This window comes from Capnocytophaga sp. oral taxon 323 (assembly GCF_001278825.1).
GTDB lineage: Bacteria > Bacteroidota > Bacteroidia > Flavobacteriales > Flavobacteriaceae > Capnocytophaga > Capnocytophaga ochracea.
The window spans coordinates 57,672-115,342 of record NZ_CP012589.1 but is presented as its reverse complement, the minus strand read 5'-3'; the positions used below and the strand labels follow the sequence as shown (position 1 = coordinate 115,342).

General features: G+C 39.6%; 52 protein-coding genes, 1 tRNA gene and 1 other RNA gene (2 of these 54 cut by a window edge). 29 read left to right on the top strand and 25 right to left on the bottom strand.

The features are described 5' to 3' along the window. The 8 genes from AM608_RS00495 to AM608_RS00460 form a co-directional block, all read right to left on the bottom strand. Positions 1–59 carry the 5' end (the start) of a hypothetical protein gene (locus AM608_RS00495; RefSeq protein WP_009410049.1) on the bottom strand. The gene continues 595 nt to the left of window position 1, outside the view, so 59 of the gene's 654 nt are visible here — the first part of the coding sequence; its start codon is at positions 57–59; the stop codon falls past the left edge of the window. 8 nt (positions 60–67) lie between these two features. Further along, entirely contained in the window at positions 68–877 is an 810-nt protein-coding gene (gene tatC / locus AM608_RS00490; protein WP_053580394.1) for a twin-arginine translocase subunit TatC, read from the bottom strand. Positions 878–1,248: 371 nt separating this feature from the next. Then, a complete protein-coding gene (gene glyA, locus AM608_RS00485; RefSeq protein WP_009410053.1) occupies positions 1,249–2,523 on the bottom strand; it encodes a serine hydroxymethyltransferase in 1,275 nt (424 codons plus the stop codon). Positions 2,524–2,625: 102 nt separating this feature from the next. Beyond that, complete coding sequence (locus AM608_RS00480) at positions 2,626–3,444, bottom strand: ZIP family metal transporter (protein WP_009417519.1); 819 nt, start codon at positions 3,442–3,444, stop codon at positions 2,626–2,628. A gap of 8 nt (positions 3,445–3,452) precedes the next feature. Further along, positions 3,453–3,953 carry a GNAT family N-acetyltransferase gene (locus tag AM608_RS00475; RefSeq protein ID WP_053580393.1) on the bottom strand — a complete coding sequence of 167 codons (501 nt, stop codon included), beginning with the start codon at positions 3,951–3,953 and terminating at the stop codon, positions 3,453–3,455. Then, positions 3,950–4,744 (bottom strand): diaminopimelate epimerase, encoded by a 795-nt coding sequence (dapF, locus tag AM608_RS00470; RefSeq protein WP_053580392.1) that lies wholly within the window; start codon positions 4,742–4,744, stop codon positions 3,950–3,952. Before dapF ends, AM608_RS00475 begins: the two co-directional genes overlap by 4 nt. Next, the gene (locus AM608_RS00465; protein WP_009421954.1) at positions 4,744–5,586 is read right to left on the bottom strand and encodes a phosphatidate cytidylyltransferase; all 843 of its coding nucleotides are present in this window, start codon (positions 5,584–5,586) and stop codon (positions 4,744–4,746) included. The genes dapF and AM608_RS00465 overlap by 1 nt, the downstream gene beginning before the upstream one ends. Before the next feature lie 6 nt (positions 5,587–5,592). Beyond that, positions 5,593–6,195, bottom strand: a complete 603-nt coding sequence (locus AM608_RS00460) for an LUD domain-containing protein (protein WP_002671206.1) — start codon at positions 6,193–6,195, stop codon at positions 5,593–5,595. 544 nt (positions 6,196–6,739) lie between these two features. On the opposite strand from AM608_RS00460, the gene AM608_RS00455 reads away from it, so the two are divergent. Together AM608_RS00455 and AM608_RS00450 are read left to right on the top strand one after the other, a co-directional pair. Further along, positions 6,740–7,510, top strand: coding sequence for a Rossmann-like and DUF2520 domain-containing protein (locus AM608_RS00455; protein WP_053580391.1), 771 nt, complete (start codon positions 6,740–6,742; stop codon positions 7,508–7,510). Then, positions 7,491–8,009, top strand: a complete 519-nt coding sequence (locus AM608_RS00450) for an HAD family hydrolase (RefSeq protein ID WP_009421968.1) — start codon at positions 7,491–7,493, stop codon at positions 8,007–8,009. Before AM608_RS00455 ends, AM608_RS00450 begins: the two co-directional genes overlap by 20 nt. 87 nt (positions 8,010–8,096) lie before the next feature. Here the strand turns inward: AM608_RS00450 and AM608_RS00445 are convergent, their stop codons facing one another. From AM608_RS00445 to AM608_RS00425, 5 genes are all read right to left on the bottom strand, one after another. Continuing rightward, positions 8,097–8,726: a DUF417 family protein gene (locus AM608_RS00445; RefSeq protein ID WP_002671199.1), complete on the bottom strand. Its 630-nt coding sequence runs from the start codon at positions 8,724–8,726 to the stop codon at positions 8,097–8,099. Positions 8,727–8,809: 83 nt separating this feature from the next. After that, the gene (locus AM608_RS00440; protein WP_053580390.1) at positions 8,810–9,649 is read right to left on the bottom strand and encodes an AraC family transcriptional regulator; all 840 of its coding nucleotides are present in this window, start codon (positions 9,647–9,649) and stop codon (positions 8,810–8,812) included. Positions 9,650–9,655: 6 nt separating this feature from the next. Further along, positions 9,656–10,858: an OprO/OprP family phosphate-selective porin gene (locus AM608_RS00435; protein ID WP_053580389.1), complete on the bottom strand. Its 1,203-nt coding sequence runs from the start codon at positions 10,856–10,858 to the stop codon at positions 9,656–9,658. A gap of 68 nt (positions 10,859–10,926) precedes the next feature. Next, positions 10,927–11,985 (bottom strand): L-asparaginase 2, encoded by a 1,059-nt coding sequence (gene ansB / locus AM608_RS00430; RefSeq protein ID WP_053580388.1) that lies wholly within the window; start codon positions 11,983–11,985, stop codon positions 10,927–10,929. A gap of 56 nt (positions 11,986–12,041) precedes the next feature. Further along, a complete protein-coding gene (locus AM608_RS00425; RefSeq protein ID WP_053580387.1) occupies positions 12,042–13,367 on the bottom strand; it encodes an anaerobic C4-dicarboxylate transporter family protein in 1,326 nt (441 codons plus the stop codon). Positions 13,368–13,679: 312 nt separating this feature from the next. Between AM608_RS00425 and tsaE the strand changes: the two genes are divergently transcribed. Together tsaE and AM608_RS00415 are read left to right on the top strand one after the other, a co-directional pair. Continuing rightward, the gene (tsaE, locus tag AM608_RS00420) at positions 13,680–14,144 is read left to right on the top strand and encodes a tRNA (adenosine(37)-N6)-threonylcarbamoyltransferase complex ATPase subunit type 1 TsaE (protein WP_082315769.1); all 465 of its coding nucleotides are present in this window, start codon (positions 13,680–13,682) and stop codon (positions 14,142–14,144) included. A gap of 45 nt (positions 14,145–14,189) precedes the next feature. Beyond that, a complete protein-coding gene (locus tag AM608_RS00415) occupies positions 14,190–15,215 on the top strand; it encodes an o-succinylbenzoate synthase (RefSeq protein WP_053580386.1) in 1,026 nt (341 codons plus the stop codon). Here the strand turns inward: AM608_RS00415 and mnmD are convergent. Continuing rightward, entirely contained in the window at positions 15,178–15,840 is a 663-nt protein-coding gene (mnmD, locus tag AM608_RS00410; protein ID WP_053580385.1) for a tRNA (5-methylaminomethyl-2-thiouridine)(34)-methyltransferase MnmD, read from the bottom strand. The genes AM608_RS00415 and mnmD overlap by 38 nt on opposite strands. A 152-nt stretch (positions 15,841–15,992) precedes the next feature. On the opposite strand from mnmD, the gene AM608_RS00405 reads away from it, so the two are divergent. Both AM608_RS00405 and AM608_RS00400 read left to right on the top strand, forming a co-directional pair. Next, positions 15,993–17,045 (top strand): branched-chain amino acid aminotransferase, encoded by a 1,053-nt coding sequence (locus AM608_RS00405; protein ID WP_053580384.1) that lies wholly within the window; start codon positions 15,993–15,995, stop codon positions 17,043–17,045. 88 nt (positions 17,046–17,133) lie between these two features. Then, a tRNA-Arg gene (locus AM608_RS00400) sits at positions 17,134–17,207 on the top strand. Positions 17,208–17,399: 192 nt separating this feature from the next. Here AM608_RS00400 and AM608_RS00395 read toward each other — a convergent pair. The 4 genes from AM608_RS00395 to rsmH all read right to left on the bottom strand — a co-directional run bounded on the left by AM608_RS00395 (position 17,400) and on the right by rsmH (position 22,175). Further along, a complete protein-coding gene (locus tag AM608_RS00395; protein WP_053580383.1) occupies positions 17,400–18,860 on the bottom strand; it encodes a UDP-N-acetylmuramoyl-L-alanyl-D-glutamate--2,6-diaminopimelate ligase in 1,461 nt (486 codons plus the stop codon). A 4-nt stretch (positions 18,861–18,864) separates the two neighbouring features. Next, complete coding sequence (locus tag AM608_RS00390; protein WP_371179204.1) at positions 18,865–20,832, bottom strand: penicillin-binding protein; 1,968 nt, start codon at positions 20,830–20,832, stop codon at positions 18,865–18,867. Positions 20,833–20,920: 88 nt separating this feature from the next. Next, entirely contained in the window at positions 20,921–21,250 is a 330-nt protein-coding gene (locus AM608_RS00385) for an FtsL-like putative cell division protein (RefSeq protein ID WP_002671172.1), read from the bottom strand. A gap of 10 nt (positions 21,251–21,260) precedes the next feature. After that, positions 21,261–22,175, bottom strand: coding sequence for a 16S rRNA (cytosine(1402)-N(4))-methyltransferase RsmH (rsmH, locus tag AM608_RS00380; protein WP_009417475.1), 915 nt, complete (start codon positions 22,173–22,175; stop codon positions 21,261–21,263). A 453-nt stretch (positions 22,176–22,628) separates the two neighbouring features. Here rsmH and AM608_RS00375 point away from each other — a divergent pair, with 453 nt between their 5' ends. From AM608_RS00375 to AM608_RS00340, 9 genes are all read left to right on the top strand, one after another. Beyond that, positions 22,629–23,885, top strand: a complete 1,257-nt coding sequence (locus AM608_RS00375) for a hypothetical protein (RefSeq protein ID WP_253273489.1) — start codon at positions 22,629–22,631, stop codon at positions 23,883–23,885. Between the two features lie 243 nt (positions 23,886–24,128). Next, positions 24,129–24,614, top strand: coding sequence for a hypothetical protein (locus AM608_RS00370; protein WP_253273488.1), 486 nt, complete (start codon positions 24,129–24,131; stop codon positions 24,612–24,614). Between the two features lie 68 nt (positions 24,615–24,682). Further along, entirely contained in the window at positions 24,683–25,159 is a 477-nt protein-coding gene (locus AM608_RS00365; RefSeq protein WP_053580380.1) for a hypothetical protein, read from the top strand. A gap of 68 nt (positions 25,160–25,227) precedes the next feature. Next, positions 25,228–25,440: a hypothetical protein gene (locus tag AM608_RS12345; protein WP_253273487.1), complete on the top strand. Its 213-nt coding sequence runs from the start codon at positions 25,228–25,230 to the stop codon at positions 25,438–25,440. Positions 25,441–25,459: 19 nt separating this feature from the next. Next, positions 25,460–25,708, top strand: a complete 249-nt coding sequence (locus tag AM608_RS12340; RefSeq protein WP_253273486.1) for a hypothetical protein — start codon at positions 25,460–25,462, stop codon at positions 25,706–25,708. 432 nt (positions 25,709–26,140) lie between these two features. Continuing rightward, the gene (locus AM608_RS00355) at positions 26,141–27,823 is read left to right on the top strand and encodes an OstA-like protein (protein ID WP_009419629.1); all 1,683 of its coding nucleotides are present in this window, start codon (positions 26,141–26,143) and stop codon (positions 27,821–27,823) included. Between the two features lie 82 nt (positions 27,824–27,905). Further along, positions 27,906–28,778 carry an OmpA family protein gene (locus tag AM608_RS00350; RefSeq protein ID WP_009410200.1) on the top strand — a complete coding sequence of 291 codons (873 nt, stop codon included), beginning with the start codon at positions 27,906–27,908 and terminating at the stop codon, positions 28,776–28,778. A gap of 379 nt (positions 28,779–29,157) precedes the next feature. Further along, positions 29,158–31,530, top strand: a complete 2,373-nt coding sequence (locus AM608_RS00345) for a TonB-dependent receptor (RefSeq protein ID WP_053580379.1) — start codon at positions 29,158–29,160, stop codon at positions 31,528–31,530. A 20-nt stretch (positions 31,531–31,550) separates the two neighbouring features. Beyond that, positions 31,551–32,438 (top strand): DUF4249 family protein, encoded by an 888-nt coding sequence (locus AM608_RS00340; RefSeq protein WP_053580378.1) that lies wholly within the window; start codon positions 31,551–31,553, stop codon positions 32,436–32,438. Between the two features lie 18 nt (positions 32,439–32,456). Here AM608_RS00340 and AM608_RS00335 read toward each other — a convergent pair whose 3' ends face one another. The 5 genes from AM608_RS00335 to AM608_RS11290 all read right to left on the bottom strand — a co-directional run bounded on the left by AM608_RS00335 (position 32,457) and on the right by AM608_RS11290 (position 38,870). After that, the gene (locus AM608_RS00335; RefSeq protein WP_053580377.1) at positions 32,457–33,371 is read right to left on the bottom strand and encodes a PorP/SprF family type IX secretion system membrane protein; all 915 of its coding nucleotides are present in this window, start codon (positions 33,369–33,371) and stop codon (positions 32,457–32,459) included. A 164-nt stretch (positions 33,372–33,535) separates the two neighbouring features. Next, positions 33,536–34,468 (bottom strand): PorP/SprF family type IX secretion system membrane protein, encoded by a 933-nt coding sequence (locus AM608_RS00330; protein ID WP_002677100.1) that lies wholly within the window; start codon positions 34,466–34,468, stop codon positions 33,536–33,538. A gap of 22 nt (positions 34,469–34,490) precedes the next feature. Beyond that, positions 34,491–37,094 carry a thrombospondin type 3 repeat-containing protein gene (locus tag AM608_RS00325; RefSeq protein WP_053580376.1) on the bottom strand — a complete coding sequence of 868 codons (2,604 nt, stop codon included), beginning with the start codon at positions 37,092–37,094 and terminating at the stop codon, positions 34,491–34,493. Positions 37,095–37,338: 244 nt separating this feature from the next. Next, entirely contained in the window at positions 37,339–38,427 is a 1,089-nt protein-coding gene (gene aroB, locus AM608_RS00320; RefSeq protein ID WP_053580375.1) for a 3-dehydroquinate synthase, read from the bottom strand. A 263-nt stretch (positions 38,428–38,690) separates the two neighbouring features. Next, entirely contained in the window at positions 38,691–38,870 is a 180-nt protein-coding gene (locus tag AM608_RS11290; RefSeq protein WP_157466218.1) for a hypothetical protein, read from the bottom strand. A 217-nt stretch (positions 38,871–39,087) separates the two neighbouring features. Between AM608_RS11290 and AM608_RS00315 the strand changes: the two genes are divergently transcribed. From AM608_RS00315 to rnpB, 9 genes are all read left to right on the top strand, one after another. Further along, complete coding sequence (locus AM608_RS00315) at positions 39,088–40,260, top strand: AIR synthase related protein (protein ID WP_053580374.1); 1,173 nt, start codon at positions 39,088–39,090, stop codon at positions 40,258–40,260. Then, a complete protein-coding gene (locus AM608_RS00310) occupies positions 40,241–41,407 on the top strand; it encodes a hypothetical protein (RefSeq protein ID WP_053580373.1) in 1,167 nt (388 codons plus the stop codon). The genes AM608_RS00315 and AM608_RS00310 overlap by 20 nt, the downstream gene beginning before the upstream one ends. Positions 41,408–41,518: 111 nt before the next feature. Then, complete coding sequence (locus AM608_RS00305) at positions 41,519–42,874, top strand: peptidylprolyl isomerase (protein WP_002677119.1); 1,356 nt, start codon at positions 41,519–41,521, stop codon at positions 42,872–42,874. An 81-nt stretch (positions 42,875–42,955) separates the two neighbouring features. Then, entirely contained in the window at positions 42,956–43,561 is a 606-nt protein-coding gene (locus tag AM608_RS00300) for a CDP-alcohol phosphatidyltransferase family protein (protein WP_053580372.1), read from the top strand. Then, positions 43,548–44,336: a phosphatidate cytidylyltransferase gene (locus tag AM608_RS00295; RefSeq protein ID WP_053580371.1), complete on the top strand. Its 789-nt coding sequence runs from the start codon at positions 43,548–43,550 to the stop codon at positions 44,334–44,336. The genes AM608_RS00300 and AM608_RS00295 overlap by 14 nt, the downstream gene beginning before the upstream one ends. After that, positions 44,312–45,364, top strand: coding sequence for a patatin-like phospholipase family protein (locus AM608_RS00290; RefSeq protein ID WP_253273485.1), 1,053 nt, complete (start codon positions 44,312–44,314; stop codon positions 45,362–45,364). Before AM608_RS00295 ends, AM608_RS00290 begins: the two co-directional genes overlap by 25 nt. Beyond that, positions 45,361–46,101 (top strand): SDR family oxidoreductase, encoded by a 741-nt coding sequence (locus tag AM608_RS00285; RefSeq protein ID WP_053580369.1) that lies wholly within the window; start codon positions 45,361–45,363, stop codon positions 46,099–46,101. The genes AM608_RS00290 and AM608_RS00285 overlap by 4 nt, the downstream gene beginning before the upstream one ends. A gap of 82 nt (positions 46,102–46,183) precedes the next feature. Next, the gene (locus AM608_RS00280; protein ID WP_053580368.1) at positions 46,184–47,026 is read left to right on the top strand and encodes a transketolase; all 843 of its coding nucleotides are present in this window, start codon (positions 46,184–46,186) and stop codon (positions 47,024–47,026) included. Positions 47,027–47,037: 11 nt separating this feature from the next. Next, positions 47,038–47,343, top strand: an RNA gene (gene rnpB, locus AM608_RS11260) — RNase P RNA component class A. Between the two features lie 73 nt (positions 47,344–47,416). Here rnpB and AM608_RS00275 read toward each other — a convergent pair. Together AM608_RS00275 and AM608_RS00270 are read right to left on the bottom strand one after the other, a co-directional pair. Then, a complete protein-coding gene (locus tag AM608_RS00275) occupies positions 47,417–49,660 on the bottom strand; it encodes a nitric-oxide reductase large subunit (protein WP_053580367.1) in 2,244 nt (747 codons plus the stop codon). A 202-nt stretch (positions 49,661–49,862) separates the two neighbouring features. Further along, entirely contained in the window at positions 49,863–50,648 is a 786-nt protein-coding gene (locus AM608_RS00270; RefSeq protein WP_053580366.1) for an HAD family hydrolase, read from the bottom strand. Between the two features lie 550 nt (positions 50,649–51,198). Between AM608_RS00270 and AM608_RS00265 the strand changes: the two genes are divergently transcribed. The 5 genes from AM608_RS00265 to pruA form a co-directional block, all read left to right on the top strand. Next, on the top strand, positions 51,199–51,480 hold the full coding sequence (locus AM608_RS00265) for a hypothetical protein (protein ID WP_053581809.1): 282 nt from the start codon (positions 51,199–51,201) through the stop codon (positions 51,478–51,480). A gap of 100 nt (positions 51,481–51,580) precedes the next feature. After that, on the top strand, positions 51,581–53,923 hold the full coding sequence (locus AM608_RS00260; RefSeq protein ID WP_053580365.1) for a TonB-dependent receptor plug domain-containing protein: 2,343 nt from the start codon (positions 51,581–51,583) through the stop codon (positions 53,921–53,923). An 11-nt stretch (positions 53,924–53,934) separates the two neighbouring features. Then, positions 53,935–54,675: a hypothetical protein gene (locus AM608_RS00255; RefSeq protein ID WP_053580364.1), complete on the top strand. Its 741-nt coding sequence runs from the start codon at positions 53,935–53,937 to the stop codon at positions 54,673–54,675. Between the two features lie 101 nt (positions 54,676–54,776). Then, positions 54,777–55,715, top strand: a complete 939-nt coding sequence (locus tag AM608_RS00250) for a hypothetical protein (protein ID WP_053580363.1) — start codon at positions 54,777–54,779, stop codon at positions 55,713–55,715. 491 nt (positions 55,716–56,206) lie between these two features. After that, positions 56,207–57,671, top strand: the 5' portion of a protein-coding gene (pruA, locus tag AM608_RS00245; RefSeq protein WP_053580362.1) for an L-glutamate gamma-semialdehyde dehydrogenase. It continues 161 nt past the right edge of the window; 1,465 of the gene's 1,626 nt are visible here — the first part of the coding sequence; the start codon lies at positions 56,207–56,209; its stop codon lies beyond the right edge, outside the window.

Below are 57,671 nucleotides of genomic sequence, written 5' to 3'. Positions count from 1 at the left end.
CAAAGCTGTTTCAACGTTTTCACGTTGGGTAGGTGCTGTAAGTAGGTATTACAATCCATTAAAAATATTAAATTACCTTGTTTTGTTCTTTTTTTAAAACGTAAGCTGAAATAAAAATACTTATTTCGTATAAGAGCATTATCGGTATCGACACGATAATTTGGCTTACTACATCAGGAGGGGTTATAATTGCTGCAATGATAAGCACTACAATAACTGCGTGCCGGCGATATTTTCGCATAAAAGCAGGTGTTATCACTCCTAATTTGGTAAGAAAATAAACAACAATAGGTAGCTCAAAAATAATGCCACACGAAATGACTGACGAGCGTACTACCGAAATATAAGAGTTTAAATCTATTTGGTTTCTCACTTCGGGACTTACTGAATAAGACCCTAAGAAATTCACTGATAGTGGGGTAATGAGATAATAGCCAAACAAAACTCCTATAAAAAACAGCAAAGAAGCAATAAGAATAAAGCCACGAGCCAGCTTGCGCTCGTTTTCATAGAGTGCTGGACTGATGAATTTCCACACTTCATAAAGCACATAAGGAAATGCGAGAATCACTCCTGCCCAAATAGACGTCCAGATATGAGCTGAAAACTGCCCTGCCATTGTACGGCTTTGAATTGTAAAAGGCAATTGTTCAGCACAAAAAGCACTTTCAAATCCAAAAAGATGACCTATCTTACAGAACATTCTGTAAGTAAAGAAATCGCCATTCTTAGGAGCAAAAATGATTTGGAAAATAAAATCCTTACACACAAAAGCTACCACACCCACTGCTAAAACAGCTATAGTAGCACGTATCAAGTGCCAGCGCAAGGCTTCCAAATGGTCTAAAAAGGACATTTCATCTTGTGATGATTCCATCGTTGCTTTGTTGTTTTTATCTTTTATAACAAATTTGATGGTGCAAAGATAATAAATAATTCATAATTCACAATTAGCAACTAACTTTTTTAACTTACCACCAGTAATATCAAAAATACCAATAATCATCTTTGCCAGAGGTCGTAGCACGATGGACAGGTGAATAAAGTAGTTGTACTTTTTAGACTTTCCGGAGGAGTATCGTCTTGCAATACTTCAATCACATTGTTAGCCCCATCAGTTCCTGTTGAAGATGCGGATATGGGTATCGTCTACAGTCTAGGAAACATTGCAACAAAAAAGCTCTTACTAAGTCCTAAAAACTTAGTAAGAGCCTATGTTTATACTTTATATAAGTAGCCTATAATTTACTAATATGCAAACAAAGGTCTGTCTTCCATAAACATATTTACTTCTTCTGCTATTTCTTCAAGCACTTCATCATTATCTCGATTAGTAATTGCACGGTCTATAAAGTCGGCAATGCGTTCCATATCAGCTTCTTTGAGTCCACGAGTAGTGATTGCTGATACTCCCACCCTAATACCACTGGTTACAAAAGGCGAGCGAGTATCAAAAGGCACCATATTCTTGTTCACAGTAATATCTGCTTTACCAAGGGCTTCTTCTGCTTCTTTACCACTTACATCTTTATTGCGCAAATCAATAAGCATTAGGTGATTGTCAGTTCCTTTTGAGATGATATCATAGCCTTTTGCTAAAAGAACAGATGCTAATTTACGCGCATTCTTTTGCACTTGTATAGCGTAATAGAGAAAATCATCGGAGAGTGCTTCACCAAAGGCAACCGCTTTTGCTGCGATGATATGTTCCAAAGGACCTCCTTGGTTACCTGGGAATACCGCACTGTCTATAAGTGACGACATCATTCGCACTTCTCCCTTAGGAGTTTTTATACCAAAAGGGTTCTCAAAATCTTTACCCATCAAGATAAGTCCTCCTCGAGGCCCTCGCAGTGTTTTATGAGTAGTAGTAGTTACAATATGGCAATACGGGATAGGGTCGTTCAAGAGTCCTTTGGCAATGAGCCCCGCAGGGTGTGCAATATCAGCAAAGAGAATAGCACCTACCTTATCGGCTATTTCCCTAAAGCATTTAAAATCGATATCACGAGAATACGCCGAAGCTCCTGCTACTATCATTTTAGGGCGCTCTCGTTCCGCTATTTCTAATATATTGTTGTAATTGAGCCTTCCTGTTTCCTTTTCTACCCCATAAAATACAGGTTCGTACAATCTACCTGAGAAATTCACAGGAGATCCGTGTGTAAGGTGTCCGCCGTGTGAAAGGTCGAAACCGAGAATTTTATCACCTGGTTTAAGACAAGTAGCATAAACTGCCGCATTAGCTTGCGAACCGCTATGAGGTTGTACATTGGCATATTTAGCACCAAAAAGCGCTTTAGCGCGGTTAATAGCTATTTGCTCTATTTCATCAATTACTTCACAACCGCCGTAGTAACGCTTGCCTGGATAACCTTCAGCATATTTGTTAGTCAGTACCGAACCTGCTGCTTCCATCACTTGGTCACTCACAAAATTCTCTGAAGCGATGAGCTCAATCCCCAACTCTTGGCGCTCTCTTTCGTCTTCAATTAGTTCAAAAATATCAATGTCTCTTTGCATATTAAAATTATTTAATGTTTAATACTCTTCTCATTGCTTCTATTTCTGGGCAAATATATGCTTTTTTTCAGTATCACACAAACATCTGTAAAGAAATATTTGTTAGCCCAATACCACGTCCATTGCCATCATCACTACAAAACCTATTAGAAATCCTATGGTAGAAACATCGGTGTTCTCATTTTGCTGGGCTTCAGGTATTACCTCTTCTATGACCACATAAATCATAGCTCCTGCCGCAAAAGCAAGAGCATAAGGAAGTATGGGAGTAAAAAAGAGTACTGCAAAAGCACCCAATACCCCTGCTATGGGTTCTACAATAGCCGAAAGTTGCCCATAAAAAAAGCTCTTACATCTGCTCACCCCCATACGTCTGAGTGGCATCGCTACGGCTATTCCTTCAGGAAAGTTCTGTAGCCCAATACCGATGGCAAGAGTTACCGCTCCCGCAATAGAGGCTTCGGGAATACCAGCGGCTACTCCTCCAAATAGTACCCCTACGGCCAATCCTTCGGGAATGTTGTGCAAGGTGATAGCTAAAATAAGCAAAGTAGTTTTTTGCCAATCGGTTTTAATACCTTCTGTTTGTTTGAAGTTGGCGTGAAAGTGTGGTAATAACTTATCTAATACATAAAGAAAAAGTGCCCCCATAAATATCCCTACCGTAGCAGGTAGAACCTTTATAAAGCCTTCACCTTCTGTCATATTAATTGAGGGTATTATCAAACTCCACACACTGGCTGCCAGCATCACCCCTCCTGTAAAGCCTAACATACCATCTAACACGGTCTTGTTTTCTTTCTTAAAAAAGAATACCACTGCAGCCCCCAAAGCTGTTACACTCCACGTAAAAATGGTAGCGTATAAGGCAGCAAGTATAGGGTTTATGGTCTCTAAATAAGTAATAATATCTCGTATCATTTTATGACTTATCTGAAAATATTTTGGTATAATAACATATCTTTATAAACTCCTTGACTGTAAAGCCAGTCTTTTTGTACACCACTGCAACTAAATCCTACTCCCTCAAAAAGGCGTATACTCACCTCATTATCCGCAGGGATATAAGCAATCAGTTGGTGTAAGTCTAAGTATTGTTGCGTATGAGCTATCAACTGTCGCAAGGCTTCTTTGGCATAACCTTTCCCTCGATAGACGGGCAAAAGAGCTATTCCCACAGCTGCTTTGCGGTGCTTCGGACTAAAATCGTATAAATCTACACAGCCCATAGGCGTTCCCTCTTCAAACGCTATCACATAGCGATACTGCTTAGCTTCGTAAATATCCTGTTGGGCATTCCGTATATAATCTTGTAGCAAATGCTTAGCAAAAGGCAATTGGGTGTCACTCACCTCCCATAAGGCTTCTTCGTTTTCTAACTGATACAAGAAATCTATATCCTCAGGTTCTAACGCTCTTAACTTTATCATTCTTTACTTCTTAACTCTTCTACCGTTCCTTCAAACACGAATTGAGCACTACCACTCAAATAGATATTCTCATACCCCTCTCCTACTCTATCGAAAGCCACTTGCAAGTCACCTCCTCGAGTGTGCAGGGTAATCTGTTGTGCATCGGTTTCTCCTATGTGATAAAGAGCAATCGCTACAGCTGTAACCCCTGTACCGCAAGAGTATGTTTCATCTTCCACTCCGCGCTCATAGGTGCGCACTTTAAAGCCTTTCTCTCCTTTGCTCACAAAATTCACGTTACTACCGCCTTGAGTAGCATAAAGTTCTCCATAACGTATAGTAGCTCCTTCGCTTTTCACGTCTACGGTACCTACCTCTTCCACCCATTGCACGTGGTGAGGCGACCCTGTATTTAAGAATACGTAGCCTTTGTGTTCCTCTACCTCAGTTACATTTTTCATTTGCAAGCGCACGTAGCTATTGCCTTCAATCGTAGCACAATGCTCCCCATCTACAGCTATAAATACCGTTTCGTGTTCTATAATACCCAATTGTTTCGCAAAAGCCACCACACAGCGCCCCCCATTGCCACACATCGTACTTTCACGCCCGTCAGAATTGTAATACACCATACGGAAATCATACTGCGGGTCGTTCTCAAGCAATATTAATCCATCGGCTCCAATGCCAAAACGCCTATGACACAATTGTGCCACAAGCGTTTCGTTATTTTTAGGAAATACCCCTTTGCGATTGTCTATCATCACAAAATCGTTCCCTGTTCCTTGATATTTGTAGAATTTCATCATTAAAAAAGGTCAAAAATTAGTAGCGTTAAGTACGCAAAAGGCGAGGCAAAAATAAGACTATCCAGGCGGTCGAGTAAACCTCCGTGTCCTGGCAGTATCGTCCCGCTGTCCTTTACCTTAGCAGTTCGTTTAAAGCTAGACTCTACCAGGTCACCTACCGCACCGGTAACCACCAAAATCACTGCCAATATAAGCCATTGCCATAGTGGTCTGCCACTGTAATACGAAATAGCCGTAGCGATAAGCATCGCCCCTATGAGTCCGCCCACAAAACCCTCAATAGTTTTCTTAGGCGAAATGCGCTCAAAGAGCTTGTGTTTGCCAAAGGCTTTGCCTGTAAGGTACGCAAAACTATCACTCGCCCATATAATACACAACAGTCCTATCATCGTAATTTGCGACTCGTTGTTGAATATATTCTGATAAAAATAATTAGGGTTCGGGTTATTCTCATATTTGTAAATCAGAGGCATAAATATACAACCTCCTCCTATATACAGTAAACTAATAAGCAGTTTAGTATTGTTACTTTGCTTGCGGATAGGCGTTTTTTCGTTGAAAAGCATCATCGTAAGGTATATATTGGCAAGCAAAGTAGCCAAAAGCAGTATATAAACTGAGAAAGGATAAGTTTTTAAGTGAATAAACAGCCACCAAACCAACAAAAAAAGTAAAAATATATGCAATTCCTTTAATCTGATAAGCCTTTTAAACTCAAATAAACAAATAATACCAAAGGATAAAAACAAGAAGTCAAAAGCATCAGCGTTGAGCATAATCGCCGATAGCAATAGAAAAACATAAATAAAGCCTGTAATGGTTCTTTTGAAGAGTTCGTTCATAAATTATTATTTATCAATAGGTAAATCTTCTAAGAGTATCAGGTACGTCCTCTTAGAACTCGTGCCGTAATGGTTGATACTATTCTTCTCAGGGTCATCGGTGAAACTTTGTAGCGTAATGAGCCCCGTAGGAAATTGTTGCGGATATTTATTCTTTATGCCTCTCATTCCTTCAGGGATATCTCTCACCATCTGACTCGTTTTGGCAAAGACAATAAATATTTCAGGTAATTCATTGATATTCTTATGCCTCAACTGATGCGAAGAGAGCATAATCCCGCCCAAAGTAGTGATAAGGTACTCGCAATCCGTCAAATACACGTTCGAAGTTTCGATATCAGCAGTAAACAGTGGCGTGTGCTCTTCAAACATTGTTTTAATAGTGTGAGAAGCATTACTACTCATCTTCACATATACACCCAACTCTTTCAGTATGTGCCGAAAAACCTCTTGCACCTGTATTTCGGTAGTGCAATAAATAAACTTTCCGCCATTTTTAGTAAAGTTCATCGCAAATTGCTCATCAGCAGGAAGCTGTTCATTTAACTTGCGTACTTCATCTTCACTTTTTATATCATTCCCTTTAAATAATCTTCTAAATAAATTCATTGACAATCCGTTTTTTACAATTGGCAATCTAACTAATACTTAATCTTCTTATCCATTGAAAATCAACAAAAGAAGTATTTTATTCCATTCATATCTGCCCAGCAGATAATACAATGAGCCCTATTTTTTTGCAAATATATACAAAATAAATGAATCTATATACTTTTTCTATAAAATTTGTCATTTGCTTTTATTTTCCTACCTTTGTGCCCTTACTGAATATATGATATTTATTTTTTTGCGTTTTTTTCGCCAAAAACGCAATTTTAACATTTTTTTCTCAATAAACTAAATACAGCTTTTTTCCGTTTGATTTTCAGCTTAATACCCTCTTTCCTTCGCCTTAGCTTCGTCTTAGCTTCGTCTTAGGTTCGTCTTACCTTCGTCTTAGGTTCGAGTAAAGTAGAGGTAAAGTAAAAGATAAGAACTAAAAATATTTATTGATTATCAACCTTTTGTATTTTTGAGATAAAAAACAGAACCTTGTCTTTTTTTGAAGAATATTTGCGAAAAAGCAATTTTTAACATTTTTTTTGCAGTCAATATGGCTATTAATATTAGTATCATAGGAGGAGGCAATGTGGCTTATCACCTCACCAAAGCCCTCTATCAGCTCCCTGAGGTGCACCTTCGGCAGTTGTATAACCGTAGTGAATTCAGCCCTGAGTTTAATGATTTTCAGGTAGATAAAATTCACAGCCTTACCGACTTGCGCCCCACCGATATATGTATTATAGCCGTGAAAGACGAAGCTATTAGTGAAGTTTCAGCCTTCCTTCCTTTCGAGGGGCAATTGGTAGTGCACACCTCTGGCAATACCCCTATGGAGGCACTCTCACCCAAAAACCGACGTGGCGTGTTTTACCCTTTACAATCCTTTTCAAAAAGCACTCAGGTCGATTTTTCAAACATTCCTTTTTGTTTAGAGGCTGAATATACTGAGGATATGGAAAGATTTCTATACCCATTAGCTCAAAAGCTTTCCACAAAAGTGTATCTGCTCAGTAGTTACCAACGCAGTATAATGCACCTATCGGCTGTTTTCGTTAATAATTTCACCAATCATTTGGTGGCTATCAGTCAAAGAATATGCGAGGCACACGCCATTCCTTTTGAAATATTAGAACCTTTGCTAAAAAATACTTTCGAAAAACTCCAAACAATGCCCGCCCTCGAAGCACAAACAGGACCTGCACGACGTGGCGACACTCAAACTATTGCTAACCATTTGGCTTTGCTTGCAGGTTATGAACGAGAAATATACAATATAATTACAAAATCAATAATAAACACCTATGGAAAGAAAGAACTATAAAGAACGTTTAAAGAACATCACAACTTTTATTTTTGATGTTGATGGCGTATTTACCAATACTCAAGTGTTTGTAAATAACGATGGCGATCTATTGCGCAGTATGAATATGAAGGACGGATTTGCGGTAAAAACAGCTATCGCCAAAGGTTACAACATATGTATCATTACAGGAGGAGGTAACGTAGGCGTACAAAAACGCTTCGAAAATCTCGGTGTAAAAGATATCTTTATGCTCCGTCACCAAAAGCTCGAAACCTTTCTGAAATACCAAAAGGAGAAACATCTTAAAAGAGAACAAATACTTTATATGGGCGACGATATGCCCGATATCCCCCCAATGAAGCGAGCAGGATTGGCTATTTGCCCCGTAGATGCCGTGCCCGAAGTAAGAGCCGTATCCGATTATATTTCGCATCTTGAAGGCGGACAGGGAGCTGTGCGCGATATTATAGAACAAGTGCTTAAAGTGCGTGGCGATTGGACTTTTGAAGATAAATAATCCCACTTCACTTATTATATAAAGGGCTGTCTACCTTGCGGTAGACAGCCCTTATAATTAGATGATAGAATTAATATTTTCTTAATTCTAATTCTTTTTTAGCAATCGGCGGGCAGCTTCTGAGGCTGCTATCAATCCACCTGCCGACATAATAATATCTTTCAATACTAAACGTCCCGCTCCCGATAGATAAGGGAATCCATAAGCAGGCGTAGGCATATCTCCACCTAAGTTAGGCACATACACCTCAGGAGTCGTGATGAGGAAAGAGAGGGTAACTATACTCATACCGAAAGTAAGTAAGCCTCCTATCACCCCTATTTTAGGCGACCAAATACCGAGTAAAGTAAGGAATCCTATCAAACAAATAAAAGCTCCTAAACCATATGAGAACACATAAGTACCGTTCTCTTTATGCCATTCAATATTAGCTTTTACCATCTTCCCTTCAGGATTCTTGTGTAGCTTGTATTGGGCTACTTCTTTACCTTTGTTTGCTTCACCTGTCACGCCGTTCTCATCAATGGCAGTTTTGCCTGAATTGTTGTAAAAGAAACTCATAAACGGGCTATTCGTTACAAAGGGAACAATACCATCGGCTTCGTACTGGCACACTTTAAGCCCACCAATCCAAGCCATTACAATAAAGATAGCGACCCTGATAAAGTTTACAAAGCAACGTTCGCTATCGGCTAAAAATGATAATAATTTTTGCATAGTGATTTAATATTTAAAATTAACTTTTTATTTGCGGGGGCAAAGATACGGCATTATTTTGTATCTCGAATGGATAAAAAAGGTTATTTCATAGACTTTTCCGTTTTAGGCTGGGCAACGATAGAGATTCCCACCTTTTTTCGGAAGTGTTTGGGTGAGAGACCTACATTTTTTTTAAAGAACCTACTGAAATAAAACTCATCTTCAAAGTTGAGTTCAAAGGCTACTTCTTTAATGGATTTATAGGTGAGATGAAGCAGTTTTTTAGCTTCGAGTACTACACGTTCTTGTATGAGTTTATTGGGTGTTTTTCCTAAAAGTGTTTTTATTTTCTTGCTAAAACTATCGGGAGTAAGACATAATGCTGATGCATAAAAGGACACATTGCGTTCTGTAATAAAATGGTCTTCTAAGAGTTTTTGGAAGTCGTTAGCTAAATGATGTTCAGTTTTAAGAGAGGTATGCTCTAACAATAGGCTTTTTTCTTTACTTGCTAAAGCCAAAATAAGTTGCAAGTATGATTTGAGTACAGATTCTGAATAAAGGGAAGGCATTTTGCTTTCGTCTTCTATACGTTCAAAAAGAGTTATTATTTCATCAAAACGTTTATCAGTAACCTTGATATGAGGATGCAAGAAGATAGCGTTAAATAGGAGTCCGTTACAGGCTACTTCTTTTTTGTGGTACTCAATACAATAGAAATCACCGTGAAATTCCAACAGTAGGCTATCATTGGCAGTGCCTTCTACCCATTGAAAATATTGATAAGGTGATAGAAAAAGTAGTGTATTACCTTCATAAGGATAGGGCACCGTATCTACGGCAATAGTTCCTTCTCCTCGAAATATAAATACACAATAATTCTCCACACGTACAGGTGTGGAGAATTGTTGTAATGTAATATGTTTAACAGCTATATCCACTATTCACTAAAATGCCTTAATACGGTACATCAAACCAATACTTACTCTATTTTTATCTAACATAGGAGAAAGCGGTTGGTGTTCATAATCATATGCTCGCCCTATATAAGCCAAGAAGAAACGCAAATCTTGCTTTTCAAAAGGCAAATATTCAACCCCTGCATAATAGCCATAAGAACGATAGTTGTTATTATAAGCCCCAGAAGGGAGACTACTATTTTTCACATCAGCCATTTCATACATTCCTTGTGCAAAAATATTCAGTTGTGGAATAGGCTGGTATTCGGCTTTTACTACAAAAGAATTATAAGATGTATCTTCTAAATAAGCAGGAACAGCTACGGCTGTTGTGGTATAAACAGAAGCGTATTGCAAACGGTCTAAGTTTTCATAAGCCATCATATAATCGAAGAAGACTTGAAACTTAGGTAAGTTTAGCTTACTACCCAACATAACCATCGAATTGGCTATATTTTTAGCCTCTTGCTGAATCCCTGCTCCCCAACGTGTTTGCAATTTATTATCAAAGAAACTACCATTCCAGTTAAAAATATAAGCAAGTGGTGATTTGCTTGCTTCAAAGCTACTTCCTGCGTATAGTTTTTCAAAACTATCATTACGCACATCGGTAATTTGGAAGTTAAACTCGTGATTTTTATTAGGGGCATAAGTAATCATCGCACCTAACATAAAATTATCCATATGGTCTACGAAATCAGAATATTCATAGATGTTCATTGGGTTTAGGTCAAACTCAAAACCTCCCCACGCTTGGCACATTTTACCTGCAGTAAGTGTCCATTTATCGTCTAAACGGAAACCTGCATAGAGCATATCGGTAGCTTTGGCAAGATTATCCAAAGAAGTTCCTGCATTTGATTTGTTCAAACGATGACGAAAGCGGTAGAAAATACGGTCGGTAATATCACCTCGAACCTCCAATCGTAATTGGCGCGCTTTGAATTGAGCAGTCATATCTTGGTCTTTTACTTTTTCAAGATCAAAGCTCGATTGAAAGTTGAAGTACATATTAAACTTCTTATGAATAGGGTTTTCCTCTTCATCTTGTGGCATAGGTAGAGGCGCAGGAGCAGTAGCTTTTAACTGGTCGATTTCTGCCCTCAATTGGTTGATTTGGTCTTGCAAATCTTGTTGTGCGGTGGCAACACCTCCTACCAGAAGGCTTATTGCCAATAATATTTTTTTCATAGTATAAATTAGTCGTTAATTGTTAGTCTTTAATCGTTAGCTAAGTACTAACGACTAAAGACTAAATCTTAATATTCATTAAAGTATTTTTGGATTTGTTTCCAGTCTTTGGTTTTAGTGAGTGCTAACATCAATAGAACACGAGCTTTTTGTGGGTTGAGTGCTTGTGCAGCTACAAATTGATATTTAGCATCATCTACTTCGGCATCGAGAGTTGTTGCTCCTGTAGGTACGCGTGAAGAACGCACAAACTGAATGCCTTGCTCTCTAGCTTTTACTGCCAAATCGAAGATAGTGTGATAGAGGTTACCATTACCTACTCCTGCGTGTACAATACCATCGAATTTAGCGTCCATAAAAGCTTTCATTGGCAATTCGGATACGTTAGAATAACTGTATACGATACCTACTTTAGGCAATTGTTTCAAATTATCAACGTTAAACACTGATTGATAAGTGTGTTTGTTTTCAGGAGTACGATTAAAGAATACCTTACCGTTGTGAATATATGCCAATTTGCCATAGTTAGCTCCTTGGAAAGTTTCGACAGCTGTAGTACTGGTTTTAATCACATCTTTGGCATCAAGTACAATATCGTTCATACAAACCATTACCCCACGCCCCATAGCATTTTTATCGGCAGCAGTTACTACTGCGTTATAGAGGTTTAGAGGTCCATCGGCACTCATACCTGTAGCAGGACGCATTGCTCCTACCATTACCACAGGTTTTTTGCTGTGTACGGTAAGGTTGAGGAAGTAAGCGGTTTCTTCCATTGTATCGGTACCGTGGGTGATTACCACACCATCATATCCTTCTTTATTTAAGAGCTGATTGATGCGTTTGGCAAGGGTGAGCCATACCTCATCGTTCATATCTTGTGAACCGATTTTCACAATCTGTTCACCACTTATATTGGCTATATTCTTCACTTCGGGTACTGCTTCCAAGAGTTGATAAATACCGAGCTCACCAGCTTTATAGTTGGTTTCAGTATTCGATTTACTTACTCCAGCAATAGTACCGCCAGTAGCTAAAATACGAATCTTTGGCTTTTGTTGCGCAAAGACTGCCACAGTCATCATTAAGAGCAATGAGAGGGCAATTTTTTTCATCAATGTCATCATATATGATTTTAGTTATTAGTTTTGAATGGAAAGTTAAGAATTAGAAATTAGATTTTTCACATAAACATAATTATTAGGTAACCTACTGCAATGGCTACAATAGTAGCTACAAAACCAGGAATTTGGAACGAGTGGTTCAGCACGTACTTGCCTATGCGAGTGGTGCCTGTTCTATCGAAATTGATAGCAGCTACTACGGTAGGATAATTAGGGATAAAGAAATAGCCATTCACAGCAGGGAACATTGCTATCATTGCCATTGGGTGAATACCTAAGGCAATACCTAACGGATAAAGAGTTCGTACCGTAGCGGCTTGACTAAATAAAAGAACAGACATTACAAAAAGGGCTACTGCAAAGAGGAAAGGATATTGAGTAACTATTTGTTCGATGTGCATTTTGAAGAACTCAATATTGCCATTGAAAAAAGTATCACCCATCCAAGCAATCCCAAAAATAGCTATCACGGCTTGCATACCTGCAATAAATACCGAGCCTTTTACTGCTTTGTTGATGTCTACTCGAGCAAAGATAATCATCAAGCCAGCGATAGACATCATTATAATTTCGATGAGTTGGGTCATTCCCATCTGTACTTTCTCACCTCCTACTTCAAAAGATGGACGCAAGGTATCAATAGAACCAAAAAGTACGATAGAGAGGACTCCTATAAGGAATATAATCACTGACGTTTTGGCTCTTTGCAGGTCTTTACCGGTCATTTGCGAAGCGGTATGACTTTCTTTTTCTAAAAGACCTTCACGTAAACGGCGTTGGTATTCAGGGTCTTTTTCGAGAGGAACGCCCATAAAACTCACGGCTATGGCGCCTACAATCACCCCTATGAGCGTAGCGGGGATACACACCATCAGAATATTATCTAACGTAATACCTTTACTACCTAAAAGCTCAGCTGAAAGTAAAGCGGCTGTAGCTGCCGAAATAGGGCTGGCTGTAATAGCCTGTTGCGAAGCTATTACCGATATAGAAAGGGGACGCTCAGGGCGTACCTTGCTATCGGTAGCAATTTCGGAAATGATAGGCAAAAGCGAATAGGCAATGTGACCTGTACCTGAAAACAAAGTAAAAAAGTAGCAGAGTACAGGCGCCAAGAAGGTAATCATAGCAGGATTTCTGCGCAGAATTTTCTCGGCTACCTTCACCAAATAATCTAAACCTCCCGCTGCTTGCAATGTAGCAGCCGCTGTAATAACTGCTACAATGATAAGCATTACATCAATAGGCGGATTACCAGGTTTGAGTCCGAAACAAAAGACCAGAATTCCTAAACCTATCATACCGAAGATACCGAGCCCGATACCTCCTACTCTCGCTCCTACAAAGATAGCGAGGAGCACGATTAATAATTCTATATATATCATATTCAATGAATAATTGACAATAGCAATTAGCAACTACTAATTTTGGGTCAAAGATACGAAAGTTTTTGAAAACAAAAAAGAGAAAAAGAATATTTTTTAAAATAAAAAGAACTTTTAAATTTAGGAGATAACTTATACTTAGCTTATAGGAAGCTTATAGGAACCTTGAACGAATCTTGGAAGATTGTTATACAAAAGGTATATAAACACTTGATATACAATAGTTAAAAATAATATAATTTCTATAATTCAGTTAATTTCCATTTTTTGATTTTTTAAGATTTTTGTATATAACATTAAAAATTCTTTTCAATGTCAAACGGAGGTCATTCGCAATTATTTGCTACCTTTGCCCTCAAAAATAACGTTATGGAATTTACCTACACTTTAGCGGATATCGATACAATTGCAAAAAAACTTCTGCCTCACTTACACTACAAAGTGGTGATTTTTAGAGGAGAAATGGGATTTGGCAAAACAACACTCATCAAAGCCTTGGTGCGTGCCTTAGGTAGTACAGACAATGTGAGTAGCCCTACTTTTAGCCTTGTGAACTCTTATGAAGGTGCTGATAGTCGTATTTACCACTTTGATTTTTACCGTATCAAAAACGAGGAAGAGGCTTTTAATATCGGCTTTGAAGAATACCTCTACTCTGGCGATTGGTGCTTTATTGAATGGGCGGAAAAGGTTGAAAAATACTTGCCTGATACTTATACCACAGTCGAATTGATACAAATAGATAAAAACCATAGAAAATTAGTAGTTAGCAATTAGAAAATTAGCAAATTGATAAAATGCTCGTGCGGTTTGCACCAAATTATGATTAAACACATTCTCAATTTTAAACGTCCTTCGGGGACATCAAGAGGGGTTCTTACCTCCAAAGAAACCTTCTTTTTAGTAATAGAACAAGAGGGCAAAAAAGGCATAGGAGAATGCAATCTCTTTCGTGGGCTTAGTGCCGATGATGTACCTGATTATGAGACCAAATTGCAATGGGTAGAACAACACTTACACTTGGGAGAAAAGGCTTTATTAGAAGAGCTCAAGACTTTTCCGTCTATACAATTTGGGGTGGAACAAGCATTTAGGTCGGTAGCAGCTCCACACTGGTACGAGCTCTTTCCTTCGAACTTTACGAAGGGCAAAGACGCTATACCTATCAATGGACTCATTTGGATGGGCTCTCCAGACTTTATGAAAACGCAGACAAAAGAGAAACTCGCTCAGGGTTTTCGCTGTATCAAAATGAAGATAGGAGCGATCGACTTTGAAGAAGAATATCGCATTTTAAAAGCCTTGCGCAATGAGTTTTCGGCAAGCGATATAGAAATACGGGTAGATGCTAATGGTGCGTTTCAAGCAACTGAGGCACTGAGGTATTTAGAACGCTTGGCTACTTTGCAATTACACTCTATTGAACAGCCTATACGCGCAGGACAGTGGGAAGCAATGGCTGAACTATGCGAACAAACACCTCTGCCTATTGCCCTCGACGAGGAGCTGATAGGGATATTTACAAGGGAAGAAAAACAACGACTTCTGAGAGAGATACAACCGCAGTATATCATTTTAAAACCTTCGCTCATAGGAGGTTATAGAGGTTCTGAAGAATGGATAACCCTCGCCGAAACATTAGGCATAGGTTGGTGGATAACATCGGCTTTGGAGAGCAACATAGGGCTTAATGCCATTGCGCAGTGGACGTACACACTTCGCAACCCAATGCCCCAAGGTTTAGGTACAGGAGCATTGTATACTAACAACTTACCTTTTCCACTCTATGTGAAAAACGGACATTTGGGCTTTAATCCTTGTGAGCGCGTAACATTTCCCTTTTCATAGGCGGTCCTGGTAATCGTTCCACCATAAAACCACAAGCCTGCATTGCACGACGCACAGAGCCTTTGGCAGCGTAGGTTACCAAATAGCCTCCTTGTTTAAGGGCAGTGTACATTTGTTGGAAAATAGCTTCTTGCCACAATTCAGGTTGTACTTGCGCCCCAAAAGCATCGAAATAAATAAGGTCGAAAGTATCGGTATCGTTGATAGTTTCGAAACGTTGTAATCGCTTTTTGAAACTAAAAGATGAAGAAAGTGACACTGGTTTGTCCCAGAGACAGCGATGCATTTGTTCAAAGATAGGGGTGAGTGTAACATCGTTCAGCAATTGCGAAAAATTCATCTGTGAGGCTTCGTCCCACGAAAGCGGATAGGCTTCTACCGTTTCGTAACGAATATTCAGTTGCAAGGATTCGTGTTCCTTGTAAGTAGCTAAAGCGTTGAGCCCCGTGCCAAAGCCAATTTCTAAGATAGAGATGCTTTGGTGATCAAATAGTTGCAGTCCGTTTTTGATAAACACGTGCTGAGTTTCTTGAAGCGCGCCGTGTACTGAGTGATAGGTCTCGTCCAACTGCGGAATATAAAAGCTGGTAGAGCCATCAGAGGTTTTTATAAGTTCGTGAGTCATTGTTCAGGTAAAAGATAAAAGATAACAAGTAATCGTTTAATAGTTAGTGTGTTGAAAAATATAGGTAAAGATTTTTGTGTTTTACGCGACAAAGTTAAAAAATATTTTGTACCTTTGACAAAAATTTAGACAAAATCAAAAACTAAAACAATATGAATTTAAAGATTGAAAAAGTAAAAGAAAGTCGTATTAACCAGATAGACTTTTCAAAACTGAGTTTTGGTAAAACTTTTGCTGACCATATGTTTATCTGCGAATACAAAGATGGACAGTGGCAAAACCCAACCATCAAACCTTATGCTCCTATAACCCTTGAGCCTTCGGCAAGCGTATTTCACTACGGACAAGCTGTTTTTGAGGGAATGAAAGCTTATAAGGACGACAACGGACACGTTTTTCTATTCCGTCCGCAAGAAAACTACAAACGTATCAATAAATCTTGCGCACGATTGGCAATGCCTGAGTTCCCCGAAGAATGGTTTGATAAGGCACTCCGCACTCTTGTAGATATCGATAGTGAATGGGTAAAACCAGGTTTTGGCAATGCCCTCTATTTGCGCCCATTTATGATTGCTACTACTGCTGGCGTGCAAGCGGCTCCTGCTAAAAACTACCTTTTTATGATTATTACTGCCCCTGTACAAGCTTACTACAAAGGCGATGTAAAAGTAAAAATAGCCGACTATTACAGCCGTGCTGCTAATGGAGGTTTTGGTTTTGCTAAAGCAGCAGGTAACTACGCAGGTCAGTTTTTCCCTACTCAGGAAGCTGCCAATGAAGGCTATCAACAAGTGATGTGGACAGACGATGCTACTCACCAATTCTTAGAAGAAGCAGGTACAATGAACCTATGGTTCCGTTTTGGTGACACCCTTGTTACTTGCCCTACTAGTGAACGTATTCTCGATGGGGTAACTCGTAAAAGTATCATTGCAGTAGCCGAAAGATTAGGTATCAAAACCGAAGTACGCCCCGTGAAAGTAACCGAACTTATCGAAGCTGCTGAAAAAGGTGAATTGAAAGAAGCGTTTGGTTGCGGAACGGCAGCGGTAATTAGTCCTATATCTGGGTTTGGCTATAAAGGCAAAGATTACAGCGTAAATCGCCCTGCTGAATTATATACCGATAAAATCAAGCAAGCAATACTTAACATTCAGTATAACAAGGCAGAAGACCCCTTCGGCTGGAGAGTGCAAGTAAAGTAAGAAGAAATAATTTGTGAAAAAGTTGTGAAAAAGTTTGCAGGTTTCAAAAAAGGTCGTACCTTTGCACCCGTAAAACAAGAACAACAATGGCCTCGTGGCGCAACTGAATAGCGCATCTGATTACGGCTCAGAAGGTTACAGGTTTGAATCCTGTCGAGGTCACGAAAAAAGCTCCAACAAAGTTGGAGCTTTTTTTATTTTAATGAACGTCGTATAAGGAAAATAAATATACACAATTTAAATCTTAAAACAAAGTAGTGGCATAATAAACATTTCCAAGAGCTTTAAGTTCTTGGAAATGTTTATTTTTATAATGATGTAAATACTTAAAAACTTCCCTCTTAAAACCTAATCTTATTTCTTATAGAGCTCCAAGTATTCCCGTACGATTTCAAAGTCGTCGAAATGGTGTCTAACGCCTTTAATTTCTTGGTAAGTTTCGTGTCCCTTACCGGCGATGAGAATGATGTCTCCCTTTTTGGCATTCTTGCAAACGGATTGTATTGCCTGACGACGGTCGGTGATAGTTTGTACTTTGTGAAAGTATTGTGGCTGTACCCCTTGTTCCATTTCGGAAAGAATAGTCTCAGGTTCTTCATTGCGAGGATTGTCGGAAGTGAGGATTACATTATCGCTGAGGGTTGTTGCTATATCAGCCATTATAGGGCGTTTACCTTTGTCGCGATTGCCTCCACAGCCCACTACGGTAGTGAGGGTCTCGTTGTGAGTGCGTATATCGTTGATGGTTTTCAGAACGTTTTCAAGGGCATCGGGGGTATGAGCATAATCCACTATGGTAATCACTCCCGTAGCCGATACTGCATACTGAAAACGTCCTGCCACAGGTTCTATGGCACTGATAAGAGTAAGCGTTTCGAGTTCGTTAATACCCAATAGAGTAGCTGTAGCATATACCGCCAAAAGGTTATAGGCATTAAACTCACCTATGAGTTTTGTCCATACCTCGTGCTGATTGATACGCAACAGCAAGCCGTCAAATCTACTCTCAATGATATATGCCTTATAATCTGCGTGAGTTTTGAGTGCGTATGTTTTCTTTTGAGCTTTGGTATTTTGTAACATAAAAGCCCCATTCTTATCATCGTTGTTTACTAAGGCAAAAGCGGTAGCGGGTAACGCATCAAAGAAACGCTTTTTCACATCGCGATAGGCAGCGAAGGTCTTGTGATAATCGAGGTGGTCGCGGGTGAGGTTAGTGAAGATACCTCCTGCAAACTGTAGTCCTTCAGTACGATGCTGGTCGATGCCGTGAGAGCTCACTTCCATAAAGCAATATTTCACCCCTTGTTCTACCATTAAGTGCAGGTAATGATTCAGTTGAAGAGGGTCGGGGGTGGTGTGAGTAGCTTCAAAACGCTGGTCGTCTACGTATACTGCCACTGTAGAGAGCAAGCCTGCTTTTTGTCCTGCTTTTCTAAACAATTGGTAGAGAAGCGTTGCAATAGTAGTCTTTCCGTTAGTGCCTGTAACGCCTACTAAGGTAAGTTTTTCGGAAGGATTGCCATAGAAGTTAGCCGCGATAAGAGCTAAGGCGCTATGAGTATTAGGAACTACTATATAGCTTACATCAGGCAAGGGCTGTTGAGGTAAGTGCTCACATACAATAGTAGTAGCGCCACTGTGTATAGCTTGGTCTATATATTCGTGTCCGTTAGATTGAGTGCCAGAAATAGCAACAAACATACTTCCTTTTTCTACCTTGCGAGAGTCGAAACAAACGGAGGTAATATCTTTATCTTCCACATAAAGGGAAGTTTTTATAGTAATGTTTTTAAGTAATGTTTTTAAGTTCATAATGTTAATTCTCTAATTTGCCACATTGTAACACTACTACTATATTGCGGGGCACTTTAGTACCTTTGGCAATTGATTGTGTGCTTACTTTTCCTTCACCTGAGAATTTCACTCGTAAGCCCATATTCTCCAAGAGAGCAACAGCGTCCATTACGTTCATACCACTAAGGTCGGGCATTATGGTTTTGTACTTAGCAGCTTTGGCGTAGTAATCTTCGTAGTTTGTTGTGGTACTGGCTGATATTTTATCTACGTTTTCTACCGTATCCATCAACAGCGAATTGGTATAGATTTTATGAGCAATACTCTTAAATACGGGACCTGATACATCGGCTCCATAAAAACCTACACTCTTATCGGGTTCGTGAATTACCACTATACAAGAGTATTTGGGGTTATCGACAGGAAAGAAGCCTGCAAATGAAGATATATAGCTAAGCTTACTCTTATCGGCACTGGCATAGTTCTTACGGGCTGTACCTGTTTTACCTGCCATTGAGAAATCGGGAGAATGGAGACGATGCCCTGAACCGTAGGAACGTTCTACTACATTAGCCAATAGTCCCTTGGCACGGTCAGCAGTTTGTTTAGAACATATTTTACCATTGATAATCTCCACATTAAACTTCTCTACTGTTTTATTCCATTCCTTTACTTCTTTTATCATTCGAGGTTTGACCATTACTCCCCCGTTGGCAATTGCATTATAGAAAGCCAAGCTTTGCAAAGGAGTAATCTTTACGGAGTAACCTATTGCCATTGACTCAAGCGTTACCCCACTCCATATTTTGTCGCGAGGTGTAGGAATATAGGGAATCCCTTCGCCTAAAATAGGTAAGCCTAAGGGTTGATTTAGGTTCATTTGAATGAGCTTGGTAGTAAAATCAGAAGGAGATTTTGAAAAGAGGCTATGCACGAGTTCTGTCATTCCGACATTAGAAGAGACCGAAAAAGCTTTGTTGAGACTTATATTTCCTGTAAACCTATGTTGAGAGTCTTGAAAGGTCTTATCGTAATACTGTTGTTTTCCTTCCTTGATATCTACCACATAAGTCGTATCGATATTGCGGGCTTCCATAGCGGCTACTACCGTCATTAGTTTGAAGACTGAACCAGGTTCGTGTGCTTCACCAATAGCAAAGTTATAACGCTCAGAATATGTATCGTTTCTAGTATTCAGCTCTAAGTTAGAAATAGCTTTTATCTCACCTGTATTCACCTCCATTACTATCACACAACCGTGATGAGCTTTGTATTTTTTAAGTTGCGTAAGCAAAGCGTGGTGAGCGATATCTTGGATATTAATATTGATGGTAGACACTACATCGTAGCCGTCCTTAGGTTCGATGATATTAAAACCACTGGCAAGTTTCCACTGTCCTTGTGCTATTTTTTGTTCTACGCGTCGACCTTTGGTTCCTAACAAATAGCTGGCATAAGCACCTTCCAAACCTACACGGGTAGTATAGCCTGTTTCATCAGTACGGGCATAGCCGATACTGCGGTGTGCAATCCCACCTAATGGATATTCGCGTTTTATATTGCGCTCGACGATAATACCGCCTTTATAAGGACCTTTATTGAAGAGGGGAAATTTCTTGATTCGGGAGTACTCGCTATAGCCCAGATTAGTAGCTACGAGCATATAGCGATTCTTTAAGCTACGTTCTTTTTTAAAGAGATTTAAGTAATAGCTATTGGGTTTTCCAAACATACGCGAAAGCGAATCGCTGAGGGGTTTTACATACCTATTGAAATTAGCTCTGGAAGGCGCAATACCGTCCCAACGGATATCATAGCGAGTTACCGAAGTGGCAAGCAAGCTACCATCATCAGAATACAAATTACCTTGACTGGGGATAATATCAGCTTCTCGCAAGGTAGTTTCGTCTACTTTGGCGCGATACTCATCACCATCAATTTGTATTTTTATGAGCTTTACCGCAATGACACCTATCATCAGTAGCATCATAATGGCTACCAAATAAGTGCGCGATGTTATCTTTTTATCGTTTTTTTCCAATGCTTCTTTCTACTTGTATTATCTATTATCTCAAAGATTACTCTTCTACAATTGCCTTTATTTTTTGTGGTGGTTTTTCGGGTTGTTTAAGTCCTTTACTTTCTAATTGTTCTAAAAGCGAAGACTCCAAACGCACTTTCTGCAAACGCGAACGCACATCGACGAATTCACTCTTGAGCTCATTTACTTCGTCGTTGAGCTTAGCTATTTGGTGTACTTTGCGGTCTACCATATGCGAGCTGGCTATCATTATAACTCCCAAAGCAAAAAGAAAGCTTATGAAGAACCAATTTCGGGTAGCTTCTTTACCTTCTACCAAAAATTTTCCTCGCAATATATTCTTTATTTCATCAGTGGCTTTTCCCATTTTTTTTCAGTTATGAGTTTAAACGTTCGGCGATACGGAGTTTGGCACTACGAGCACGGCTGTTTTGTGCTATTTCAGTATCATCAGGAGTGATGAGACCGCCTACTTTTTTAAAGGGTACTGACACATTGCCATACCAATCTTTCTCAGGAGCTCCTTCTAACTGTCCGTCTCGAATGAAGCGTTTTACACAGCGGTCTTCGAGTGAATGATAGCTGATAAGGCTGATACGCCCTTGGGGCTTGACTACGGCAGGGAGTTGTAGCAAAAATGATTCCAAAGCTTCTATTTCGGCATTTACCTCTATACGAATGGCTTGATAGATTTGTGCTAACACTTTGTTCTCTTTAAATTTAGGCAAAAGAGCTTTTACTGCCTCTTGTAGTTCACTGCCTAAGCGTATTGGCTTCTGCTCTCGGTAACTGATTATGGCACGGGCTATCGCTTTGGCATTTTTTAGTTCGCCATATTGAAAAAAGATATGAGTGAGTTCTATCTCGCCATACTCATTGACGACTTCTTGGGCTGAAAGAGGAGCTTGCTGGTTCATACGCATATCGAGTGTACCTTCAAAACGAGTAGAGAAACCACGCTCAGCTACATCGAACTGGTGAGAGGAAACCCCAAAATCACCCAAAACCCCATCTACTTGTGTTACTCCATAAAAGCGCAAATACTGACGCAGATACTTAAAGTTTTGCTGAATAAGAGTAAAACGTTCATCATCGATGGTATTATTAAGGGCGTCGGCATCTTGGTCGAACGCATAGAGGCGTCCGTTTTTACCGAGGTGCTTTAAGATTTCGCGCGAATGTCCTCCCCCACCAAAGGTAACGTCGACATAAGTGCCATTATCTTTGATATTCAGTCCCTCAATGCTTTGCGTTAAGAGTACAGGAGTATGATAGGGGGTGTTATTGTTCATTTACTTGCTACGTGATATAATAGAGTGCAAAGGTACGAATTTAATACTCAACCACCAAATTTAAATTAAATGTGAGAATGAGAAAATGAGGAAATGAGAAAATGAGAGAATGTGAGAATGAGAAAATGGGAGAATGAGAAAATGAGAGTTTATTTGGAATTCTTGGAGAGGCTTAGAAAGGAAGAAATAAGTTAAATTTACAGATTGTAGAGGGTTAAAATGTGTTAAATATTATAGTTTGTGTTATTGAAAAAAATACAATGATTTGACTTAAACTTTGAGTTTTCAGCAATGTTTGGACAAAATGACTAAGAAAAAAATGTTAAAATGAAGGATTTACCCTATTTTTTAGCAAAGTTTGAAGGAGGGACAAAATGTTAAAATTTACTTTTGCCTATTGACTTTTAAAGAAATATATTATACTTTTGGCTCAAAAATAAAAATAAATAAACTATGAGAAAAAGAACTTTCAAATTTGGAATGTTGGCATTGGTAGCCCTTGCGCTTACTTATTGCCAACGTGAAGATGCCCCTGAGGCACCACAACAAGACCCTGTTCCTGCCGTAGACCCACAAGCGGTAGTGAGCTTAAACGAAGCCAAGAGCCTTTTTGAGGCTTCGGAAAACCAGAAGCGCACTGCCAACAGTGTAAGCCGTAGGAAGTACCCGTTTATTGAATTAGAAACCGATTGGCGGTATTTTGAGCAAATGAAAGACTTTGAGGAAATGCCTTATGCCAAAGTGCCTGTGAGGATCTCTAAAACAGAACTCAATGGAGAAGTACTCTTCCTTAAAAAAGATGGGAAGACTAAGCAATATCTTTTTCTTACTCAGATAGATAGTATTATGGCAGATCGTCGTATTATAAATGCTGATTTTTATTTGCTTGATACTAAAGGTGTCTTTCTTTCGGCTTACCGAATGACAGATGGAGTTATTACTCATAAAATAGTACCCAAACGCAAAGGAAGTTATCGAATTATAGATAATAACGAGGCCTCAGCAACCGCGGAAAAGCCTATATGTAGAAGTTGTCCTTTTATTATTGCACCTCTGCCTTTTTCTATAGATGATGAAGGAGATGACCCAAAGGAAAGAGGCGAAGGTGGGGGTGGAGGAAAAGACTACTTTGTGTTAGAGCCTGTTACTGTTTATGGTAGATTTCCTAGAAAAAGTAGAAATAAATCTGACTTTCCTCATTATACATATTATGATTATTCACCATATGGTTATGGCGACTTTTATGATGATAGAGATAGAGAAGATAAGAGAATAGCTCTTCAAGAGCTAAGAGAAAAAAGAAGAGCCATAGGTGGCGGAGGTAGCAGTAGTAATGTAGGAGCAGGTATGGCAAAAGAAGAAGAGGAAAAAGAAGAAGCTCCAGTTCCTGATAGACCCGACCACCCTATATCTAATAATAAATGCTTCTTTAGCACAGTAGACCTCAATAAGGGAGCTACATTAACCATTTATGTAGATGAGCCTAAACCAGGAACAGGAGGTGTTATAAAATGGATAAATGTAGGGCATACTTTTATAGGTATTACACAAGGAGAAAACCAATATACCTATGGATTTTACCCTAATGTACCAGGTATCAGAACAATAGGTAATAATGATGTTTCGTCCGTATTAGGGAAAGACGATAGGCATACTTTTCTGTTTCTTTTTCGACTGAGATTTCTCCAGAACAGTTACAAAAGATTATAGAGTTATCTCAAAAATCTTATGCCCGTCAATACAATTTAAGCAGTAGTAATTGTACTGATTTTGCCATATCCGTAGCAAAATTAGCAGGGATTACTTTACCTTATAGCAAATCGAATTGGGGTATAGGAAGCGGTTCTAACCCTGGTGCATTGGGTAAAGCTCTAAGAGATAGTCCCACATTTAAAGATAAAATTAATACAAGTGGAGGAACAGCTCCAGCAAGTAAAGGAAATGGTTGCTAAGATGAAACAGTTATTTTTTTTAATTTTAATACTCCCTTTACTAGCGATGACTCCTCCTAATAAAGAGGCAAGACAACGAAAAGTAGTAGAAGAGTATGTACATACACTTCTCAATACTGACGATGAAGTGATACAAAGTATTGCTAAGAAAGAGGATATAGTGAATATTTTTCCTTCTTTTAACTTTACTAAGACCTATCCAACAGAAGAAACAGAAGGCTTAGTAGATTTTCTGTTGTATGTAAAGCGAACCTTGCAGGGACATAGATATAAGATACTAAACTTTAAGGAAGGTGCTAAAAAATTAAAGAAAGATAAAATAATCCCTCCTGATTCTGATAGGGGAAATGTGTATTATATTTATGATATAGATGAAGATGGTGTGTTTTTTTACGCTTCTGTGGTAGTAGATGATAATTATAAAATTATAAGTATCGCCATTGTAATGTGTGACCACCCACAAAGGCTATGCTTTCTGTATTTTTAACAGTTAAAAAATAAGGCAATGGCTTTTTGCTGTTGTCTTATTCTGTAGAATAATGTAAAACTAACCCTATGAAACAGTTATTATATTTAATTTTAATACTCCCTTTACTAGCAATGACTCCTCCTAATAAAGAGGCAAGACAACGAAAAGTAGTAGAGGAATATGTACATACACTTCTCAATACAGACGATGAAGTGATACAAAGGATTTCTAATAATGAAGATATACAAAATATAACACCATTGTTAAAAATTACAAGGACCTATACAAAAGATGAGATTAATAATGCGATAAATTTTTTATTGTATGTAAAGCGAACCTTAAAGGGACATAAATACAAGATACTAAACTTTAAAGAAGCTAATGAAAAGCTGAATGGAGAAGCTATAGCTCCTGATAGGGGGAATATATATTATATTTATGATATCGATAAAAAAGACATATACTTTGAGGCATCTGTGATAGTGGATGATGACTATAAAATTATCAGTATTGCTATTGGGATCTGCGGTCAACCACAAAGGCTATGCTTTCTGTATCTTTAACAGTTAAAAAATAAGGCAATGGTAATAAAACCATTGTCTTATTCTGTAGAATAATGTAAAATAACCTTATGAAACAGTTATTTTTTCTAATTTTAGTATTGCCTTTATTAGCGATGACCCCTCCTAATAAAGAGGCAAAACAACGAAAAGTAGTAGAGGAATATGTCCATACGCTCCTCAATACTGATGAGGAGATCTTAAATATTTATGAAAACGAGGATATACAACAGATTTTCCCATCGTTTAAACTCACAAGAACCTATACAAAAAAAAGAAATTGATGAAATAAAAGAATCTCTTTTGTATATAAAGCAAATCTTACAAGGACATAGATATAAGATACTAAACTTTAAAGAAGCTGATAAAAAACTTAAAACAGAAGGTGGTGCTGTAGCTTCTGATAGGGGAGATGTATATTATATTTATGATAAAGATCTAAAAGGTGTTTTCTTTCAGGCTGCTGTGGTAGTAGATGATGATAACAAGATTATCAGTATCGCTATAGGAATGTGTCTTAATCCTAAAAGATTGTGCTTCTTGTATCTTTAACAGTTAAAAAATAAGGCAATGGTATGAAAAACTATTGCCTTATTTTTTTCAATAGAGTAGGGATTGTAAAGGTGTGTTATCGGAGAATCTCGGAGAAAATCGGAAAGTATCGAAGATAGGGTTATGGTATAGTTAGCTTATAGAAAGCTTATAGGAAGCTTATACGAATCTTGGACGATTGGTATAGAAAGGGTATATAAGTAGTTAAGAATGAGGGATTAAGAGCGAAGATTAAAGAGTTAAAAAGTGTTAATTAAGCGAAGGGTGAAGACTGGAAAAACGAAAGTATATAGAGACAAAAAAGGAGGAATATAGAAACCGTAAAGGCTGTGAACTGGAAGAGAATGGTATAAAAATTGATGTGTGGGGCATAGATGTATTGGCATTTATGATTATTTTCGTATCTTTGCACCATCATTGGAATGAATTTGAATGAAAAAAACATATTACTATATATTATTCACTTGTTTATTAACCTTTTGTACTAACCTTTGGGCTCAGAATGACAATAGCAAGACCCGCCGTATCGAAATTATCTACGGGGGGGAATTTACAATTGACAATGAGAAATACCCCGGGGCTACTATCTTTAAATCGGACGGACAACGGGTACAGTTTCGACATCAAGGGTTAGACGTGTGGTGCGATTTGGCTGTGCTCTATGAGGAGAAAAACGAGGTGATTGCACACGGCAATGTAGTCCTACAACAAGGCGACACGCTACAAATGAACAGTCAGTACGTATCGTATAAAGGGAATACTAAAACGGCTGTAGCCCGCGAGAACGTGCTATTGCGCAATGGGAATATGACGCTGGAAACCCAAGAACTCTTCTTCGACCGCAACTCTCAGGAGGCTTATTACAACAATTTCGGGAAAATTACTGACCCTGAAAATGAGCTCACCAGTAAAACAGGAAAGTATTACGTAACGACCAAGAAAAACCAATTTACCAATTCGGTAAAGATTGTCAATAGAGATTTTACGGTTAATTCGCAGGTGTTGGACTATTATCACAATTCGGGCAACGCCTATTTTTACGGCAAAACTACCATTGTGGGCGCTGACTACAAAGTGTATTGCGAGCGAGGTTTTTACGATACGCGTCGACAATTGGGGTATTTTATGAAGCACGCTAAGATAGAATACGACCTGAAAACCTTGGTGGGCGACAGTTTGTATTTTGATAAACGCCGTCAGTTTTCTTCGGGCTCTAACAATATCTTCATTTCGGACACGGTAAACAAGACCTTTGTACGAGGGCATTACGGCGAAATTCACAAGGCAAAAGATTCGATGTTTATCACCAAAAAGGCAGTGGTAATCACATTAGTAGAGAAAGACTCGATGTATATGCACGGCAAGCGCATTTTGGTTACTGGCAAACCGCAACACCGCGTGATTCGCGCTTACCCCGATGCTCGTATTTTCAAAAGTGATATGCAAGCCAAGTGCGATTCAATTCACTCTGACGAGGCTAATGGGCTGACCCAAATGGTGGGCAAACCTGTAGCGTGGACAGGCGAAAGCCAAATGACGGGTGACAATATTCACCTGATTGCCAATACGAAGACCGAGCAATTGGACTCTTTGAAAGTGTTTAACAACGCACTGGTGGTAGAGAAAGACAGTTTGGGCGATGGCTATAACCAAGTGAAAGGTAAGTTCTTGTATGGCAAATTCAAGAAAAATGTTTTGCGACAAATAGACTTTTTGCAGAATACCGAGTCTATTTATTACGTGTATAACGACGCTAAGGAGCTGGTAGGCATCAACAAACTGACTTGTAGTCATATTAAGCTCTATTTAAACAAAGACCAGCAAATACAACAAACGGTGTTTATTACACAACCATCGGGGAATTTATACCCAGACGATAAATTACACGTGAACGACCGTAAGTTTAAGGAATTTATATGGCGAGGTGATGAACGTATCCGCAGTAAAGAAGAGATTTTTAGCGATGCGGAGAAGAAAATAAAACCCAAGAAAATTAAGGGAATGAAGACTCCTGAGGAGATAGACGAGGAGGAAAATCTGCTTGCAAATCCGTCGCTTAAAAAAGACAATAAGGCTGGAAAAGAGAAGGCTAAAGAGAAGCCAAAAAGCAAATAAGACGAAAAGTTGGCATTTTTATTGCACAATAATAAAAAAAGGCGTACATTTGCCTATTGATTAATTTTAAAACATAAACTATATGAAAAAATTTATTATCGCAATGTCGGTGTTGGGATTAATTACCACATCGTGCGTATCCAAAAAGAAGTATGCTGAATTAGAAGCAAGAAACAAACAGACTGAGGATTTGCTAAACACTGCTACCGTAAAACTCAATATGTGTTTAGACGAAAAGAACAACTTGACTCACAAGTTGGAGAGTATGAAAAATCAGAACGACTTGCTCAAAGAAAACAATCAGCAGCTCATCAACAATATGGGTAACCTTACTACGCTTACCCAAAAAGGTGCTGAGAACCTTGAAAAATCATTGGAAAGCTTGCGTGAAAAAGATTTAACTATCAAGAATTTGCGCGATGCTGTTACCCGTCGTGACTCAATAAACCTCGCCTTGGTACAAAGCCTCAAAGGAGTGTTGGGTAACTTAGACGACCAAGATGTAGACATCAAAGTAGAAAAAGGTGTGGTATTTATCAATATCTCTGATAAGATGCTTTTCAGCAGTGGTAGCTACACTATTTCTAAAAACGCAAAGAGCGTACTTGAAAAAGTTGCAAAAGTGGTTAAAAATAAACCTGACTTTGAGTTTATGGTGGAAGGACACACCGATAACGTAAACATCAAAACAAGTTGTATTCGTGACAACTGGGATTTGAGCGTAATGCGTGCTACCGAGATTGTACGTGTATTACAAAAAGACTTTGGAGTTGCTCCTGAACGTATGACCGCTGCCGGACGTAGCTACTACGTGCCATTAGCAAGCAATGGTGATGCTAACGGACGCGCTCTAAACCGTCGTACTCGTATTGTGATATTGCCTAAGCTCGACCAATTCTACACTATGATTGAAGAGGGAATGAAAGACCCTGCTATCGGTGGTAAAGGAAAATAGTGCGAGTCGGTGCGAGTCGCACAAACAATTAATGAATTAACAAATGAGATAAGAGTCAGCAGTTAGTGTAAAGCTAATTGCTGACTTTTTTGTATGGAAGAGTGAATAGAAAGTGCAAGCCACACAAGCAGTCGTAGCACGACAGGTATTTTTTAAATTGGTAAATTAGTAGATTTTTGAAGTTGTAAGTTTAGTAAAAAAACAATCAAGCGTTGGTTATTATTTCACTAATCATTGATTAGTTTTTTGTATAAACCACAATATTGTTATATCTTTGCGCTGAAAAAGACACAAAATTGATAACTTATTAAAAGAAATAGATAAGTGCTATAAACATCTTGTCTTATACTTTTGTACCGAAAAATAAAAACAGTAACATATGAAAAGAAAATGTTTGCTACTATTGTTTTTAGTAGCTACAACTGCTGTTTTTGCACAGCACAAATACACCCTTAGTGGTTCGATTGCTGATGCTTCTAACGGCGAAAAGCTCTTAGGGGTAAACTTTATCATCAAAGAACTGCACACAGGTACCTCTACCAACGAGTACGGGTTTTATTCTATTACCTTGCCTGAAGGCAAATATACCATTACTATTGAGTATATAGGCTATGGTACTCACCAAGAAACTATAGTACTAAACAAGAATATCCGCAAAGATTACAAACTGAAGCCTGAGACTATTCAGCTTACAGGAGTAGACGTAACTGCAAATGCCACAACCCAGAAAACAGCAGTACGCAAGCCTGAAATGAGTGTAGCTTCTATTCCTATCGCTACGGTGAAGAAACTGCCTGTATTGGTAGGTGAAGTAGATATTATCAAAACGCTGATGCAGATGCCAGGTGTGAGCAACGCAGGCGAAGCATCATCAGGATTTAACGTGCGTGGAGGTGCTGCTGACCAGAATTTAGTACTTCTTGATGAGGCAACGATTTTCAACGCTTCGCACCTCTTTGGTTTTTTGAGTGTCTTCAACGCTGATGCTATACGTGATATGAAGCTCTACAAAGGAGGAATTCCAGCACGTTATGGCGGACGTATCGCTTCAGTTTTGGATATTTATCAGAAAGAGGGTAACAAGAACAAATTTGGGGCTACAGGGGGCATAGGGGTGCTCTCTTCACGATTACTTGCGGAAGGTCCTATAGTGAAAGACAAAGCGTCGTTTTTAGTAGGAGGTCGCGCCTCTTACGCTCATCTCTTCCTTAAACTGAGCGACAATGAAAATTCGATGTACTTTTACGACCTCAATACAAAACTCTCTTACCAACTGAACCAAAATAATGCGCTGTATCTTTCGGGTTACTTTGGTAGAGACCTTTTTAAACTGAGCGATAACCTTACTAATGCTTATGGTAATGCTTTAGTGAATTTACGTTGGAATCACTTATTTACTGAGAAGCTCTTCTCTAATTTATCTGCTATTTATAGCAATTACGACTATAAGTTTGACTTTAACTGGATTGATATGATATGGACTTCAGGGATAGAGAATTTCAACCTAAAATATGATTTCAAGAACTATGTATCAGAGAAGTTTAAATTCACCTATGGCTTCCAAGGATTATATTATATCTTCAAACCTGGTAAAGTCCTCCCTAAATCTCCTGCCTCTACTATCAAAGAAAAGGTTCTTGACCATAAATACGCTGCCGAAACAGCTTTTTATATAGATGCCGAACAGAAATTAGGAGATGCTCTTACGGTATCATACGGCTTGCGATTCAGTAATTTTTATCACTTAGGAAAGCGTACTGTAAATGTGTATAAAGATGATAACCCTGTGGTATTTAACACGAGCCGACAAATCTATCAGAAAGCGACTCCTATTGGGACGAAGTACTACGGTAGCAACCGTATTATAAATTTGTACTCTAACTTCGAACCGCGCTTTACTATGAGTTATGCTTTCAACGATAATAAATCAATAAAAGCGAGTTATGCGCGTACGGCTCAATATGTACATTTGATTTCTAACACAGCTTCGCCTTCGCCTTTGAACGTATGGGCACCCAGTGATGAGTTTATCAAACCACAGTTAGCTGACCAAGTGGCGTTGGGTTATGCTTCTAACTTCTCGGACGATAAATACAGTATAGAGGTTGAAACTTATTACAAGAAAGTGCAAAATCGCTTAGACTATATAGACGGTGCGAACCTCATTGCTAACGAAGCGATTGAACAAGTATTGCTAACAGGGGAAAACAGAGCTTATGGTTTGGAACTGTTATTGCGTAAAAACACCGGTAAACTCACTGGGTGGATAGCTTATACACTCTCAAAATCGGAAATGCAAACTAAAGGACGTACCTCTGAAGAAATAGGTATCAACTACGGCGACTGGTATAGTGCTCCCTACGACAAACCTCACGATGTTTCGATTACGGCTACCTATGAGCTCTCTGCTAAATGGACATTCGGAGCTGTATTTAACTTTCAATCAGGCTTACCTACTAATTACCCCGTAGGGCGTTATAACTACTTAGGAATGAGTGTTCCTGACTATAGCAAACGCAACGAATACCGCTTGCCTACTTATCACCGTTTGGATCTTTCGGCTACCTATACACCACAACGCCCAAACAAGCGTTGGAAAAGTGAATGGGTATTCGGTATTTACAACGTGTACAACCGCAAGAATGCTGTGAGTGTTTCCTTCCGTGAGAACTTAGACACCCATAAAAATGAAGCCGTTAAACTCTCTATTTTTGGTATTATACCCAGTGTAACTTATAACTTTAGTTTCTAATACTTAAACCTCTATTTATTATGAAAATAAAAAATATTTATATTATACTTCTCAGTGCTTTAGCTTTAACTTCTTGTGAAGAGGTCATAGATTTAAAATTGGACTCTGCTCCTCAAAAGTTAGTGATTGATGCATCTCTCGATTGGAAGAAAGGAGAGGCAAAAGCCTATCCTGTAGTGGACATCAGTTATACGGAAGCCTATTTTGGCGATACGCCTTCACCTGCTATTGATAACGCCATTGTGAAAATCAAAGCACATACTCAAACCCAGACGCAAGAGTACCAACTCTCGTTATGGGACGGTACTTCTACCATTACCACTGATAACATAGCCACATTAAAAGGCGGTAGCCGTTATGTATTTCCGGCAGGTATCACTCCTGAATTGGGCAAAGACTATGAACTTATCATAGAACTCAACGGACAAACCTATACTGCTAAGAGCAAAATGCTTGAAGCTCCTATAATACCTTCTGACAAAATAGTACAAAAAGAAAACGGAGGCTTTTTAGGTGACCAAATAGAGTTAAAATTCTACTTTGACGGTATTAGTGATGGTGTAGCCAATGCTTATTTAGTAAGGCTGACACAAAGTAGTAGCAAGAAGATTGATTACTTCTCCTTAGATGATAACTACATTGCTAACCATAAGTTTTTCTTTATAATGACAGGACTCAATAATGATAAGTTAAACAAAGGAGATATTGTAAACGTAACACTTTATCGGATTCACCCTCAATACAAAGAATTTGTGCAAATGCTTATAAGATTATCAGAAGGACAAGGCCCGTTTACTATTCCTACGCGCCCCATAGGTAATATTGTGAACAAAGGAAATTCTCGTGAGAACCCTCTTGGAGGTTTTCGGGTGGCACAATATACTACGCTACAATATACAGTAAAATAATTGCTCGTGCAACTCACACTACCACTTCACTTGTACCAAAAACTCGTGAGAGTTACGCGATTGTAAATTGAGATGTGTTTGAAAGTAGGTTTCAAAACCATATCCCACTGATAAATAATAATTCGGAATATTGAAGAGTACATAAGAGCTAAAAGCCTTATCAGTGCGATAGGTAAGCCCTACCTCAGCACGGTTTAAATAGTCAGTAGCTACAGTGAAGTTTGTTGAGGCTTCTTGTTTTTTAGCAAGACGTATTTGTACGCTTGGTTTTAGAGTAAAATCAGAAGAGATGTGCCAATGATACCCCGCCATTGCATAATACAACATATTCTCAGCAACGGAAGTCATTACATCATTTTCCATAGCCACTTTATCAGAAGCGAGCATATTGGGGATAGATAGCCCTACATAAAAGTCACGCAATTCATAATAAACTCCAGCTCCAAAGTTGAATTGGAACTTTCCCGAGATATCTTGCAAATAGGGGTCGTAGCGCGTAGCATTCTGTCCCGCATTGTACAAGTGATTATATGTTCGTATTTGGCTTATATCAATATTAAAAAACTCTCCTCCAAACTTAATTCCTCCTACGATATTAGAATGCTCGTTTATAGGCACTCTATAAGAAAAATCCCCAAAAACACCCGTTTGTTTCTGAATAAATACTTTATTATTGGTTACTGAAAGCCCTAAGCCCACGCGGTCAGTTATCTTGTGAGTGGTAAAAAAGGTTTGCGTTTGAGGAGCTTCATTCATTCCACGCCATTGGTTGCGAATATCTGCTGAAATAGTATGCCCTTTTTCTACACCCACTACAGCTGGATTCTCCAAGTTTTGGTGTTGTTGATAAAATATGTACGTAGGATCTATAGATTGAGCTTGTAGTGCTCCTGCGATAAACAAAAAAACACTGATAAGTAATCTTCTTTTCATTCTGATAATAATTTCTTCTAATAAAGGATAAGAGCAAATCGTAACTACAAAGCTCCAATATTTGAGTAAAGACAATATAAACTAACAATTAGAAACAAAAACAACTCAAACACTTAAATTCTAAATTACAATAACACTCTTTGTTTCATTTTCACCTCTTAGCCTTACCATTTAAATTGCACCAAAAACTCGTGAGAGTTGCGCGACTGTAAATTCATATGGGTTTGAAAATAGCTCTCAAAACCATAGCCTATAGATACATAATAATTAGGAATATTAAATAACACATAAGCATTCACAGCCTTATCTGTGCGATAAGTAATCCCTAATTCTGCTCGTTCCAAAAAGTTTCCTGCTACTGTAATATCGGTCGAGGGATATTCACCTTTGGCTAAGCGCATCTGCAAACGCGGTTTAATAGTGAAATCAGGAGTAAGACGCCAGTAATAGCCTGCTATAGTATAGAAGTACATCGTTTCGGCTAAAGAAGTCATTTGGTCATTATCCATTCGCACCCTATCGGTAGCAAGCATATTAGGGATAGAAAAACCTACGTAAAAGTTAGGGTGGTCATAATACAGCCCTGCCCCAAAGTTAGTCTGGAACTTTCCTGAAATGGTTTGCAAATAAGGGTCGTAATAATAAGTAGGGTGCATACGTGTGCCATTAGGGTAATATTGGTTATACAAGCCGTTATAATACGTCATATCACTTCCGTCTATATTATAGAAATCACCGCCAAATTTAATTCCTCCTATCAATCGCGAGTTGTACGAAATGGGTATTGCATATGAGAAATCAGCGTAAATGCCTGCTTGTTTCTGTATAAATACTTTGTTGCTTGCCAATGAAAAACCTAACCCCACGCGGTCACTCAAACGATGCGTAGTAAAAAGGGTTTGCGTTTGTGGGGCTTCGGTCATTCCTCGCCACTGGTTGCGTATATCCACCGAAATAGTGTGTCCAAACTCCATTCCCACTGCCGCTGGGTTTATTAGGTTTTCGTGTTGTTGATAAAAAATGTATGTAGGGTCTGTAGCTTGTGCGTGCAAAGCACTTGTGCCTATTACTAACATACTTAATAATATCTTTTTCATAGGATTCTGTGTTTTTCTCTTCTTAATAATTAATGTAAATCCAAAGTTGTTTCTTGTTCTTTTCACTGCCGTCAATGCTGAAAATAGCTACATACGAACCTCGTGGCACTAAGGTACCATCAGATTTCTTTCCGTCCCATTGGTTCTTGTACCCGTGAGCCGAGTATACTAATTGCCCTAAGGTATTGAATATATACAGGGTGTTATTAGGGTATCGTTCAGCGCGCGCTATCACATAAGTATCATTCACCCCATCGCCATTAGGGGTAAAAGCGTTGGAGATAAGCACATAATCCACCTGTGGGTCTTGTGCATTCGGGATTCCGTCGCCATCTACATCGTCATCACAAGCGTCGCCTATACCGTCATCGTCTAAATCAGCTTGGTCTGGATTGTATACATTAGGACAATTATCTTGGTCATTTAAGAAACCATCTCCATCTATATCGTTATCGCAAGCATCTCCTATACCATCGTTGTCAGTGTCTTGTTGGGTAGTGTTAGACACGGTAGGGCAGTTATCCAAAACATTTAAAATTCCATCACCGTCCATATCGTCATCACAAGCGTCGCCTATACCGTCATTATCAGCATCAGCTTGGTCAGGGTTGGCTACAGTCGGACAGTTATCCATACGCGAAGGTATACCGTCATTATCCACATCATCATCTTCTTTTACGATGATATTCCCTGCATTCACCGCCAAAAATAGGTTCTCTTCAGCTTTTACCATAAACCTTCCTTGCTGCGTTTTAATAGCATCAGACACGCTTATTTCAGCTTTCCCGTTATTGGGTAAGCCCGTAGCTAAGGTATGCGAAAAAGTAGCTCCCCCGTCAGTCGAAAAGAGTATTTTCACTTTTTCGGCGTTCACAGGTGCTTTATCAGTATTAGCTACATCCCACTGCAAACTTACTTTTTGTCCTACATACCAGGTGCTTTGCTCGGTATGCGAACTCACTTTAAACGGACCTGCGTCTGCACTCACTACCACATCAATAGTTTTATAAGCTGTATTTCCTGTTTGATTACTTGCTAAAGGACGGTCGATAACCATAAAAGTCCAATGCAAGGTACGCCCTATGTTGAGCACTGTTTCCCAAGCATCTCCTTTTTTAGGTTTTTGCTGGGTGAGCGTACCCGCTACTATACGTTCCAAACGCGGGATATAGCGATATGATTGTGCTGAGGGTTTCATAGAGCGTGCCGTAGCTCCTGAACGTATTGTAGGTGAAAAATAATAATTACCCGTTTCTGTATAATTGTCGCTTTCTTCCCACGTATAAAGCAACGCATCGCCATCAGCATCGGTAGCAGTACCTTCTAATAAATAGGCAGTTCCATACGGAATAGTATAGCTTTTCAAGTCGGGTATCTCAGGAGGGGTGTTGCCCGTAGAATTTTCGGTAGCACAAGACTTGCCTTGTAGGTTATCTGTAATATCGTAAATAGTGCGGTGATGAAAATAAGGGTCAGCATTCTGTTGCACATCATAATATCGCGTAACTCCTGCGTAGCTCATAATAGTAGTACCACTACCTGGTTCCATCTGCGACCCCGACCCATCTTCTCTGCGATAAGAAAAAGTATGCCGTGCCCCCAGTTGATGTCCTATCTCGTGAGCTACCACATCTATATCAAAAGCACTTCTATTGCGTACGTAAGCAAACGGATAAGACGAAAATCCCTGTCCCTTGAGGTCGTTGGTACACACGCACCCTATACAACCTGCATTACCTCCTTCTGCGGCATTGTGAAACAACTGCCCTATATCATAATTAGCATTACCTATCTTGTTGTCCAAAACTTCTTGCAGTACACTAGCTTTATTCTCGTACCATTCTTTTTCGTAGTTAATACCCGTAAAAGGGTCAGTATCTTTAGTCTCATATACTATACTATCGTCCGAAACTAACTGGAAAACAATCGACAACTGTTGCCCATAGACCTCATTTACACGGTTTAGCGTACTGACTATTTGGGCAAAAGCTGAAGCCTTCCCCCAGAAATAATCAGTATATTCGTGGGTACAAGCAATTGCAATGCGAAAAGTACGTTGCATAGGTTTAGTCTGAAATGAAGGGCGTTGAGCCGCCTTACTTTCCTGTAAAAGAGTAGGCACATCTAATGTTTTACAGTCTATGAATGCTTTTTCAACATCCTTACGACGATAAACCCTGTAATAAACACCTTCTTTATCTTCTGCTTCTATAAACGAATAGCTCAACTCTTCTTCCATAATAGCATCAAGCCCATAATCGCTCCACGTAAAACGAATATGTTTAGAGGGGTCGGTTACTGATTTACCCACAAAAGTTTTAATAGAAGGATATTTTCGTGCAACTGCTTCCGAAAGAACCTGCGTAGGAGCAATGCGATAAGTAATGAGTGTTCCGTTGGCATCAGGTATCTGAACGGTAGCCTCACTGCGTCTACTATCGGTTTCCAAAGCACGTGCAAACGCCTTTTTATTCAGTGTAAAATACTGATAATTTGGGTTATTAGTAGTTACTGCTACACTGCGCTGAGTCGAGAAATCAGCTTTGCGCCAATAACTCTGTGCCGACCCTTGTAACACCACCAAAATAAATAACCAAAAAATACTATTGTAATTGCTATATCTCAATGTTTAATTCTTTATATATTTTTAATTTCTTTTGTTTCCTCACTTAATATTCACCCAAAAAATCACTGTCACGTCCTAAAAAAGGTTGTCATAATTAATTATTGTTTTATTAGTCAAATTTTCTCATCTCCCCATTTTCCCATTCGCTCATTTTCTCATTTCCTCATTTGCTAATTAATCCGCCTCCACACACCCAGCTGTGAGCCCTCACTGGCTTTACCTTTTATCTTTTACGTCTTACCTTTTATCTCCCCGTGTGGCTCGCACTATAATACTCAAACGCCTCGTAAATCTCTTCGTCAGGCACTACACAATCCGTTTTAGGCTTACCTATCTTCTCCAAAAGCACAAAGTGTACTCTGCCCGCTACATTCTTCTTGTCAAAACGCATCAACTCACAAATATCCTCAATATCCTCTTTATGAAAAGTTTGTTTGCTGAAATACTCACCCAACACGCTTTTCACCTTATCGCATTTATCCTTAGGGAATCCTAACTTTTTCACCGATAGGTAAGTAGCCAACACTATTCCTATCGCAATAGCCTCTCCGTGCAACAAACATTGGCGATTAGGGTTTTCCAAACAATACGACTCGATAGCGTGCCCCAGCGTATGACCGTAATTCAGTATTTTTCTCAATCCACATTCTTTCGGGTCTTGCATTACCACCTCGTTCTTTATCACCACCGATTCGTGAATAAGACTGTCTAAATCAGCTAACGAAAGGCTTCTCAAATCACACATTTTGTTCCAATAAGCCTCCGAGCGAATAAGTCCGTGCTTAAACATCTCTGCCATTCCGCTACGCAATTCCTCAGCAGGTAACATTCCTAAATATTGCGAGTCTATCACCACCCCCAACGGATTGTTTATCACTCCTACAAGATTTTTCAAAGGACCTAAATCCACCCCCGTCTTCCCCCCTACCGAGGCATCTACCATTGCCAGTAAACTCGTCGGCACATTAATAAAGGGCACTCCGCGCATATAGGTAGAAGCCACAAAGCCTCCTAAATCGGTTACCACTCCTCCTCCTACGTTTATGAGCAAGCTCTTGCGGTCGGCTCCTAATTCTGAAAGTGCGTGCCACACTTGCGTACAAGTATCGAGGTTTTTATGCAGTTCTCCCGCTTCTATTTCTATAATTTCTATCGGAATATCAGTAATGAGAGTAGGTAAAAACACAGGCAAACATTTTTCATTGGTATGACTGTCCACCAACAAAAACAGCTTCGAAGGACGTTTTTCCGCAACTATTCGATTGATAAAATCAGTTCCTTCCTCATTAAAATAAACGTTGTAATTTCCAGCTCTGATAACATTTGCTTCCATCAGTACAGAATTTTTGGCAAAAGTAGTAAAATAATAACAATTGTACAAATTCCCCTTTTCAGCACCAAAAGACCGTCATATACACAACACATTTATTCCTTCCATTCATCTTACATTTATCTTACATTTATCGTTTCTTCGTCCATTCTTCGTTTATTCTTCGTTTATTCTTCGTCCATTCTTCGTTTATTCTTCGTTTATTCTTCGTCCATTCTTCGTCCATTCTTCGTTATTCCTTCGTTATTCCTTCGTTATTCCTTCGTTTATTCATCACTGTTGACCCATTGTAGAGCCACTGTAGAGCCATTGTAGAGCCATTGTAGAGCCATTGTAGAGCCATTGTAGAGCCATTGTAGAGCCATTGTAGAGCCATTGTAGACCCACTGTAGACCCACTGTAGACCCACTGTAGACCCACTGTAGAGCCACTATAGAGCCACTCATTGTTTAATTATCCTATAAGCTTTGTATAATCCTCTCCCAATTTCACCATTAACCATTAATCACTAATCATTAACCATTAACCATTAACCATTAACTACAAGCCTTCTTTCACTTATTGTCCGTCCATTCTTTACCTACCCTTATGGCTCGCACCACGCTGTACCAAATTTGCTAATTGATAAATTATTCTTACCTTTGCCTCTCAAAATAAACTATAATGGAAGTAAGCAAACGTTATGCACAACGCGGAGTTTCGGCAGCCAAAGACGAAGTGCATAAAGCTATCAAAAATATCAATAAAGGATTATTCCCCAAAGCCTTTTGTAAAATAGTCCCCGATTACCTTACGGGCGACGACAACTATTGTCTTATAATGCACGCCGATGGCGCCGGTACCAAGTCGGCTTTGGCATATATGTATTGGAAAGAAACCGGTGACTTAAGCGTGTGGAAAGGCATTGCACAAGATGCCCTCATAATGAACATAGACGATTTATTGTGTGTGGGAGCAGTCGATAATATTATGCTTTCGTCCACCATTGGGCGCAATAAAAACCTCATTCCTGCGGAAGTCATTTCAGCTATTATCAACGGAACAGAAGAGCTGATTGCAGAACTCTCTGCCTTTGGAGTGCATATCCATTCTACAGGGGGAGAAACTGCCGATGTAGGTGATTTGGTGCGCACTATCATTGTCGATTCTACCGTTACAGCGCGCATAGAACGCCGTAAAGTGATTGACAACGCAAATATCAAAGCGGGCAATGTGATTGTAGGACTCGCCTCCTACGGTCAAGCTACCTATGAAAACGAATACAATGGCGGTATAGGTAGCAACGGACTCACCTCAGCGCGTCACGATGTGTTTGCAAAAGTATTAGCACACAAATACCCCGAAAGTTTCGATGCCTCTGTCCCCAGTGAGCTCGTATATGCTGGCACGAAACAACTTACCGACAAGGTAATTGGCAGTCCGTTAAACGCTGGCAAACTCGTTCTCTCTCCTACTCGTACCTATGCTCCTATCATCAAGAAGATATTAGAAAAGTACAACAATACCCAAATATGTGGAATGGTGCATTGCAGTGGAGGCGCACAAACTAAAATATTGCACTTTGTAGATAACTTGCATATTATCAAAGACAACCTTTTCCCTACCCCTCCCCTTTTCAAACTCATTCAAGAAGAATCAAAAACCGATTGGAAAGAAATGTACCAAGTGTTCAACTGTGGGCATCGTATGGAGCTCTATGTAGAGGAAGCCATTGCAGAAGATATTATCACTATTGCAAAATCATTTAATGTAGAAGCGCAAATCATAGGTAGGGTAGCCTCATCAGATAATAAATGTCTCACTATAAAAAGCGAATATGGTACTTTTGAATACTAAATTAAACATACGAACTGATGTACGATGGGCATTTACCTATTTCGCTATAGTTGTGTGCTTGGGTATCTTTATGCGCTCGGTACAAGTAGTGGACTATCCTTTCGAGTTCAATTATCGAAATATCGTGCATACTCATTCGCATTTAGCACTTTTAGGATTTGTATACGTACTGCTCTCGGCTATTTTAGTGCGCACTTTCATTCCTCTTAACGCTCAACTTCACAAACGTTACCGATGGCTGTTCTACATCACTCAGTTATCGGTATTAGGTATGTTATGTAGCTTTCCTTTTCAAGGATATGGGGCTGTTTCTATCAGTTTTTCATCAGTGTTTATCTTCTGTACCTATTTTTTTGCGAAGTTTTTTATGAAGTATGCCACTTCTCCTTTTGTAAAAATGGGAATTTGGTACCTTATCCTATCGAGTTTGGGAATATGGCTAATGCCCGTAACCATAGTGAAATATGGCAAGTTCTCTGATATGTATATGTGTGCCATTGCCTTCTTTTTGCACTTTCAATACAATGGTTTTATGCTCAGTAGCCTAATGGGACTCTTTATAAAGAAATACGGTTGGGAGGTTCAATATCCTCAGCTCATCAAGCGTGTATTCATTCTGTTTCAAGCGGGAATTATAGGTTCGCTTTTCATCTCTTGGGTAGGCTATTTTAGCTATCCTATTTACTATATCGTAGGAGGAACTTCGGTGCTTATCTGGCTCATTGCGGTAGTGATGATATTGCGTTTATACCTAAAAACACAACCTAAGAGTTTTTTAGCTACTGTATTTATCAGTTTCTTTATCGCCAAAGTAGTAATGATGTTCACAGGTGCTTTCCCTGTTCTTACGCCTTATTTGTTTAAAAACATCGACCTGTTGATAAGTTACTTACACTTTAACTTTCTAGGGATTGTAACCATAGGTCTATTGCTGTTTTTAGAAGAAGTATACAAAGTAAACCGATGGCTCGTTTATCTGTTTCTTTTTGCTTTTATCACCACCGAGGTACTCATCACCTACAAAGGTTTTTCAGTAATTGTAAACTATCCTATTTTCAGTAATTTTTATGAATGGTTATGGGCATTCACTGCTCTTTTTTACTTTCCCGCAATAGGGTGGTTCATCGGTAGTTTTAAAATAAAATAAAGTAGAAAGTTTCGTTTTTCCAATATAAATACTACTTTTGCAAATTGGTTAGTGCAATTAGGCACATCTTTTGATATAATAACAGAACGTTTAAAGTTAATAACGAAGTTTATGAATAAAACAAAAATTTGGTCAGTACTTGTAATACTGTTGTTCACGACTCCTTTTTTTGCCCAAAACAATGAGCGTAGAAAGGTAGATGGTGTAGCAGCGGTAGTAGGTGATTATTTGATTTTAGAATCAGATATCGACAAGGCGTATATTGATTTGCAACAGCAAGAGGTAGACACTCGTGAAATCAACCGTTGCCAGATGCTCGGCAAACTGATGGAAGACAAACTCTATGCTCACCAAGCTGTGCAAGACAGTGTGAAGCTCACCGATAGCGAAGTACGTGACCAAGTGAACCAACGTATTGAGTTTTTGACCGCTCAGTTAGGTGGCGACATTAAGAAACTTTTAGAGTTCTATAAAAAAGACGACGAACAATCTATGCGCGACGAGCTTTTCAACCTCCTAAAAGTGAGTATGCTCGCTCAGCGTATGAAACAACAAATTATAAAAGATATAGAAGTAACTCCTGAGGAAGTACGTACTTTCTTCAACGCTATTCCAGCCGATGAACGTCCGCACTTTGGTACTGAATTAGAAATCGCTCAAATTGTAGTCAATCCTGTAGCTCCCAAAAGTTCGGTACAAAAAGTAATAAACCAACTCAACGATATTAAAAAAGATGTAGAGGAAAACGGTATGAGTTTTTCTACCAAAGCCATTCTCTACTCCCAAGACCGCGCTACTGGCGGACAAGTACTCACCTTCAACCGTAACTCTGCTTTTGATAAAGCTTTTAAAGACGTAGCCTTCACTCTGCGGGAAGGAGAAATATCTAAGCCCTTTGAGTCTAGCTTCGGTTGGCATATTATCCAAATGGACAAGATTCGCGGTAAGGAAGTAAGTGTACGACACATCTTGTTAATGCCTGAAATTCCTCAAGAAGCTCTCAACGAGGCTAAAGAGAAGATAGCCAAAATACGCGACCGTATTGTAAACAAAGAGCTTACTTTCGACGAGGCTGCACGTAATTTCTCCGATGAAAAAGAAACCCGCAACGATGGCGGTCAGCTTATCAACCCCGAAGACCTTTCTACTCGTTTCGAGCTTACCCGTATAGAGCCTACACTTTACGCTCGCATTTCAGACCTTAAAGACAATGAGGTATCAGTACCTTTCCTCGACGAAGATAGAACAGGCAAAAAGACCTATAAGATTTACCAAATCACCAACCGTATTGAGGAACACCAAGCCGACTTTGTAAAGGATTACGTAAAGATACAAGATTTAGCTCTGAAAGAAAAACAACTGAAAGCCATCAGTAAGTGGATGAAAGAACATATCGAGAAAACTTACATTTCAGTAAACGGAGAATACAAGAACTGTAAGTTTGAAAACAATTGGCTTAAGAAATAATTAGTGAATAGTGAAAAGCAAGTTTTGTTTTTCACTATTTTTTATTACTTTTGCCTCATCAATGTTTATATAGCTCAGTATATGATTTCCGTTTACAAACTAAAACCTAAATTTCAGCAGTTGCTACACCCTATCTTGCTGTTCTTGCATCGTAAGAAAGTAACTGCAAACCAAATAACGATAGTTGCTATTTTGTTTTCTTTAATAATTGGAGTGCTCTTTTGGCAAGCCTCTGAATGTCGTTACTTCTTCTTAGCCTTACCTATAGGCTTACTCTTGCGTATGATTCTCAATGCACTCGACGGAATGATGGCTCGAGAGTTCCAGCAAACCACTTCTTTAGGTGAAATCCTCAACGAATTGGGTGATGTGATTTCTGATGTGTTCATCTTCTTCCCTTTGCTGAAATATCACCCCGAAAGCCTTTATTTAGTAGTTATTTTTATTGTGCTCAGCGTTCTCAATGAATTTGCCGGCGTAATGGGTAAAGTGTTAGGTGGTGAAAGACGCTATGAAGGACCTATGGGTAAAAGCGACCGTGCGTTACTGATAGGCATTTACGGGCTTTTAGCTTTTTGGGGCGTTTCTATCACTTCCTACTCAGCGATTGTCTTCGGGATTATAATTGCTTTACTGTCCCTCAGCACCTTTATTCGTCTCAAAAAAGGACTTTATGCCCAACACTAATAGCCATAGTAAGTTTGCCGATGTACCTCTTCGCATTAGGAGTTGGGTATTCATTATTGCTGTTTTCGCAGGAGCTGTATATAATAAACTTACGATGCGTATTTTTATATGTTGGGTGAGTTTTCAATGTTTAAAAGAGTTAGGACGGCTCTTTTCTTTCAATACCTGTTACTTACCTATTGTTATTGCCATACTACAAGGCGTTTTGCTTTTCTGTTTTCCTCATTATCAAATTTATTTATTAGGGGCTATAGTTCTGCTCATTATTTCAGTTTTAGGAACTTTCTTTGTAGCCAAAAACAAAGCACCTTATATAGCCCTTTCTTTGGGTATCGTTCTATTTGCTTATCCACATTTGTTTTTTTTGTTTTCAGTACTTAACGGCTTGCTATGGCTTATCTTTTTGGTTGTTTCCACCGAACTGAATGACGTGTTTCAATACTTATCAGGTAAATGCTTTGGCAAGCAAAAGATACTGCCCGAGGTAAGTTCAAATAAAACTATAGCAGGTTGCGTAGGAGGAATTTTACTCACACCTTTAGTAAGCGTGTGTTTGGCGTATGTGCTCGGTTTGCAAGCGTCCCTTCACACGTGGTTGCTCTTAGGAGTAATTATTAGCTTTTTCGGCTTTTGGGGTGATGTATGTATTTCCTTTCTCAAACGCAAAGCAGGCGTAAAGGATACTGGCAACCTTATTCCTGGTCACGGCGGACTTTTAGACCGTATGGATAGCCTTTTGTTTAACAGTATATGGTTCTTTCTATGGGTACAGTGAAAACATTCCATCGCTCCTTAGTCTTCTCAGGAGGAGGCACACGTTTTGCCCTTTATGGCGGTATGTATAATGCTTTAGATGATTTAGGCAAAACTCCTTCGCTACTGATAGCCTCTTGTGGAGGTGCTTTTGCAACTTTAATCATCAATGCTTTTCCTACACATACTGCTCGCAAAGCCTACCTGCAATCCGAAGAATTTTATAACTTCATCAAGAGTCTTTCTCTCACCCCTTATAGTCAATTATACCGTATAGGCTTTTTAGCTCTTAAGAAACAATACGACAAGAGGCACGCTCCTTATATTGAAGATGTGTATCATCGCTATTTAGTAACAATGGCACAAGACCTTTCTAACCTATTACCGAGTCTCGCCAAAGTGCGCTTCTCCTCTGCCCTACCTACTATTATTGTCGGTTCTAAAATGTTATTCACTCCTGATGAATGTGGCAAACGGAGAGGGGCTCGTAAGCTTTACCAAAAAGTACTCTTTACCGATACACAAACTGCAAGACATATAAATCTGCAAGCCATTCAAATCTCTTCTGATAACTATTTACAATCGGCAGTTGCTAAAGATATTATCCTTAAAACAGAGATAACAATGCTCACTGCTGCCCGCATTTCAGTTTCTGATATGTTCTACGTAGCTCCGGTGAATATAGCAGATGATGTATTTGCAGGAGGCGCAATAGATTTACTACCTATAGAATTAGCAAATACTCTTTCGCAAGAAGTGATAAGAGAGGAAAAACAGCCTTATAGTTCTACTGAAGAAGCGTTAGTGCGTGCAGTTTTAGGTTTTAGTGGCAACGAGCGTTTAGCCGAAGTAGCAGAATATCCCGCTCACCTCATCGATACCCGCGATGCTACTATTGTCTTAAAAGGATTTTACTCAGAGAAGTATATCAACTGGAAGCGATGTGCGGTAGATATTCACTTTCCAAAAAGCTACGCTCACTATCGTGAACAAATAGAAAAACAATGGGACTACGGTTATCAAACTACAATAAACGCTTTTAAACAATGAATGTATTTATTATAGGAGGCACCTCAGGCATAGGGTTAGCATTGGCGAGCTATTATCACCTACAAGGCAATCGCGTAGGCGTATGTGGAAGAGATTTGCAAAAGCTCGCTGATGAATCGCGTTTTGAGAAGTACCAAGCCGATGTAACCAATATAGTGCAATTACAAAACGTTATACAGCAATTCGTAGGTGAGAGGACTTTGTCGTTGCTCATCAATTGTGCAGGTAGTTATGCTGAAGATGTAGCAGATGAGATTAGCTATGAAGAGGCTGTGGCAATGCTTCAAACCAATATTATGGGAGCTGTGAACTGCTTAGAAGTTGGGCGAAAAGCAATGTGCCACACAGGCGGACAAATAGTTTTACTTGCTTCTATTTCAGGTATTTTAGACTACCCCGAGTCAAGCCTATACACCAAGACCAAGCGTAGTATGATACAAATAGCCGATGCTTATCGCCGTGCTTTGCGTCGGTATGGAATCACAATTACCACCATTGCTCCAGGCTATGTAGATACCCAAAAACTACGCGACCTCAACCACAACGACCTCTCTAAGAAACCTTTTCTTGTAACCGAAGCCCAAGCTGTGAGGGAAATCGCACAAGCTATTACTGAAAAGAAAGCATTGCTTTTATTCCCAAAACAAATGAAATGGTTAATGCGCTTCCTCTCATATATGCCCTCTTTCCTACTTTCAAAGATAATGTATAAGAAAGCTCATTATATGAAGAAATAAAATTTATTATCCTTCCGTTGTTGCTTTTGTCTTTAAAAATTGTACCTTTGCGGTATTAAAAACGTAAAACAGAAGAAATACAATGAATATCCAGCAACTTACCGACCTTACTACGCAGGTGCGTAGAGATATCCTCAGAATGGTTCACAATGTAAATTCAGGTCACCCAGGGGGCTCTTTGGGTTGCGCTGAATTCCTTGTATGCCTCTACAACGAGGTAATGGACATCAAACTACCTTTCTCTATGGAAGGTAAAAACGAGGACTTGTTCTTCCTCTCTAACGGACATATATCGCCAGTGTTTTACAGTGTATTAGCACGACGTGGGTTCTTTCCAGTAAGTGAACTGAACACTTTTCGCTTGCTCAATTCTCGCTTACAAGGTCACCCTACCCCTCACGAAGGGTTAGAAGGTGTACGCGTGGCTTCGGGTTCATTGGGACAAGGGCTTTCAGTAGCAATTGGGGTGGCTTTGGCTAAAAAACTCAACGGCGATAACCACTTGGTATATACCCTCCACGGCGATGGTGAACTGCAAGAAGGACAAATATGGGAAGCGGCAATGTACGCAGGGGGTAAAGGAGTGGACAACCTCATCGCTACTGTAGATTACAACCACAAACAGATTGATGGACCTACCGATAAAGTAATGCCTTTGGGCAACCTTCGCGCCAAATGGGAAGCCTTTGGTTGGCAAGTAATCGATATTGAAAAGGGTAACGATATCGCCTCTATCTTGAAAGGATTGGCAGATGCAAAAGTTTTAACCGGCAAAGGCAAACCTGTGTGTATCTTACTCCATACCGAAATGGGTAATGGGGTAGACTTTATGATGGGCACTCACGCTTGGCACGGTAAAGCTCCTAACGACGAGCAATTAGCCAAAGGCTTAGCACAGAATCCTGAAACTTTAGGAGACTACTAATAAAGATTAAAAGAGCAAATCAGCTTATCGCTACGAAAGTAGAGGAAAGTCTGGACACCACAGAGCATCATAGCGGGTAACACCCGTCCGCCGTGAGGCGAGGACAAGTGCAACAGAAAGAATGTATGGGTAATGCCATAGTGAAATCAGGTAAACTCTATGAGGTGCAACGTCGCGTAAACCAGCGTTTGAGGGTTGCTCGCCCGATGTTGGAGGGTAGGCGGTTAGAGCTAATGAGCAATCATTAACCGAGATAAATGATAAGCACCTGCTCAGTAAGAGTAGGTACAGAATCCGGCTTATGATTTGCTCTTTTTTATACCCAAAAAAGCCAAAGAGCTGTCCTCTTTTGAGGACAGCTCTTTGGCTTTTTCAAGTTTATTTTGTAAATTATCGCTTGTCTCTTAATGACCAACCGGTTTTAAGTCCAATGATGAAGTATACCAATAGCAATTCACCTATTGCTAAGAGTATATCACCTGGAATGCGTAACCAACGTATGGTTTGCATCAAATCGGTGTGCATAAACTCCTCAGAACGCGCTGACCAATAGCCGTTTTGTATTGCTTCTACTGCTTGCATAATACCTATAGGAAGTAAGCTTCCTACTAACATCACAAGCAACCCTATATTTATCAACCAGAATGCCCAACCAAGAATCTTGTTATTCCAGTGACGATCAGGATACAAACCGCGAAGCACAAACAAAATAAGTCCAATACCAAGGATACCATATACCCCAAAGAGGGCTGCGTGTCCGTGAACTGCCGTAGTGTTTAATCCTTGAATATAGTATAAGGCAATAGGCGGGTTAATGGCAAAACCAAAGATACCTGCCCCAAGGAAGTTCCAGAAACACATCGCAATAAAGCAATAGATAGGCCATTTGTAGGCTTTTATCCACTCAGTAGATTTAGAAATCTTGTAGTTGTGATAAGCCTCATATCCTATGAGTACCAAAGGCACAATCTCCAAAGCACTAAAAGTAGCTCCTAAGGCTAATACACCCGTAGGGGTAGCACTAAAATACAAGTGGTGGAATGTACCCAATATACCCCCTGCTAAGAATATAATGGTAGAGAACAATACCGAAGCACTCGCCACTTTCAAGCGCAATAAGCCCATACGTGAGAACAAGAAAGCAGCCACTACGGTAGCAAATACTTCAAAGAAGCCTTCTACCCAAAGGTGAACTACCCACCAACGCCAATATTCAGCAATAGCCATATGTGTTTGGCGACCGTACATCAAGCCTGCTCCATAGAAAGCTGCAATAGCAATAGAGGCTAACACAAAAAGCAATAACAAATGGCGGTTTTCGTCTTTCTTTCGTAAAGCAGGCAATAAAGCTCTTACCATCAAGAACAACCACAAGAATAAGCCTACAAGCAATAGTATTTGCCAAAAACGACCCAATTCTAGATATTCATAACCTTGATGTCCAAAGTAGAAGTTTTCTACTAAGCCCAATTTTTGCATCACGCCAAACCATTGTCCTGCCAAAGAACCTAACACCACTATCAGTAGGGCGATAAAGAGTATATTTACCCCCAATTTTTGATATTTAGGCTCGTGTCCTGATACCGCAGGAGCTATGTAAAGCCCTGTAGCTAGCCAAGAGGTTGCTATCCAGAAAATAGCCAACTGTACGTGCCAACTACGCGAAATAGCCTGTGGAAATATCATATCAAGCGGAATGCCAAAGAAACCTCCCCCTTCTACACCATAGTGTGCTGTAATCACCCCTGCCACCATCTGTACCAAGATAAGTAACGATACTATCCAAATGTATTTAAGGGTAGCTTTCATTGAAGGTGTAGGTTTCATACCGCGCATTGGGTCTTCCGCAGGAAGATGTTCATTTTCTTCTTCCTCTTTGTTGCTTGCGTGATAATACACCAAGAGTCCTACCCCAAAAAGCAACATCAGTACGCTAAATCCTGACCACATTTGTAGTGAAGTCGAGGGGTGATTACCTATAACAGGGTCATAAGGCCAGTTATTGGTATAGGTTACATCGCTATTAGGGCGATTAGTGCTACATACCCAAGAAGTCCACGTAAAGAATGCATTCATCTGTTGCATACGCACAGGGTCTTTGATAGCATTCTTCGGAATCGCGTAATGAGTGCGCGTTTCACTTAGCGAAGGGTCGTCCATAAAGAGTTTGGTGTAATACGCAGCCAACTCTTTAGCCACCTGAGCACGCTCTGGCGAGAAGGTAATCACACCTGTTTCTTGGTTAAAGGTGTTCGTACGCAACTCTTTGCGCAACTGCACTTGGTACTTCGCTTGCTCATCTTCAGGCAGGTCTTTGTACACCTTACCGTCTTTCTGAGCAAAAAGCTCTAATAGCAATACCGATTCGCGGTGTAGATAATCAGCATTCCAGTCGGGTGCTATATAAGCACCGTGTCCCCAGATACTACCTACGGTTTGACCGCCCATCGATTGCCAAACATTCTGACCATCTTTAATGTCTTGCCCTTCATAGAGCACTTCCCCATTGGTCGTTACAATCTTTTCGGGGAAAGGAGGTGCTGTACGGTATATTTCTACACCGAAGAGAATCAGCACAAGGAATGAAGCAGCCACTGTTGCTCCAAGCCAAATCCATAATTTCTTAGCTGTCATAAATAAAATATATTAGTGTTTTTGTAATTTCTGGGTGCAAATATATAAAAGATAATCGTATCTTATATATTTTTTGTATTATTTTTTTACCTTCAATTTTAAAGTTTTCTTGCAAAAAAGAAGTTTATCTATTGAAAATCAACAGGTAACCTTTCTTATTTTTTTATGAGTTTTGTACTCCTTCTTTTCTGCTATTCTTCTTTTATTTTATCAAATGCTGTATAGTTTTCACTACCCCCGCCTCGTTATTATCGTATTCAGTCACGTAATTAGCAATAGCTTTCAAAGCCTCTTGGGCATTCTTCATCGCGTAACTCATCTCAGCAGTTTGTATCATTTCCACATCGTTCATATGGTCGCCAAAAACTACTGTTTCCGATGGCAAGACACCTAATTTCTCTTGCAGACGTCTTACCGCCACCCCTTTATTCACATCACTTCGGGTAATATCAAGCCATATCTCTCCTGAGACCACCACATTAAAATCATTCTCATACTTTTTCAAAAGAGGATAGCTATTGATCCTTGAAATTCCTTCATCACAAATAGTTATTTTAAAGATGTCATCATTCACTTCCGAAAAGTTCATCACCTTTGTATGAGCGGGATAATGTCTGGCTATTTCATCAAAAATAGTAACACTATCCGTCTTAATGTAGGCATTCTCTCTTCCACAAAGCGCTACCCCTATCTGCCCAATCTGTTCACAAGTTTCCAATATGGGGCGAATACCATTAGGGTTCAATGGGTTTTCAAAAAGCGTCTCCCCTTTGTATATTAGCGAAGCTCCGTTATCAGGAGCAAAAGCTATCTCGTCTTTAATAGGTGCAAAAAGCTCGTGCAAACTCTGTATTTGTCGTCCACTCGCCACGCAAAAACTAATTCCACGGGCTCGTATCTCCTTAAAAACTTCCCAAAAACTCTCAGGTACCTCCTTCTGATTATTCACCAAAGTACCATCAATATCCGTTACAATAAGTTTTATCATACATTCTAATTTTCGGCAAATATACAAAATTATTCACATATATCGTTCAAATATGGTTTTCATATATCTCAACCATCTCCTCACTTCCGTTTCACTTCGCTTTATTTCCCTCAAAACTACCTCTTTTTCTCATCTTTTAACTACTCACTTTCAACCACTTATATACCCTTTCTATACCAATCGTCCAAGATTCGTATAAGCTTCCTATAAGCTCTCTATAAGCTACCCCCACCCTCCTAATAGCCTTTTTTCATCAAAAACCCTCCCTCCTCTCTTCCGAATCTCTCCGATATCTTCCGAAAACTCCTATACGTCATTTTGCGGTATACACTTTGCCAAAGTTTTTGCCTGTGCGGCTCGCACCTTTGGCAAAGTTGAATAAACTGACAATCCTCATTCTCTCATTTCCTCATTTCCTCATTCTCTCATTTCCTGGCATTATTGACATTTTTTTTTGTAATTCATAATTATTTTGTAATTTTGCATCTTGAAAACTATGAAAAGACAATCGTTACACACGCGCATCTTCGCCTTTCTGCTACTGTTTTGTATGCTGAAAGTATCTTTTCCGGTGGGTGAATTCTTTCATAATCACCACACTCAGGAAGAGTTATGCGCTATAGCTACCGGCGATAAGTGTCATCACAACGCTCACCTTTCAGCGGTAGACACTCATCACGATTGTATTTTTGTACAACTGCATCAATTCTTTGCTCCTTCATTTTTTATCTTTCAATTCTTAGAGCAAAGTGCAACAGCAGTATTCTTCTTTATCGAAAAAGGCTTTCCTCAAAACGCCTTTACTATCTTTTCAAGAGGTCCTCCGATGTAATTAGCTGATGACTAAATGAGTAAATTAGCAAATGAGGAGTCATTCCTCTTCTTATCCAGCTTGCTAATTTTCAAATTCCCAAAATTTCCAAATTGATTTTATGCAAAAGATATTCAGTCTTCTGCTATTCAGTTGTGCATTCTCCCTATATGCGCAAGAAACGTTGCAACTGCAAATAGAAGACACTCAAAAACTACCCTTAGGCAATGCGGTAGTGCATTTCGTTGGAAAGCACTTTATAAGCGATGCCGATGGGAAGGTAACGATAAAAAAACTCAGCAAGGGCTCTTACCCTATCAAAGTAACCTATTTAGGCTATCACGATTACGAAAGTACTGTCATCATTCCACACTCACAACCTCTTGTGATTATAATGAAAGAAGCAGTGAGCGTACTCGAAGGGACTACCGTATCAGGGCATACAACTCAGCAGTATGTGAGAGGCTTAACCCCTTCTATCATATCCATTTCGCTCAAAAGAAATAGCTTGATAGAGAAACAAGGCGACGATTTAGCCAAAGTGCTCACCTCTATATCGGGGGTATCGATGATACAAACAGGCGCAACTATTGCCAAACCGGTAATTCACGGCTTGCACAGCAATCGTATCTTGATACTCAACAACGAAGTGCGCCAAGAAGGACAACAATGGGGTGCCGACCACGCTCCCGAAATCGACCCTTTGGTAGCCGACCAAATAACGGTGGTAAAAGGTGCTGAATCGGTGCGTTATGGCTCTGATGCCTTAGGTGGAGTGATTCTCATAGAACAAAAAAAACTCCCTTATAGCGACGGTCTGCACGCCAACTTAGCTTCTTCGTTTGGCTCTAACGGACGCAAATTAAGTACTACGTTAAAAGTCGAAAGTTCAGTCCCCGAGTTACCTTCTTGGGCGTGGCGTGTACAAGGAACTTTGAAGCGTTCAGGCGACATCAGTACAGCTAATTACCTACTGAATAACACTGCTGCTCGTGAAGCCAATTTCTCAGTAGCAACAGGCGTTCAGAAGGAAAAAGGTACTGCCGAAATATTTTACAGTAGGTATGAGAACGAAAGCAGTGTGTTCTACGGTTCGCATATTGGGAATTTAGACGATTTGCTCGCTCGGTTCGAAATTGGAAGACCGCTTACCACCTATCCGTTTTCGTATAGCATCAATGCACCCAAGCAAAAAGTAGTGCACCACCTGTTAAAAGGTAAAGCGTTCTATTTCTTGCCCTTCGGAGGAAAACTCACCGCACAATACGCTTTTCAGAAAGATATTCGTCAGGAGTTCAGTGTTCGCCGAATGGACAGAACCCGCATCCCAGCCTTAAATATGGAGCTCACTACCCACGCACTCGATGTGTATTGGGAAAACGCTTACAGCAAATGGAAGAGTACCATAGGGGGTAGTTTCAACAAGCAGGACAACTACAACCAACCCGGTACGGGGGTAGTACCTGTAATCCCTAACTATGCCTCTCTTAGTTATGGTGCTTTTGCAATACAACGTTTTCAGCGAGATGCTTGGTTATTAGAAGCAGGTGTGCGTTACGACTATAAGTACCTCAATGCCGATGGTTATGATATGTACTCACAGCGTTACGGAGGCGAACACAACTTCCATAATTTCACCTATACCTTAGGAGGAACAATGCCTCTCTGGCGAGTTTCACAACTGAAATCTAACATAGGCATAGCGTGGCGTGCTCCTCAGGTGAACGAACTGTACAGTAGCGGACTTCATCACGGCGCAGGCACTTATGATTTAGGTGACGATAAGCTCGAATCAGAAACAGGAGTGAAGTGGGTTACCTCACTTTTGCTAAACAATGAGAATAAACGTTGGAATGTAAATCTCGACCTTTATATCCAATATATTAAGAATTACATTTACGATTATCCTACCGGCGAAGTGCAAACCCTCTTTTCAGGCGTGTATCCTATCTTTCAGTACACCCAAGCCAATGCGTTTTTTAGAGGTGCTGACCTCGATGCTACTCTTCGTTTGCTAAACAAAAACAGAGTAGCACAAGTAGGCAATCCTACAAGTTTAGACTACCATTTGAAAGCCTCAGTAGTATGGGCTAACGAAGTGAAAACAGGGCGTTACTTTCCGTTTATCCCTGCCCCTCGTTTGAGTCAGTCGCTAGAATATAACAAAACGCATCGCAACAGTTTATTGAGCCGTATGAGTGCTAGCATAGGACATACTTTTGTAGCCAAGCAAACACGCTTTGAGCCCTCACAAGAGTTAGTACCTACTACACCTGATGCCTATCACCTTTTCGAGGCGAGCATAGGAGGTACTTTGGATATCGGCAAACGCCAAACCCTGGACATAAGGTTATCCGCCGAAAACCTTTTTAACACCGAATATAAGGAATACACTAATCGTTTTAGGTATTATGCCCACGATTTGGGTAGGAACGTATATTTAAGAATAAATTACAATTTTTAAACACTATTAAAATGAAAAAGATATCTTATTATTTAAAAGCTATTAGTCTAATAGCATTAGTATGTTTTACAATGGGCAGTTGTAGTAAAGACGACACTAAACCCACTCCTCCAAACGATGAAACCAAAGACAGAGGGCACGATATGCCCGACAAAGTACAGTTTATCATTACCAATTTAGGGACTAACGAGGTGCAAGAGCGCACCGCCAACAAGTCAGCTAAAGGAATAGTATATGACATCACCGAGCCTATAAAATGGCAAGTGGGACACGAATATCGTTTCGAGATTGTCTATTACAACAATGGAGCTCGTATGAACCACGAGTTTGTAAGTGCCAAAATGGCTCCTATTCATCAGCACTTCTTTCAGTTATTTCAAGGAGAGTATCCTAAAGATGAAGCGGGAAGAACCGCTATGGTAACGGCTATGAACAAAGCCCTAAGCTATGTATATCAGGATACCGACCCCGAAAATGGTACTTACGGCACACAAGGGGTGAAATTACGCTTGCGCACTTGGGATAAAACCAACCCTGAGCAACGCGACCCTATTGGACTAAAAGGCGTCTTTCACATTAAAGACGAGGCTACCGCAGGTGATTACAAGTTGCGCATCAAGTTAGCACACTTTCTTATTGCTAATAAGCTCAACCCTAAAACTCAAGAAGAGCGTCCATACAACGTAGTGGAGTATTCTAATGCCTTCACCTCAGACTCCGATATGACAGTACCTATACAGATTATTCGTTAGCTGTGTGTATTATGAACTTTGCCAAAATTTTAAACTTTGGCAAAGGTGATACCTCGCTAATACATTATTTACAAAACAATAACTTTTAATATTAAAAAACGATGAAAAGAATATATTATATCTTAAAAATCAGTTTATTTTTACTATTTGTAACAATAACCCTAAATTCTTGCAGTAAGGACAAAGACCCAGAAAACCCTATTATTACAGACCCTACTGAATTTGCGTGGAGCAAACTCGAAGTGCGCTTTACCAAAGGGCATTCTCACGGCTATTTTCACGGAAACCCCGATTACCCTGTGAAATACCTCAAAACAGTACAACGTTTCTATTTTAATAACATAAATGGAGTGCCTACACCTGCTACCGATAACCCTACTGCTATCCGCTGGGAAGGAACTGATGTAGTGGCTGATGATCACCACGATGAAGATGAGGACGAAGATGCTCTCCACAATCATCAGCACAATGCAGGCGTGAGCTTATACGGTATAGAATTGATTTTTTACGACAAAGACGGCAAGCGTGTAAATGCACAACTGAGCACCGGTGATGCTCCTAATCACTACCAATTCTTCTTTATCGCAAATAATTTTTCAGCAGTAGCCAGCAATACAACTGTGCCTACCCAAGCTGAAGCACTCGACTACAAATATCGTGATACTAATCCTGAAGAGTTGTACATCAAAGGCGGTGGTTTTGATAAAAACCCTAATGCCCCTAAAGGAGTACTTCGTAAAGAGCAGATAGGCTTGAAAGGCTTTTTTGAAGTAAAAAGAACCTATATAAACTTCGATTTACAAATCGTATTAGGTGTTTTTGCCACCAAGCCCGCAAATCTAGCCTATAATACTGTGCCTGCTAATAAAGTGTTAGATGTAAAAATACCTATACATATCTACACAGACCTTTTGCGAGAAGACAAGACGGTAGAAGATGCAATGCGCGAGTTTGGCGTTAGTAAAGCCGAAATAAAAAAAGATCAAGACGACATTATAGCTTCTGATCTTTCTCCTGAAAGCAGTGGTACCTTTTTATAATTTTGTGCATATCACTTAGCAATAATAAAAGAGACTGTTCTTTTTTAAGGAACAGTCTCTTTTTTTAAACAATAAGTAAAGCTAATAAAACTAGTTTATACTCGTTTTACTCCTATTACCCTCCGTTCATTCTATATCTGTTCGCGTGTTTTGCACCGTTCATTGTTCGTCTTTTGTTCGTCTTTTGTTCGTCTTTTGTTCGTCTTAGCTTCGCTCTTCCTTCAAATAAACATTGATATTCAGATACATTTTCCTCCTCAAAACATTTTTCTCTCTTTACTTTTCACTAAAATATCTCAACTTGCTCACAGCATAAAAAGTTATCAAACGAGTTAAAACAATTGTACGAAGTTATAACATACTCTTTACTCTCTACCTTTTATCTTTCACCTGAATTGAGAAATTATCTCATCAAAATTTGCACATTCAAATAATTGTTGTAATTTAGCCGAAATTTTCGAATTGTATCAACAACTAAAAACAACTATACTATGGGAAAAGGATTTTTTAAGGTTCCTAAAGCTACCAACGAACCCGTAAAAAGTTATGCGCCAGGAAGTACTGAGCGTGAGGCTGTACTACAAGCCTATAAAGAATTGTGGAATACTAAAGTAGATGCCCCTCTCTATATTGGAGGTGAAGCCGTACGTACAGGTCAGACAGGTGAAATGCATTCCCCTCACGACCATAAGCACTCATTGGGTGTTTACCACAAAGCGAGCAAAGAACACGTGCAACAAGCCATCGAAGCAGCGCTAAAGGCGCGTACTCATTGGGCTAACCTTGCGTGGGAAGAACGCGCTGCTATCTTTTTAAAAGCGGCCGACCTCATTGCAGGTCCTTATCGTGCTAAAATGAACGCTGCTACTATGATAGCGCAGTCTAAAACCGTACACCAAGCCGAAATAGATTCTGCTTGCGAGCTAATAGACTTCTTGCGCTTCAATGTGCAATTTATGGCTAATATTTATAACGACCAGCCTAACTCTTCCGAAGGCGTATGGAATCGTGTAGAATACCGTCCGTTGGAAGGTTTTGTATATGCTGTAACGCCTTTTAACTTCACCGCTATCTCAGGCAACCTCCCTACCAGTGCTGCCCTTATGGGAAATGTAGTCATTTGGAAGCCAAGTACTTCACAAATATTTTCCGCTGAAATGATAGTAGAAGTCCTCAGAAAAGCAGGTTTACCCGATGGTGTTATCAACGTATTGCACGGCGATGCAGCTATGATTACCGATACTGTTTTAGCAAGCCCTCATTTCGCAGGTATTCATTTTACAGGCTCTACCGAAGTATTTCAAGATATTTGGAAAAAGATAGGTAACAATATTCATCTCTATCGCTCTTATCCTAAAATTGTAGGTGAAACAGGTGGTAAAGACTTTATCATCGCCCACCCAAGTGCTTGCCCCAAACAAGTAGCTACGGCTATTACTCGTGGAGCTTTTGAATATCAAGGACAAAAATGTAGTGCTGCTTCTCGCGTGTACTTACCTAAATCGAAGGCAGACGAAACGCTGAAATTGGTAAAAAAAGATGTACTCTCTTTCAAAATGGGTTCTCCTGAAAACTTTGAGAACTTCATCACTGCGGTAATTCACGAACATTCTTTCGATAAATTAGCTAAATATATAGACCAAGCTAAAAAAGACAAAGATGCCGAGATTTTTGTAGGTGGTGGATATGATAAAAGCAAAGGATACTTTATAGAACCTACCGTGATTGTAACCACCAATCCACATTACACCACTATGGAAACCGAACTTTTCGGACCTATAGTAACTGTGTATGTATATGATGACTCTAAATGGGAAGAAACCTTAAAACTCGTTGATGAAACTTCAGTTTATGCACTCACAGGAGCTGTATTTGGTACTTGTCGTTATGCGTTAGACGAAGCAGTAAAAGTACTCGAAAACGCAGCGGGTAATTTCTATATCAACGATAAACCTA

Bases quoted from the DNA above. Each gene is read 5' to 3' on its own strand.
- tatC (WP_053580394.1), bottom strand. From the start codon at position 877: ATGGAATCATCACAAGATGAAATGTCCTTTTTAGACCATTTGGAAGCC.
- glyA (WP_009410053.1), bottom strand. From the start codon at position 2,523: ATGCAAAGAGACATTGATATTTTTGAACTAATTGAAGACGAAAGAGAG.
- AM608_RS00480 (WP_009417519.1), bottom strand. From the start codon at position 3,444: ATGATACGAGATATTATTACTTATTTAGAGACCATAAACCCTATACTT.
- AM608_RS00475 (WP_053580393.1), bottom strand. From the start codon at position 3,953: ATGATAAAGTTAAGAGCGTTAGAACCTGAGGATATAGATTTCTTGTAT.
- dapF (WP_053580392.1), bottom strand. From the start codon at position 4,744: ATGATGAAATTCTACAAATATCAAGGAACAGGGAACGATTTTGTGATG.
- AM608_RS00465 (WP_009421954.1), bottom strand. From the start codon at position 5,586: ATGAACGAACTCTTCAAAAGAACCATTACAGGCTTTATTTATGTTTTT.
- AM608_RS00460 (WP_002671206.1), bottom strand. From the start codon at position 6,195: ATGAATTTATTTAGAAGATTATTTAAAGGGAATGATATAAAAAGTGAA.
- AM608_RS00455 (WP_053580391.1), top strand. From the start codon at position 6,740: ATGGCTATTAATATTAGTATCATAGGAGGAGGCAATGTGGCTTATCAC.
- AM608_RS00450 (WP_009421968.1), top strand. From the start codon at position 7,491: ATGGAAAGAAAGAACTATAAAGAACGTTTAAAGAACATCACAACTTTT.
- AM608_RS00445 (WP_002671199.1), bottom strand. From the start codon at position 8,726: ATGCAAAAATTATTATCATTTTTAGCCGATAGCGAACGTTGCTTTGTA.
- AM608_RS00435 (WP_053580389.1), bottom strand. From the start codon at position 10,858: ATGAAAAAAATATTATTGGCAATAAGCCTTCTGGTAGGAGGTGTTGCC.
- ansB (WP_053580388.1), bottom strand. From the start codon at position 11,985: ATGATGACATTGATGAAAAAAATTGCCCTCTCATTGCTCTTAATGATG.
- AM608_RS00425 (WP_053580387.1), bottom strand. From the start codon at position 13,367: ATGATATATATAGAATTATTAATCGTGCTCCTCGCTATCTTTGTAGGA.
- tsaE (WP_082315769.1), top strand. From the start codon at position 13,680: ATGTCAAACGGAGGTCATTCGCAATTATTTGCTACCTTTGCCCTCAAA.
- AM608_RS00415 (WP_053580386.1), top strand. From the start codon at position 14,190: ATGATTAAACACATTCTCAATTTTAAACGTCCTTCGGGGACATCAAGA.
- mnmD (WP_053580385.1), bottom strand. From the start codon at position 15,840: ATGACTCACGAACTTATAAAAACCTCTGATGGCTCTACCAGCTTTTAT.
- AM608_RS00405 (WP_053580384.1), top strand. From the start codon at position 15,993: ATGAATTTAAAGATTGAAAAAGTAAAAGAAAGTCGTATTAACCAGATA.
- AM608_RS00395 (WP_053580383.1), bottom strand. From the start codon at position 18,860: ATGAACTTAAAAACATTACTTAAAAACATTACTATAAAAACTTCCCTT.
- AM608_RS00390 (WP_371179204.1), bottom strand. From the start codon at position 20,832: ATGATGCTACTGATGATAGGTGTCATTGCGGTAAAGCTCATAAAAATA.
- AM608_RS00385 (WP_002671172.1), bottom strand. From the start codon at position 21,250: ATGGGAAAAGCCACTGATGAAATAAAGAATATATTGCGAGGAAAATTT.
- rsmH (WP_009417475.1), bottom strand. From the start codon at position 22,175: ATGAACAATAACACCCCCTATCATACTCCTGTACTCTTAACGCAAAGC.
- AM608_RS00375 (WP_253273489.1), top strand. From the start codon at position 22,629: ATGAGAAAAAGAACTTTCAAATTTGGAATGTTGGCATTGGTAGCCCTT.
- AM608_RS00370 (WP_253273488.1), top strand. From the start codon at position 24,129: ATGAAACAGTTATTTTTTTTAATTTTAATACTCCCTTTACTAGCGATG.
- AM608_RS00365 (WP_053580380.1), top strand. From the start codon at position 24,683: ATGAAACAGTTATTATATTTAATTTTAATACTCCCTTTACTAGCAATG.
- AM608_RS12345 (WP_253273487.1), top strand. From the start codon at position 25,228: ATGAAACAGTTATTTTTTCTAATTTTAGTATTGCCTTTATTAGCGATG.
- AM608_RS00355 (WP_009419629.1), top strand. From the start codon at position 26,141: ATGAAAAAAACATATTACTATATATTATTCACTTGTTTATTAACCTTT.
- AM608_RS00350 (WP_009410200.1), top strand. From the start codon at position 27,906: ATGAAAAAATTTATTATCGCAATGTCGGTGTTGGGATTAATTACCACA.
- AM608_RS00345 (WP_053580379.1), top strand. From the start codon at position 29,158: ATGAAAAGAAAATGTTTGCTACTATTGTTTTTAGTAGCTACAACTGCT.
- AM608_RS00340 (WP_053580378.1), top strand. From the start codon at position 31,551: ATGAAAATAAAAAATATTTATATTATACTTCTCAGTGCTTTAGCTTTA.
- AM608_RS00335 (WP_053580377.1), bottom strand. From the start codon at position 33,371: ATGAAAAGAAGATTACTTATCAGTGTTTTTTTGTTTATCGCAGGAGCA.
- AM608_RS00330 (WP_002677100.1), bottom strand. From the start codon at position 34,468: ATGAAAAAGATATTATTAAGTATGTTAGTAATAGGCACAAGTGCTTTG.
- aroB (WP_053580375.1), bottom strand. From the start codon at position 38,427: ATGGAAGCAAATGTTATCAGAGCTGGAAATTACAACGTTTATTTTAAT.
- AM608_RS11290 (WP_157466218.1), bottom strand. From the start codon at position 38,870: ATGAGTGGCTCTATAGTGGCTCTACAGTGGGTCTACAGTGGGTCTACA.
- AM608_RS00315 (WP_053580374.1), top strand. From the start codon at position 39,088: ATGGAAGTAAGCAAACGTTATGCACAACGCGGAGTTTCGGCAGCCAAA.
- AM608_RS00310 (WP_053580373.1), top strand. From the start codon at position 40,241: ATGGTACTTTTGAATACTAAATTAAACATACGAACTGATGTACGATGG.
- AM608_RS00305 (WP_002677119.1), top strand. From the start codon at position 41,519: ATGAATAAAACAAAAATTTGGTCAGTACTTGTAATACTGTTGTTCACG.
- AM608_RS00300 (WP_053580372.1), top strand. From the start codon at position 42,956: ATGATTTCCGTTTACAAACTAAAACCTAAATTTCAGCAGTTGCTACAC.
- AM608_RS00295 (WP_053580371.1), top strand. From the start codon at position 43,548: ATGCCCAACACTAATAGCCATAGTAAGTTTGCCGATGTACCTCTTCGC.
- AM608_RS00290 (WP_253273485.1), top strand. From the start codon at position 44,312: ATGGTTCTTTCTATGGGTACAGTGAAAACATTCCATCGCTCCTTAGTC.
- AM608_RS00285 (WP_053580369.1), top strand. From the start codon at position 45,361: ATGAATGTATTTATTATAGGAGGCACCTCAGGCATAGGGTTAGCATTG.
- AM608_RS00280 (WP_053580368.1), top strand. From the start codon at position 46,184: ATGAATATCCAGCAACTTACCGACCTTACTACGCAGGTGCGTAGAGAT.
- AM608_RS00275 (WP_053580367.1), bottom strand. From the start codon at position 49,660: ATGACAGCTAAGAAATTATGGATTTGGCTTGGAGCAACAGTGGCTGCT.
- AM608_RS00270 (WP_053580366.1), bottom strand. From the start codon at position 50,648: ATGATAAAACTTATTGTAACGGATATTGATGGTACTTTGGTGAATAAT.
- AM608_RS00265 (WP_053581809.1), top strand. From the start codon at position 51,199: ATGCTGAAAGTATCTTTTCCGGTGGGTGAATTCTTTCATAATCACCAC.
- AM608_RS00260 (WP_053580365.1), top strand. From the start codon at position 51,581: ATGCAAAAGATATTCAGTCTTCTGCTATTCAGTTGTGCATTCTCCCTA.
- AM608_RS00255 (WP_053580364.1), top strand. From the start codon at position 53,935: ATGAAAAAGATATCTTATTATTTAAAAGCTATTAGTCTAATAGCATTA.
- AM608_RS00250 (WP_053580363.1), top strand. From the start codon at position 54,777: ATGAAAAGAATATATTATATCTTAAAAATCAGTTTATTTTTACTATTT.